At 71.2% G+C, this 43,724-nt stretch carries 40 protein-coding genes; 18 read left to right on the top strand and 22 right to left on the bottom strand.

Translation table 11 applies throughout. The features are described from left to right. Nucleotides 1–457: 457 nt before the first annotated feature. On the bottom strand, nucleotides 458–2,512 hold the full coding sequence (locus MET9862_RS15605; protein WP_142583828.1) for a methyl-accepting chemotaxis protein: 2,055 nt from the start codon (nucleotides 2,510–2,512) through the stop codon (nucleotides 458–460). 526 nt (nucleotides 2,513–3,038) lie between these two features. After that, entirely contained in the window at nucleotides 3,039–4,076 is a 1,038-nt protein-coding gene (locus tag MET9862_RS15600) for a methyl-accepting chemotaxis protein (RefSeq protein WP_142583827.1), read from the bottom strand. Nucleotides 4,077–4,317: 241 nt separating this feature from the next. On the opposite strand from MET9862_RS15600, the gene MET9862_RS29420 reads away from it, so the two are divergent. The 7 genes from MET9862_RS29420 (at nucleotide 4,318) to trmFO (ending at nucleotide 12,947) form a co-directional block, all read left to right on the top strand. Beyond that, the gene (locus MET9862_RS29420) at nucleotides 4,318–4,599 is read left to right on the top strand and encodes a hypothetical protein (protein WP_185156881.1); all 282 of its coding nucleotides are present in this window, start codon (nucleotides 4,318–4,320) and stop codon (nucleotides 4,597–4,599) included. Nucleotides 4,600–4,733: 134 nt separating this feature from the next. Next, nucleotides 4,734–7,826, top strand: a complete 3,093-nt coding sequence (uvrA, locus tag MET9862_RS15590) for an excinuclease ABC subunit UvrA (RefSeq protein WP_142583825.1) — start codon at nucleotides 4,734–4,736, stop codon at nucleotides 7,824–7,826. Between the two features lie 528 nt (nucleotides 7,827–8,354). Next, a complete protein-coding gene (locus MET9862_RS15585) occupies nucleotides 8,355–9,323 on the top strand; it encodes a transporter (protein ID WP_142583824.1) in 969 nt (322 codons plus the stop codon). 184 nt (nucleotides 9,324–9,507) lie between these two features. Next, nucleotides 9,508–10,479 (top strand): S1C family serine protease, encoded by a 972-nt coding sequence (locus MET9862_RS15580; protein ID WP_142583823.1) that lies wholly within the window; start codon nucleotides 9,508–9,510, stop codon nucleotides 10,477–10,479. A gap of 175 nt (nucleotides 10,480–10,654) precedes the next feature. Further along, on the top strand, nucleotides 10,655–10,981 hold the full coding sequence (locus MET9862_RS15575; protein WP_142583822.1) for a GCG_CRPN prefix-to-repeats domain-containing protein: 327 nt from the start codon (nucleotides 10,655–10,657) through the stop codon (nucleotides 10,979–10,981). A gap of 327 nt (nucleotides 10,982–11,308) precedes the next feature. Next, a complete protein-coding gene (locus MET9862_RS15570) occupies nucleotides 11,309–11,455 on the top strand; it encodes a DUF1127 domain-containing protein (RefSeq protein ID WP_142583821.1) in 147 nt (48 codons plus the stop codon). Nucleotides 11,456–11,525: 70 nt separating this feature from the next. Continuing rightward, nucleotides 11,526–12,947: a methylenetetrahydrofolate--tRNA-(uracil(54)-C(5))-methyltransferase (FADH(2)-oxidizing) TrmFO gene (gene trmFO, locus MET9862_RS15565; protein ID WP_142583820.1), complete on the top strand. Its 1,422-nt coding sequence runs from the start codon at nucleotides 11,526–11,528 to the stop codon at nucleotides 12,945–12,947. An 11-nt stretch (nucleotides 12,948–12,958) separates the two neighbouring features. On the opposite strand, the gene MET9862_RS15560 is transcribed toward trmFO, so the two are convergent. From MET9862_RS15560 to yajC, 8 genes are all read right to left on the bottom strand, one after another. After that, complete coding sequence (locus MET9862_RS15560; protein WP_142583819.1) at nucleotides 12,959–13,381, bottom strand: hypothetical protein; 423 nt, start codon at nucleotides 13,379–13,381, stop codon at nucleotides 12,959–12,961. A 54-nt stretch (nucleotides 13,382–13,435) separates the two neighbouring features. Next, nucleotides 13,436–13,984, bottom strand: coding sequence for a GNAT family N-acetyltransferase (locus MET9862_RS15555; RefSeq protein ID WP_142583818.1), 549 nt, complete (start codon nucleotides 13,982–13,984; stop codon nucleotides 13,436–13,438). Between the two features lie 131 nt (nucleotides 13,985–14,115). Further along, entirely contained in the window at nucleotides 14,116–15,831 is a 1,716-nt protein-coding gene (locus MET9862_RS15550; protein WP_142583817.1) for an L-lactate permease, read from the bottom strand. 350 nt (nucleotides 15,832–16,181) lie between these two features. Further along, a complete protein-coding gene (locus tag MET9862_RS15545; RefSeq protein WP_142583816.1) occupies nucleotides 16,182–17,057 on the bottom strand; it encodes a phytoene/squalene synthase family protein in 876 nt (291 codons plus the stop codon). Beyond that, entirely contained in the window at nucleotides 17,054–17,434 is a 381-nt protein-coding gene (locus MET9862_RS15540; RefSeq protein WP_244612735.1) for an Mth938-like domain-containing protein, read from the bottom strand. The genes MET9862_RS15545 and MET9862_RS15540 overlap by 4 nt, the downstream gene beginning before the upstream one ends. An 8-nt stretch (nucleotides 17,435–17,442) precedes the next feature. Beyond that, nucleotides 17,443–18,387, bottom strand: coding sequence for a protein translocase subunit SecF (gene secF / locus MET9862_RS15535; RefSeq protein WP_142583815.1), 945 nt, complete (start codon nucleotides 18,385–18,387; stop codon nucleotides 17,443–17,445). Between the two features lie 44 nt (nucleotides 18,388–18,431). After that, complete coding sequence (gene secD / locus MET9862_RS15530; protein WP_142583814.1) at nucleotides 18,432–20,039, bottom strand: protein translocase subunit SecD; 1,608 nt, start codon at nucleotides 20,037–20,039, stop codon at nucleotides 18,432–18,434. Between the two features lie 65 nt (nucleotides 20,040–20,104). After that, on the bottom strand, nucleotides 20,105–20,437 hold the full coding sequence (yajC, locus tag MET9862_RS15525; RefSeq protein WP_142583813.1) for a preprotein translocase subunit YajC: 333 nt from the start codon (nucleotides 20,435–20,437) through the stop codon (nucleotides 20,105–20,107). Nucleotides 20,438–20,716: 279 nt separating this feature from the next. Here yajC and MET9862_RS15520 point away from each other — a divergent pair, with 279 nt between their 5' ends. Further along, a complete protein-coding gene (locus MET9862_RS15520) occupies nucleotides 20,717–21,586 on the top strand; it encodes an ATP-binding protein (RefSeq protein ID WP_142583812.1) in 870 nt (289 codons plus the stop codon). A gap of 60 nt (nucleotides 21,587–21,646) precedes the next feature. Here the strand turns inward: MET9862_RS15520 and MET9862_RS15515 are convergent, their stop codons facing one another. The 4 genes from MET9862_RS15515 to serS all read right to left on the bottom strand — a co-directional run bounded on the left by MET9862_RS15515 (nucleotide 21,647) and on the right by serS (nucleotide 26,063). Then, entirely contained in the window at nucleotides 21,647–23,152 is a 1,506-nt protein-coding gene (locus MET9862_RS15515) for a peptidoglycan DD-metalloendopeptidase family protein (protein WP_142583811.1), read from the bottom strand. A gap of 202 nt (nucleotides 23,153–23,354) precedes the next feature. Next, nucleotides 23,355–24,008: a protein-L-isoaspartate O-methyltransferase family protein gene (locus MET9862_RS15510; RefSeq protein ID WP_280178972.1), complete on the bottom strand. Its 654-nt coding sequence runs from the start codon at nucleotides 24,006–24,008 to the stop codon at nucleotides 23,355–23,357. A 4-nt stretch (nucleotides 24,009–24,012) separates the two neighbouring features. Then, nucleotides 24,013–24,777, bottom strand: a complete 765-nt coding sequence (gene surE / locus MET9862_RS15505) for a 5'/3'-nucleotidase SurE (protein ID WP_142583810.1) — start codon at nucleotides 24,775–24,777, stop codon at nucleotides 24,013–24,015. After that, nucleotides 24,777–26,063 carry a serine--tRNA ligase gene (gene serS / locus MET9862_RS15500; RefSeq protein ID WP_142583809.1) on the bottom strand — a complete coding sequence of 429 codons (1,287 nt, stop codon included), beginning with the start codon at nucleotides 26,061–26,063 and terminating at the stop codon, nucleotides 24,777–24,779. The genes surE and serS overlap by 1 nt, the downstream gene beginning before the upstream one ends. A gap of 253 nt (nucleotides 26,064–26,316) precedes the next feature. On the opposite strand from serS, the gene MET9862_RS15495 reads away from it, so the two are divergent. The 3 genes from MET9862_RS15495 to MET9862_RS15485 are packed head-to-tail and all read left to right on the top strand — an operon-like array spanning nucleotide 26,317 to nucleotide 29,098. Continuing rightward, complete coding sequence (locus tag MET9862_RS15495; protein ID WP_142583808.1) at nucleotides 26,317–28,038, top strand: ArnT family glycosyltransferase; 1,722 nt, start codon at nucleotides 26,317–26,319, stop codon at nucleotides 28,036–28,038. Next, a complete protein-coding gene (locus MET9862_RS15490; RefSeq protein ID WP_142583807.1) occupies nucleotides 28,035–28,769 on the top strand; it encodes a glycosyltransferase family 2 protein in 735 nt (244 codons plus the stop codon). The genes MET9862_RS15495 and MET9862_RS15490 overlap by 4 nt, the downstream gene beginning before the upstream one ends. Continuing rightward, complete coding sequence (locus MET9862_RS15485; protein ID WP_142583806.1) at nucleotides 28,763–29,098, top strand: lipid-A-disaccharide synthase N-terminal domain-containing protein; 336 nt, start codon at nucleotides 28,763–28,765, stop codon at nucleotides 29,096–29,098. The genes MET9862_RS15490 and MET9862_RS15485 overlap by 7 nt, the downstream gene beginning before the upstream one ends. 162 nt (nucleotides 29,099–29,260) lie before the next feature. Here MET9862_RS15485 and metC read toward each other — a convergent pair whose 3' ends face one another. Beyond that, the gene (gene metC / locus MET9862_RS15480) at nucleotides 29,261–30,433 is read right to left on the bottom strand and encodes a cystathionine beta-lyase (protein ID WP_142583805.1); all 1,173 of its coding nucleotides are present in this window, start codon (nucleotides 30,431–30,433) and stop codon (nucleotides 29,261–29,263) included. Nucleotides 30,434–30,583: 150 nt separating this feature from the next. Between metC and MET9862_RS15475 the strand changes: the two genes are divergently transcribed. Beyond that, nucleotides 30,584–30,862, top strand: coding sequence for a hypothetical protein (locus MET9862_RS15475; RefSeq protein ID WP_142583804.1), 279 nt, complete (start codon nucleotides 30,584–30,586; stop codon nucleotides 30,860–30,862). 4 nt (nucleotides 30,863–30,866) lie between these two features. Here MET9862_RS15475 and mtaB read toward each other — a convergent pair whose 3' ends face one another. Next, nucleotides 30,867–32,084: a tRNA (N(6)-L-threonylcarbamoyladenosine(37)-C(2))-methylthiotransferase MtaB gene (mtaB, locus tag MET9862_RS15470; protein WP_142583803.1), complete on the bottom strand. Its 1,218-nt coding sequence runs from the start codon at nucleotides 32,082–32,084 to the stop codon at nucleotides 30,867–30,869. Next, nucleotides 32,084–32,971, bottom strand: a complete 888-nt coding sequence (dapF, locus tag MET9862_RS15465) for a diaminopimelate epimerase (protein ID WP_142583802.1) — start codon at nucleotides 32,969–32,971, stop codon at nucleotides 32,084–32,086. The genes mtaB and dapF overlap by 1 nt, the downstream gene beginning before the upstream one ends. A gap of 241 nt (nucleotides 32,972–33,212) precedes the next feature. Here dapF and MET9862_RS15460 point away from each other — a divergent pair, with 241 nt between their 5' ends. From MET9862_RS15460 to MET9862_RS15445, 4 genes are all read left to right on the top strand, one after another. Then, nucleotides 33,213–33,965 carry a GyrI-like domain-containing protein gene (locus MET9862_RS15460; protein WP_244612734.1) on the top strand — a complete coding sequence of 251 codons (753 nt, stop codon included), beginning with the start codon at nucleotides 33,213–33,215 and terminating at the stop codon, nucleotides 33,963–33,965. A 53-nt stretch (nucleotides 33,966–34,018) separates the two neighbouring features. Then, on the top strand, nucleotides 34,019–34,777 hold the full coding sequence (locus MET9862_RS15455) for an endonuclease III domain-containing protein (RefSeq protein WP_142583801.1): 759 nt from the start codon (nucleotides 34,019–34,021) through the stop codon (nucleotides 34,775–34,777). Between the two features lie 89 nt (nucleotides 34,778–34,866). Continuing rightward, nucleotides 34,867–35,931, top strand: coding sequence for a tryptophan--tRNA ligase (gene trpS / locus MET9862_RS15450; protein WP_142583800.1), 1,065 nt, complete (start codon nucleotides 34,867–34,869; stop codon nucleotides 35,929–35,931). A gap of 20 nt (nucleotides 35,932–35,951) precedes the next feature. Beyond that, nucleotides 35,952–36,638, top strand: a complete 687-nt coding sequence (locus MET9862_RS15445; protein ID WP_142583799.1) for a haloacid dehalogenase type II — start codon at nucleotides 35,952–35,954, stop codon at nucleotides 36,636–36,638. A gap of 114 nt (nucleotides 36,639–36,752) precedes the next feature. On the opposite strand, the gene MET9862_RS15440 is transcribed toward MET9862_RS15445, so the two are convergent. After that, nucleotides 36,753–38,744, bottom strand: a complete 1,992-nt coding sequence (locus MET9862_RS15440; RefSeq protein ID WP_142583798.1) for a methyl-accepting chemotaxis protein — start codon at nucleotides 38,742–38,744, stop codon at nucleotides 36,753–36,755. A gap of 21 nt (nucleotides 38,745–38,765) precedes the next feature. After that, nucleotides 38,766–39,737 carry a DctP family TRAP transporter solute-binding subunit gene (locus tag MET9862_RS15435; RefSeq protein ID WP_142583797.1) on the bottom strand — a complete coding sequence of 324 codons (972 nt, stop codon included), beginning with the start codon at nucleotides 39,735–39,737 and terminating at the stop codon, nucleotides 38,766–38,768. A gap of 501 nt (nucleotides 39,738–40,238) precedes the next feature. Here MET9862_RS15435 and MET9862_RS15430 point away from each other — a divergent pair. After that, nucleotides 40,239–40,484, top strand: coding sequence for a hypothetical protein (locus MET9862_RS15430; protein ID WP_142583796.1), 246 nt, complete (start codon nucleotides 40,239–40,241; stop codon nucleotides 40,482–40,484). Nucleotides 40,485–40,619: 135 nt separating this feature from the next. After that, on the top strand, nucleotides 40,620–41,036 hold the full coding sequence (locus MET9862_RS15425) for a DUF1236 domain-containing protein (protein WP_142583795.1): 417 nt from the start codon (nucleotides 40,620–40,622) through the stop codon (nucleotides 41,034–41,036). Nucleotides 41,037–41,264: 228 nt separating this feature from the next. Here MET9862_RS15425 and MET9862_RS15420 read toward each other — a convergent pair whose 3' ends face one another. The 3 genes from MET9862_RS15420 to MET9862_RS15410 all read right to left on the bottom strand — a co-directional run. Further along, nucleotides 41,265–42,440 (bottom strand): M20 aminoacylase family protein, encoded by a 1,176-nt coding sequence (locus MET9862_RS15420; RefSeq protein ID WP_142583794.1) that lies wholly within the window; start codon nucleotides 42,438–42,440, stop codon nucleotides 41,265–41,267. Between the two features lie 65 nt (nucleotides 42,441–42,505). Then, a complete protein-coding gene (cueR, locus tag MET9862_RS15415; RefSeq protein ID WP_142583793.1) occupies nucleotides 42,506–42,961 on the bottom strand; it encodes a Cu(I)-responsive transcriptional regulator in 456 nt (151 codons plus the stop codon). Continuing rightward, a partial coding sequence (locus MET9862_RS15410; protein ID WP_142583792.1) for an HAD-IC family P-type ATPase occupies nucleotides 42,958–43,724 on the bottom strand: 767 nt, incomplete at its 5' end. The genes MET9862_RS15410 and cueR, both read right to left, overlap by 4 nt.

Genomic DNA, 43,724 nt, shown 5'->3' with positions numbered 1-43,724 from the left:
GGCGGGTTGCAGGACCCGTCGCGCCGCGGGACAGCGCGTGGCTGGGATGTACGTGTTTTGTTCTCGCGTGTCAAGCTTTTTGTCTCAGGGCAGGCCTTTCCGCCCTGCCGCCGTGCCCTTCCTCTCCCCTCTGCGGGAGAGGGTGGCCCCCGAAGGGGGGCGGGAGAGGGGAGCCCGGCTGCCGGAAGGGGCGGAGCAGGCATGAAGGCCACCGCCTCCGCTTGCACCGTCGCACCCCTCTCCCAACCCGCTTCGCGGGCCACCCTCCCCCGCAGAGGGGGAGGAAGGGCGCGGTTCCAGCGCTCCGCCGCAGCCCGGATCAGGCTCGGGTCCCCTCCCCCGGTCGGGCGAGGGCGCGCGTCGTGATCCTTGCTCTCCGCTGGAGGCAGCGGTGCCCTCCCCGGAGGCCGGAGGGGGCTTGCGGCTCCCCTGCCCCCTCAGGGACGGGCGATAAGGCTCAGGCGGCCCGCACGGTCGCCAGGAAGCCGCTCACGGTCTCGCGCAGCATCGCGGCCTGCCGAGAGAGGTCGCCCGCCGCAGCCAGGACCTGGCCCGAGCCGGCGCTCGCCATGGCCGCGGTCTCGCTGACGCTCGCGATGTGGCTCGAGACGGTGCGGCTGTTCTGCGAGCTCTGTGCCGTGGTGCGGGCGATCTCGGTGGTCGCGGCGCCCTGCTGCTCCACCGCCGCGGCGATGTCGCCGCCGACGCGCGAGAGGCGCTGGATCAGCCCGGTGATACCGGTGATCGAGGCGACCGAGGCCTCGGTGGAAGCCGAGATCTCGGCGACCTTGGCGGCGATCTCGTCGGTGGCCTTGGCGGTCTGGCCGGCCAGCTCCTTGACCTCGGCGGCCACCACCGCGAAGCCGCGGCCCGCCTCGCCGGCGCGGGCCGCCTCGATCGTGGCGTTCAAGGCCAGCAGGTTGGTCTGGCTGGCGATGTCGGAGATCAGCCCGACGATCTGGCCGATGCTGCCGGCCGCCGCCGCCAGATGGCGCACCTGGGCGGCCATCGCCTCGGCATCGCGCGTGGCCGAGGCCGAGAGGTCGGCGGAGGCGGTGGCCTGGGTTCCGATCTCGCGCACCGAGGCCGAGAGCTCCTCCGTCGCTGCGGCGACCGTGTCGGCCGAGAGCGCCGCCTCCTGCGAGGCGCTCGCCACTTCGCGGCTCAGGGCCGTGGTGCGCTCGGCAGCCTGGGCCATTCCGTCGGCGGCGGCCTGGAGCTGGCTGGCGGCGTCCGAGACGGTCCCGACGATGCCGCCGACCTGCGCCTCGAAGCTGTCGGCGAGGCTCAGCACCGCCCGGCGCTGGGCGGCCGCGGTCTCGGCCGTGAGCCGCTCCTGCTCGGCGCGGTGGGCCCGGCCCTCGGCCACGCTCTCCCGGAACGCCGCGGCGGCCCGCGAGAGGGCCTGCACCTCGCGCGGGCCGCCCTCCGGAATCGCCACATCCGCCTCGCCGCGCCCGATGGCGACGAGCACCTGCGACATCCGCACCAGCGGACGCGCGATGGCGCTGCCGAGGCCGAAGGCGAGCGCGCCGGACAGGAGGAAGGTCGCGAGCCCCGCCAGCGTCCAGATCGTGAGCGCCTGATCCGCCTCGGCGCGCACCGCCTGCGCGGCCGCGACGAGATCGCCGCTGAGCCGGTCCTCGACGCCCTTCAGGGCATCGATGCGCTGAGTCGAGAGCTTGAACCAGTGCGGCGCGTCGCGGAACGGCAGCGTCTCGCCCGGCAGGGTGCCGAGGACGAGCTTGCGCAGGCGCGCCACCTCCCGGGCGGCGTCGGTCGCGTCCGCCGCGTCGAGCAGCGCGCTCTGGGCCTCGCTCGCGCCCGCCCGGAACAGGCCGGCGAAGGTCGCCTGGTTCGCCGAGAGCGCGGCGAAGCGGCCGAGCCCGCCGAGGTCGAGGCTGCCGGCGGCGAAGGCGGCCGCGGCGGCCGCCCGCTCCTGGCCGGCGGCCTCCTTCAGCGCGAGGAAGGCGGCGTAGGTCGAGGCGCGCGCGGCGATGCCGGCATGGGCAGCGACGCCCCCCATCTCGCGCACGATGCCGAGACCCTCGGCGATCGTCGCCGTGTAATAGGCCGCGGCCTGAGCGACCGGCGTCTCCAGGGCATCCACCGCCTTGCGCTGCTCGGCCAGCCGGGCGAGCGCCTGCGCGAAGGCCTGTCCGCGCCGCTCGATCCCGGCGCCGAGAGCGGCGATCGGTGCATCCGTGACGGCCTGCCCGAGGCCCTGAACGGAGCCGTCCGTGAGGGCGCGCTGCGCCGCGAGCTCCGCTTTGAACTGGCTCCCCTTCGAGCCGAGGAAGAGGCTCGACGCCCCGCGCTCACGCTGGGCCTCGTGCACGAAGACGCTGATCCGTGTGGCCAGGTCGGCGAGATGCTCCACGCGCCGCATCTCGGTGCGCTCCGCCGAGCGCTGCGTGATCGCGATGCCGGTGACGGCGCCGAAGGCGAGGCAGGGCGCGAGCGCCACGGCGACGATGCGTCCGCGCAGGGACGTGAGAAATCCAAGTGCCATCCGTTCGTCGGCCCGTCGTCTTGTGGTGTTGCGCGATGGATGCCCGGCTACCGGTAAAGGAATTCTTGCCTTACGACGTAGTGCTCACCAATCGGTCATCATGCATAAATCTTCGACTGTTCTGGTGAAAGCCTGAGTGAATCCGGACTTTGTCTTCCGTGAAGTCAGTACGTCTTTGAATAAAATCTTAAATGGCGCGCCAAGGATGGTTTGACTGCATAGCGGCGGAGCCGTGCAATCGGAGTTTGCAAAAATCAGCACTCGTGTGTCTTTTGAGCTGATTTTTGCAGCTAGTGATTGAGTCTTCGCTGCGCTGCGCCGCCTGGCTTGGTCATGGCGCGCCGGTGAGGGACCGTCGCCGCGATCGAGGCAGGCCCGGCGGGAGAGGGCATCCGAACGATTGGCTCGGCGCGCGTGTCCCCGGCTCGGTCCTGCAAGGCGCCTCGGCGCGCGGTCCCGCGCGCCCGGCCCGCTCGTGGTGCCGGGCGCGGTCAGGGCTGGCACCGCGCGCCGATCGCCCCGCGCCTCAGGCGAGCCGCTGCTCGATCACGCCCCGCCAGCCGAGCCCGCGATAGGTCTCGTAGCCCGGGGTGTCGTGGAAGGCGACGAGCCGTCCCTGATCGGTCCGGTAATGGCCCTGCGCCCGTCCCTCCGTCCGGAGCGGATAGGTCTCGCTCAGGACGCTCTCGCCCCGGGAACAGGCGATCACGCGGTTCCGGGCATCGAGCAGCATCACCCGGGTGCGGTCCTTCTCGCCGGCCTCCAGCCGCACGCCCTGGACGATGGCCTGGGCCTGCGGCTGCCAGTCGAAATGGATGGCGAGGACGCCGAGCGCGGGAGCGTCGGAGCGGCCGTCGGAGCGCACGCTCGCGCAATAGGTCGCGACCTGCGCGCCGCCGAGATGCGGCTCGGTCCGCACGTCGGCGGCCGTGAACGCGTCCCCGCTCCGCAGGGCCGCCGCCTCCCGGAACCACGGCTCGGCGCCGACCTCCGTGCCGACCACGCCCGGATAGGTGTCGGGACGGCCGTTGGCGATCACCCGACCCCTGAGGTCGCACAACCAGAGATCGAGATAGACGGTGTAGGCCGACAGGATCACGCCGAGCCGCTCGCTCGCATGGGCGGCGGTCGCCTGCGTCGGCTGCTCGGCACAGGCGACCACGGCCGCGTCGGTGGCCCACCACCGGACATCACAGGTGCGCTCGTAGAGGTTTCGGTCGATCAGCTCGACCGCGTTGAGGGCGAGGTCGACGCAGCGGTTCGCGCGCGCCTCGCTCGCGAGCTGCTCGACGGCCCGGGTGAGGTCGTCCACCCCCGTGCTGAGACCCTGCCCGAGGGCCGCGGCGAGCGATTCGACCTCGGCCGAGACCGTGCGGACCTCCTGGGCGACGACCGAGAAGCCCGCGCCCTTCTCGCCGGCATGCGCCGCCTCGATCAGCGCGTTCAGCGCCAGCAGGCGCATGCGGTTGGCGATCGACTGGATCAGGCCGAGGTTCGAGGTCGCATTGGATCGCAAGGCATGCGCCGATGCGCCGACCACGTCGGCCAGTTTCAGACTGCTCATGACGTCATCCCAAGATCGTTGGATACAGGCGCCGTTGACGGCGTTCCCGTCCCGGTCGTTTTGGTTGTCGCGCGCTCGGGCGCCGTCCATGACCCTGCGATCATGGCGGCGCGGCAGGCCGGTGTTGCGGTTGATGTTCTTGTCGGCCGAGCAGGCGCTCGCGTGCGCGATGGGTCCGAGCCCTTCGCCCGCAGCGGGCTGCCGGGAACTCGGAGCGTATCCTACGAATCGAGCGTTGATCTTGTCGAGCGGTGTCTTGAGCCGGTTAAATCGATTGATAAATGGGTTTTTAATGCCATTCATCGGTTTGATTTCGATCATCCGGGCGGATGGCGACTATTCGGGCATGATGATCAATCGCGCGTCGCAGGAACTGGGCACTCTGCGCGATTCGCGCGGCTCCGCCGGCCTCCAGGACCGCGCCTCGGCCCTGCCGGCTGGCGGAACGTTTTTTTTCGCGCCCTCCCTGACGGGATCGCCGCCCGTCTCGGCCGGCATTGCCGTCGTACCTGTTCCGTTCTAGTGGTTTCGCGCCGCCCGGATTCCATCTCCGTCTCGAGAGTCCCGGACTCGCGCGCGGCATGCCCGGTGACCGTCCGTTTCCATCGCGGGCGCCGCAACGGGCCGCCCGGATCGTCGCAGAGATTGCTTCACCCCATGGCCCCATCCAAAGCCCGCAAAGCCGAGAACGCGGCCAAGACCGACCTCGCCAAGGCCAGCGTAGTCAAGACCGGTGCGGCGAAGGCTGCCCCAGCTAAGGCCGGTGCAGCCAAGACGGGTGCAGCCAAGGCGGGCCCGGCCAAGCCGCGGGACAGCGCCAAGGACGAGACCGGCGCCCGCCTCGCCGCCCTGTTCGACGCCGCGCCCGCCCCCGACCAGCGGGTGATCGCGATCCGGGGCGCGCGCGAGCACAACCTCAAGAACGTCGACCTGACGATCCCCCGCGACAGGTTCGTGGTGTTCACCGGGCTGTCCGGCTCCGGCAAGTCGTCGCTCGCCTTCGACACGATCTATGCGGAGGGGCAGCGCCGCTACGTCGAGTCGCTCTCGGCCTATGCCCGCCAGTTCCTCGAGATGATGTCCAAGCCCGATGTCGACCAGATCGACGGGCTCTCGCCGGCCATCTCCATCGAGCAGAAGACCACCTCGAAGAACCCGCGCTCGACGGTGGGCACCGTCACCGAGATCTACGACTACATGCGCCTGCTCTGGGCGCGCGTGGGCATCCCCTACTCGCCGGCCACCGGCCTGCCCATCGAGAGCCAGACGGTCAGCCAGATGGTCGACCGCGTGCTGGCGCTGCCGGAGAAGACGCGGCTCTACCTGCTCGCCCCCGTGGTGCGCGGGCGCAAGGGCGAGTACCGCAAGGAGATCGCCGAGTTCCAGAAGAAGGGCTTCCAGCGCCTGCGGATCGACGGCGAATACTACCCGATCGACGACGTGCCGAAGCTCGACAAGAAGCTCAAGCACGACATCGACGTGGTGGTGGACCGCATCGTCGTGCGGGACGATATCGGCTCGCGGCTGGCCGAGAGCTTCGAGACGGCACTGGAACTCGCCGACGGCATCGCCGACATCGAGTTCGCGGACGCGCCCGAGGGCGAGGCGCCGCGCAAGATCACCTTCTCCTCGCGCTTCGCCTGCCCGGTCTCCGGCTTCACCATCCCCGAGATCGAGCCCCGGCTGTTCTCGTTCAACAACCCGTTCGGCGCCTGCCCGACCTGCGGCGGCATCGGCCACGAGATGCGGATCGACCCCGAGCTCGTCATCGGCGATGGGGCGCTCAGCCTGAAGCGCGGCGCGGTGGCACCCTGGGCGAAATCGACCTCGCCCTATTACGGCCAGACGCTGGAGGCGCTCGCCAGGCATTACGGCTTCAAGACCACGGTCGCCTGGGACCAGCTCCCGGCCGCCGCCCGCGCCGTCATCCTCTACGGCACCGGCTCCCAGGCCGTGCGCTTCGAGTACGACGACGGCGCCCGCGCCTACGCGGTGACCAAGCCCTTCGAGGGCGTGATCCCGAACCTGGAGCGCCGCTACAAGGAGACCGACAGCGACGCCGCCCGCGAGGAGATCGGCCGCTTCATGAGCGAGACGCCCTGCGCCGCCTGCGCCGGCAAGCGGCTGAAGCCCGAGGCGCTCGCCGTGAAGATCGCGATGCAGGATATCGGCGACGTCACCGCCCTCTCGGTCGCCGACGCGCAGGCCTGGTTCGCCGACCTGCCGGAGAAGCTGACGGGCAAGCAGAACGAGATCGCGGTGCGGATCCTCAAGGAGATCCGCGACCGGCTGACCTTCCTGGTCGATGTCGGCCTGGAATACCTGACGCTCGCCCGCGGCTCCGGCTCGCTCTCGGGCGGCGAGAGCCAGCGCATCCGGTTGGCCTCGCAGATCGGCTCGGGGCTCTCGGGCGTCCTCTACGTCCTCGACGAGCCCTCGATCGGCCTGCACCAGCGCGACAACGAGCGCCTGCTCGGCACGCTCAAGCGCCTGCGCGACCTCGGCAACTCGGTGATCGTGGTCGAGCACGACGAGGACGCGATCCTCCAGGCCGACTACGTGGTCGATGTCGGGCCGGGCGCCGGCATCCATGGCGGGCAGATCATCGCGCAGGGCACCCCCGCGGAGGTGCTCGCCAATCCCGCCTCGCTCACCGCCAAGTACCTCACCGGCGAGATGGCGGTGCGCACGCCGAGCGTCCGGCGCAAGGGCCGCAAGGGCAAGCTCTCCCTCGTCGGCGCGCGGGGCAACAACCTGCGGAACGTCAGCGTCGACATCCCGCTCGGCACCTTCACCTGCATCACCGGCGTCTCGGGCGGCGGCAAGTCGACGCTGATCATCGACACGCTCTACAAGGCGGTGGCCAAGAAGCTGAACGGTGCCCTGGAGCACCCCGCGCCCTACGAGCGGCTCGAAGGGCTGGAGCATCTCGACAAGGTCATCGACATCGACCAGTCGCCGATCGGCCGCACGCCGCGCTCGAACCCGGCCACCTATATCGGCGCGTTCACCCCGATCCGCGACTGGTTCGCGGGCCTGCCCGAGGCCAAGGCGCGCGGCTACCAGCCGGGCCGCTTCTCCTTCAACGTGAAGGGCGGGCGCTGCGAGGCCTGCTCGGGCGATGGCGTCATCAAGATCGAGATGCACTTCCTGCCGGACGTCTACGTCACCTGCGATGTCTGCAAGGGCAAGCGCTACGACCGCGAGACCTTGGAAGTGAAGTACAGGGGCAAGTCGATCGCCGACGTGCTCGACATGACCGTCGAGGAGGCGGCCGAGCTGTTCAAGGCGGTGCCCGCGATCCGCGACAAGATGGAGACCCTGAAGCGCGTCGGCCTGCACTACGTCCATGTGGGCCAGCAGGCGACCACGCTCTCGGGCGGCGAGGCGCAGCGGGTGAAGCTATCGAAGGAGCTGGCCAAGCGCGCCACCGGCCGGACCCTCTACATCCTCGACGAGCCGACCACGGGCCTCCACTTCCACGACGTGGCCAAGCTGATGGAGGTGCTCCACGAGCTCGTGGACCAGGGCAATACGGTGGTGGTGATCGAGCACAACCTCGAAGTCATCAAGACCGCCGACTGGGTGATCGACATGGGCCCCGAGGGCGGCAGCGGCGGCGGCATGGTGGTGGCGGAAGGCACGCCGGAGCAGATCGCCCGCAGCCCGGCGAGCCATACCGGCCGGTTCCTGCGCGAGGTGCTGGACCGGCGCCCCCTCGCGACACCCCGCGCCAGCGCGGCCGAGTAGCCCGATCCGGCCGGGCGATTCTCGCCCGGCCCGTCAGCCACGATGATTCGAGCCGCGCCCGACGCGGGCAGACCGGCCGGCAGCGCCGGCCGGCCGCCGCGGAGGCTCCCGCACGGAGGCGTCCCGGCCTCGCTCGCCCCTACCCACGGTTGTGCCGCGACCCATCCTTCCCGGCCTCGTTGCCGGATCCTCCCGGGTTTCCGGCGCCCGGCAAGAGCTTGACCGTTCTGCGTTATTTTGCTGGATCGGCGCATGATCACGCGCAAGATCAACCAAGGAACGACGCTTTCGCGCTGCGGCAGAAATGCGGCTTTTGAGCAACGGTTGGGTCCGTTCTGCCGACGAGGCAGGCATTCCACTGTCTTTCGGAAGCGTCCTGTAGAATAGTCCCAAACGTTGAGACTTGGGGTGGCGCCGTAGGGGGCTCACTGGCATCGGTCACACCGGCAGCCGCTTCGGCGGCAAACCGGCAAGGAAATGCCAGGGCTGCGGGACGGAAGCCTGAAATCCTTGGGAAGGAACGAGAAAATGATGAAGACCTGGCTGGCCGCTGGAGCGGTTGCCCTTACCGTCGGCATGTCCGCCACGATCGCCCAGGCCGCCCCTGTCACCCAGCCGGGTGAGCAGGTCGGTCTCGCCTACGGGCCGCTGCCCGAGGGCGTCTACGCGATCAACACCTTCAGCTGGGGCCGTGGCGATGCGGCCGGCGCTCCGGATGTCGGCGTGAACGTTCCGATCCTCGCCTGGGCGACCCCGTGGAAGGTGCTCGGCGCGCAGCTGATCCCGGTGATCGCCATCCCGTCGGTGTTCGTGAACACCAACAACCCGGCCCCGCTCGGCAACCAGAGCCAGAGCTACTTCTACAACCCCTTCGTCGGTAACATCTTCGCCTGGGATCTGGGCAACAAGATCAGCGCCGCCTACCTCGTCGGTGCCTATGTCAACGTCGGTGACCGCGGCTCGCTCTGCAACGGCGCGCTGATCGTCACGGGCTGCACCCCGGTCCTCGCCAACCTCGCCTCGACCACGATCCGTCAGACCGGCGCGATCTCGTACACCGGCGACGGCTGGAACCTGACCGCGGCCCTGACCTACAACATCACGGTGGACGATGCGGCCCGCTTCGGCGGCCGGGTCGGCGCCTTCCTCGGCCCGCAGGCCCAGGCCGACGGCCTCTACCTCGACCTGACCGCGACGAAGACCTTCGGCAAGTTCGAGATCGGCGCCGTGGCCTACGGCTACACCGACCTGCCGGTGAACCGGAACCGTCTGCTCTACGCGAACTACGCTCGCGTCGGCACGTTCGCGGCCGGTGGTCTCATCGGCTACGACTTCGGGCCCTTCAAGGCCCAGTTCATGGTGACCCGTACGGTCGCCGATCGCGGCGTCGGCGCCTTCGCCGACGAGACCCGCGGCTGGTTCCGCATCATTGCCCCGCTCTACACGGCTGCCGCTCCGGCCGCCGCTGCGGCGCAGCCGATCATCCGCAAGTACTGATCGCCGGGTCCGGGCGTCCACGGACGCCCGGTCACCGCATCGAGAACCGTCCGGCCTCGCGGCCGGGCGGTTTTTTGCTGTCAGGCCATCCCCGAGCGCCGCTGTCATCGGGACGCCGCCGACCTATCTTGCCCGATGGTCCGGCCGGCATCGCCCCGGCCGGGGCTGAACCGGCGAGGACCGCATGACCGCGCACGGCGATTGGAAGATTCCGGCGTCGGCGCAGCCGCAGGCCGGGGACTACCGCTACGATCTCGACCGGGCGCTCTCCGCCGTGGTCACGCTCTCGGCCCGCATTCCGGAGGCCGCCTATACCGCCGAGGTGCTCGGCACGGAGCGGGCCGGCAACGGCGTCGTGATCGACGTGGACGGCCTCGTCCTCACCATCGGCTACCTGATCACCGAGGCGGACAGCGTCTGGCTCACCACCCGCGACGGACGCTCGGTGCAGGGCCATGTGCTCGGCTTCGACGCGACGACCGGGTTCGGCCTGGTCCAGGCGCTGGGTCCGCTCGGCCTGCCGGCGCTGCCGCTCGGCGATTCGCGCAGCCTGCATATCGGCGACCGCGCCGTCCTGGCGGGGGCGGGCGGCCCCGCGCACAGCGTCGCCGTGGAGCTGATCGCCCGCCAGGAATTCGCGGGCTACTGGGAATACGTCCTCGACGAGGCGCTGTTCACCGCCCCGGCCCATCCCCATTGGGGCGGCACCGCCCTGATCGGGCCCGAGGGCGAGCTTCTCGGCATCGGCTCCCTGCAGCTCCAGCAGGGCGGCGGCACGGCGCGGGCGATCAACATGGTGGTGCCGATCGAGCTGCTGCTGCCGGTCCTCGACGACCTCGCCCGGCGCGGCCGGCCCGACCAGCCGCCCCGGCCCTGGCTCGGCCTCTACGCCACCGAGAGCGAGATCGGCGTCGTGGTGATGGGACTCGCCGATAACGGCCCGGCCGAACTCGCCGACGTGCAGGTCGGCGACCTGATCGAGACGGTGGCCGGGGAGCCGGTGGCCGATCTCGCCACCTTCTTCCGCAAGGTCTGGGCGCTCGGCACGGCCGGCGTTCCGGTTCCCCTCACCCTGCGCCGGGACGGACGCATCCTGAGCCCGGTCCTGATCTCGGCCGACCGCGACCGCTTCCTGATGGCCCCGCCCCTGCACTGATCGACCCCGATCGGCAGGCTGCGGGACGGCCCGCCCGCTCCGCGTGCGCCTGCGCACGCGCCTCCATCCGGGCGCAGGCAGGACGCTGCCCCATCAGCCGGCGTTCATCTCGGGCGCGGCAGGATCTTCGGATCCGGCGGCCCGCGGCCAGCCGGACAGCGAAGGAGATCCCGTCATGACGCATGTGACCGCGTTGCCCGCGCGCGCATTCGGTCTGGCCGCCCTCGTCGCCGGCGGCCTCGGTTTCGCCGGCTCGGCCGGCGCGGCGCCGCTCGCCGTCGCCCCGCTCGCCGGCGACGCGATGGTTCAGACCGTGGCCGGGGGGTGCGGCCCGGGCTTCCACCCGAACCCCTGGGGCGTCTGCCGCCCGAACTGGGGGCCGCGGCCCTATTACGGACCCCGGCCCTACTGGGGTGGGCCACGGCCCTATTGGCGGCGCCCGGTCGTCTACGGACCGCGTCCCTATTACCGGCCCTACGGCTTCTACGGACCGCGCTGGTAACGGCGCCCGTCGCAGACGCGCCGTCCGTCCGAAGCGGATGGCAGACACGACCAGACACGGCGCCCCGCCACGAGCGGGGCGCCTATTTTTTTGGCAAGCGCAAAGCCTGGGCAGGCCACTCCGCCGCCTCCATGCCGCGCTGCGATGACGAAACGGGCAGCTCGCCGGCTTGCCGAAAGCTTAAGCCGTACATGCGCTTGCAGCATGTCTGCCGTTCCGCATCGGCGCAGCCGCTGCGCTGCGGCAGGCCTATATATGCGGTGCATCAACAAGAGGCAGCGCTGCCCAAGCGGTGGTCGGCGTTGCCGCAACAGAGGTCCTGATCCCATGTCCGCCGCCCGCAGCGTCCTGAGCCGTTTCCGCGCCTATCTCCGCTACCGCGACACGGTTCACCAGCTCTCCCGCCTGTCCGACCGCGAGCTCGCCGATCTCGGCATCAGCCGCTACGAGATCAACGGCATCGCGCGCGTCTGATCCTCCGGCGCCCGATCCTGCCGGCATGCGGCCCGTTGATCCGGGCCGCCTCCCTCCGGTATGCCGGCGCATGACCGAGGTTCACACCATCCACGTCGTCGGCGGCGGGCTCGCAGGCTCGGAAGCCGCCTGGCAGATCGCCGAGAGCGGCCACCGCGCCGTGATCCACGAGATGCGGCCCGTGCGACGCACCGAGGCCCATCAGACCGACGGGCTCGCGGAGCTCGTCTGCTCCAATTCCTTCCGCTCCGACGACCCGAACGGCAACGCCGTCGGCCTCCTGCATCAGGAGATGCGCGCCCTGAGCTCGCTGATCATGCGGGCGGGCGATGCACATCAGGTGCCGGCCGGCGGCGCGCTCGCCGTCGACCGCGACGGCTTCTCCGGAGCGGTCACCGCGGCCCTGTCCGCCCACCCGAACATCGAGATCCGCCGCGAGGCGCTCGACGCCCTGCCCCCGGCGGAGTGGGGCCCGACCATCATCGCCACGGGCCCGCTCACCGCGCCCGGCCTCGCCGAGGCGATCCGCGCATTGACGGGGGCCGAATCGCTGGCCTTCTTCGACGCGATCGCGCCGATCGTGCACCGCGACTCGATCGACATGAGCAAGGCGTGGTTCCAGTCGCGCTACGACAAGGCCGGCCCCGGCGGGACCGGCGCCGACTACATCAACTGTCCCCTTGACCGGGAGCAGTACGACGCCTTCATCGCCGCGCTGATCGCGGGCGAGAAGACGAGCTTCAAGGACTGGGAAGCCTCGACCCCCTATTTCGACGGCTGTCTGCCGATCGAGGTCATGGCCGAGCGCGGTCCTGAGACCCTGCGCCACGGCCCGATGAAGCCGGTCGGCCTGACCAACCCGCACAACCCGACCGTGAAGGCCTGCGCCATCGTGCAGCTGCGGCAGGACAACGCCCTCGGCACGCTCTACAACATGGTCGGCTTCCAAACGAAGCTGCGCCATGCCGAGCAGGTCCGGATCTTCCGCACCATCCCGGGCCTGGAGAACGCGGAGTTCGCCCGCCTCGGGGGCCTGCACCGCAACACCTATCTCGACAGCCCGCGCCTCCTCGACGCGACCCTGCGCCTGAAGGCGCGGCCGTCCCTGCGCTTCGCCGGCCAGATCACCGGCTGCGAGGGCTATGTGGAGAGCGCCGCGATCGGCCTGATGGCCGGCCGCTTCGCGGTCGCCGAGGCCGAGGGCCGGACGCTGGCGCCGCTGCCGCAGACCACGGCGCTCGGCGCGCTGATCGCCCACATCACCGGCGGCCACGTGGCGGCGGAGGACGAGGGCGCGCCGCGCTCCTTCCAGCCGATGAACGTCAATTTCGGCCTGTTCCCGCCTCTGGAGCGCATGCCGCGCAACGAGACCGGCCGCCGCCTGCGCGGCCCGGAGAAGGCGGCGCTGAAGCGGCGCGCCCTCACCGACCGCGCCCGGGCCGACCTCGCCGCCTGGCTCGGCGGCGACGCGCCGCGGGCGGCGGCGGAGTAGTCGCGCCCGTATCAGCTGGGCGCCACCGCTTTCCGGGCGCGGAGTGTCGTCCGCTCTGCAGGCGTGAACAGCGCCGCATAGATGAGCATGGACGCCAAATTCATGGCCAGCGCTATCGATAGAACCAGAACGAGGAAGGGGATGCCGAAGCTCTCGCCCACGTTCATTGCGGGTCCGATCAGAGTCGCGCACCAGACGCAGATACTCACCTCGTAGAGATGGCCATATTCTCGGAGGCCGAACCCGAGCCATGCCGGCCGTGAACTGGCAACGATGAAGCCGAGTGCTCCTGCATCGAAGCCTGCCAGAAGGATCGCTGCCTTGAACGTCAGACCGCCGAGCAGGATGAAGGTAGCGACGAGGCAGCCCAGCCCCAAAGCGCCAAGCCCGTAAATTACACGCTTCCGCCGAAGCGGCCGGTCCGCGCTGCTCATGCTGACCATCTCCCTTTTATGGGAGCATAACCCTGAGAGAGTTCGCCGCAAGATCTAGGGCGTGGAGGCGGTAGCGCGGCGGATGGGGGTGAGCGTCAGCACCTTCCGTCCCGGCCGGTGCCCGTCGTCGCCGGTATCGTGGAAGCCGAGCTTGGTCAGCAGGCCCCAGGAGGCGATGTTGCCGGGGCGGCATTCGGCCACGACGGTGCGGTGGGGGAAGCGCCGGGCGAGGAGCCCGAGCACGCCCGTGACCGCCTCGGTCGCGTAGCCGCGGCCGCGGGCGGCGCCGCCGATCCAGTAGCCGATCTCCACCACCCCCTCCCCGCGCAGATGCGTCCCGATCACGCCGACGAGGCTGTGGTCCTCCTGCGCCCAGGCGCCGAGGAAGCGGTCGCGCCCACGCCGCGCAGAGCCGATCAGGTCGCGCGCGTCCTGCAGCGTGAAGGGATCGGGCAGGAAGTCGACGGCGCCGGTGATCGCCGGGTCGTCGGTGAGGCGGCGCAGGGCGTCCGCATCCTCCGGCAGAAGCGCGCCGATCGAGAGGCGCCCGGTTCTGAGGTCGGGCAGGTCGGCGAGGCTGTCCCGGGCGGCGAGGGTGAACATAGACGGGATGTGGGGTTGCGAGACCGCTCGGGAAGGCACGGCTCGCAGGCCGGGCTTAATCCCGGCGGCGTCATGAAAAAGCCCGCCCCGGGATCCGGGGCGGGCGCGCGCGGCCGGCGCGGCGGCGTCTGCTACGGGTGGATCACCATCGCGCTGAACGGGTGCACATAGGCCTGGAGCATCACCAGCAGGCCGACGAGGCTCGCCAGCACGATCGAGTGCCAGAACACGAAGCGCAGGATCTTGCCCTCCTGGCCGAAATAGCCCGTCGCCGTCGAGGCCACGACGATCGACTGCGCGTCGATCATCTTGCCCATCACGCCGCCGGAGGAATTGGCCGAGGCCATCAGGATGCCCGACAGGCCGAGCTGCTCCGAGGTGATCTTCTGCAGGCCGCCGAAGAGCACGTTCGAGGCGGTGTCGGAGCCCGTCAGCGCCACGCCGAGCCAGCCGAGCAACGTGCCGAAGAACGGGTAGAGGATGCCCGTGCCGGCGAAGGCCAGGCCCAGCGTCGCGTCGACGCCGGCGTAGCGGGTGAGCACGCCGAGCGCGAGCATCGCCGCGATGGTGACGAGCGAGTAGCGCAGCACCCAGATCGTCTCGAGATAGGCGGTGATCAGGCGCAGCGGCGAGAAGCGCATGATCAGGCCCGAGATGATCGCGGCGATCAGCACGCCCGTGCCGGTGTAGGACATGTAGGTGAACAGGAAGACCGCCGCCTCCGGCTTCGGATGCGCCTCGACCGGCGGCACCTTCATGATCACGTTGTGCAGGCCCGGCACCTCGTACTTCCAGGTGAAGAGCGGGTTGACGAGGCCCTTGAACCAGCCGGTGCCCCAGATCGCGACCACCACCGAGAGGATGATCCACGGCACCCAGGCCATCATGATCTCGCGGGAGGTGGCGGTGCGCCCGCCCACATGCACCTTCGGCAGGTCGCCCGGCACCGCGGCGCCGACCGAGACCGGGCGCGGCTGGCCGTAGCCGATCGAGGGGTCGTGGCCGCGCAGCGCCGGCGAGGTCCAGATCTGGGCGGGCTGCCAGAACTTCAGGAACAGGACGAGCGCGCCCATCGAGACGAGCGAGGCGCCGATATCGACGATCCAGGGATTGACGTAGTTCGAGATCAGGAACTGGGCCGCCGCGAAGGAGGCGCCGCAGACCAGGATCGGCGGCCAGATCCGGATCATGCCGCGGAAGCCCGCGAACACCCAGATCAGCCAGAACGGCACCAGAACCGAGAAGAACGGCAGCTGCCGCCCGATCATCGCGCCGAGGATGTAGGGGTCGTAGCCCGTCACCGAGGCGAGGCCCTGGATCGGGGCGCCGAGCGCGCCGTAGGCCACCGGCGCCGTGTTGGCGATGAGCGAGAGGCCCGAGGCGGCGAGCGGCGAGAAGCCGAGCCCGATCAGGATCGCGCCGGTCACCGCGACCGGCGTGCCGAAGCCGCCCGCGCCCTCGAAGAAGGCGCCGAAGGCGAAGGCCACCAGCAAGAGCTGGATGCGCCGGTCCTGGGTGATGCCGGCCACCGATTGCTGGAGCGTGGCGAACCAGCCCTTCTCCACCGTCAGGCGGTAGAGGAAGATGACGTTGAGGATGATCCAGCCGATCGGGAAGAAGCCCGTGACCATGCCGAGCAGCGCGGCGCGGCCGGCGAGGCCGGCGGGCATGCCGAAGGCGAAGATCGCCACGCAGAGGGCGATGACGAGCGACAGGACGGCGGCGATATGCGCCTGGACCTTGCCGCTCGCGATCATGCCGAGCAGCGCGATCACCGGGATCGAGGCGGCCAATGTCGACAGCCACGGATTCCCGAAGGGATCGTAGACTTGGTTCCAGGTCTGCACGGGCGCACTCCTCAGGTCGGGCCGCCTTTCTTTGCGGGCCCGTTGAGCCGCCTCTAACAGAGCCGCAAAGACGGCTCAACGCACTGGATCACGGGATCCACCGACCCCGCCCGCTCCGCGTCGAAGCGTAGCAGTTGCGCGCAGGCACATCCGCGATGATCGTCCCGGCACCGGCCGGATCGTCTATCGCTCTTGTTGAGGCGGACTTGGTCCCGGCACGCAGGCCTGTGGCGAACGACTGGGTGCTGCGGCCCGGCATCTCAGACAAGGGGCGATCTCTTCGAAGCGCTCGGCCGCGGGACCGGACCAGGGATGGCGGCGGGCATTCGCCTCGGCGCATCCGGGATCCGTCACGCCGCCCGCGCCGCGCGCCACAGCCGCCACAGGCGGCGCCAGCGCGGGATCTCCACCGGGCTGTTGAGCGGGTCGTAGGAGACCTGTTCCATCCGGGCGAGGTAGTCCGGCACCAGGGCGAGCGGCAGGAAGGCGGTGCGGGCGGCCGGCGCGATGGTCGGGCGCGCCGCCGCGCAGGCGTCGAGATGGCGGCGGGCGACGGCCCGCAGGTCCGCGCAGGCCCCGCGCAGGCCGGGCCCGCCGCGGCCGGTGACGATGTCCTCGCGGGTGACGCCGTGGGCGCGCAGGATGTCCCCCGGCAGGTAGACCTGGCCCGAGCGCGCGTGCCAGGGCAGCGCCCGCAACAGCCCGGCGAGCCCGTAGGCCACCCCGGCATGGCCCGCGGCCGCCGCGCCGCCGGGCTCGGCTCCGTCGCCGAGGATCAGGCTCGCGAGCCGGAACAGGCTGGACGCGGTCTCGCCGCAATAGCCCTCCAGATCGTTCAGGCGCGGCATCGGGTCGTCGTAGAGGTCGAAGACCCGGGCATCGATCAGGTCCACGAAGGGCTGGCGCCCGAGCCGACGCTTGACGATGGCGTCCTCAAGGGCCGCCGCGACGGGGTTGGCCTTCACGTCGCCGCGCGCCTCCCCCTGAAGCGCGTCCCGCCACCATTGCAGACGGATCTCGCCGGCCATCGGGTTCGAGGCTGCCTCGCGCACCCGCGCGACGGTGAGGCTGAAGGCGTAGAGCGCGAACAGATGCGGCCGATAGGCGGCCGGCGCGAACAGCGTCGCGAAGTAGCGGTCCGGGTCGCCTGCGCGCACCAGCGCCTCGCAGTGGCGGAAGGCGAAGTCGAGGCCGGCCGCCGCCCCCTCGCTGACCCGCTCCGTCATGCCACCGCGACCAGGGCGGCGGCGACCTTGCGGTTCTCGGCCACCAGGATGTTGTAGGTGCGGGCCGCCGCGCCGGTCTGCATCACGTCGAGCCCGACGCCGAAGCCCTTCAGCCAGCTCCGCAGATCGGGCGGCAGTGCCGCGATCTCGGCACCGGTGCCGACGAGGAGGAGGTCGATCGTCTCGGCCTCCGCCTGGACGGGCCGCAGGGCGTTACGGTCGACGGCGCGCGGGTCGGCGACGTCCCAGGCGCGGATGCCGGAGGGCAGGACCAGGATCGAGCCGCGATGCGACATGTCCCCGAAGCGGAAGCCGCCATTGCCGTAGGCGTCGATCGGCCAGCGCCCCGGCAGGAAGCCGGCTTCGAACCCTGCCACGGAGCCCCCTACTCGGCGGCCTGGGGCAGCCCGCCGCGGCCCTCCTGGGCACGCTTCACGCCGGACAGCATCAGGCCGAGATAGATCAGCACCGGCGTCGAGACGAAGATCGCCGAATAGGTGCAGATGACGACGCCGCAGAGCATCACCACCGCGAAGCCCTTGATCGCCTCGCCGCCGAACAGGACCAGCGCCAGCAGCGACAGGGCGGTGGAGATCGAGGTCATCACCGTGCGCGACATGGTCGAGTTGATCGACAGGTTGAGCAGCTCGACGGTCGGGATGGTCTTGTAGCGGCGCATCAGCTCGCGGGTCCGGTCGAACACCACCACCGTCTCGTTGAGCGAGTAGCCGACGATGGTCAGGATCGCGGCGATCGAGGTCATGTTGAACTCGATGCGGGTGATGATGAAGATGCCGACGGTCAGCACGATGTCGTGCAGCGTGCCGACGATGGCGCCGAGCGCCAGCTCCCGCTCGAAGCGGAACCAGAGATAGAGCAGCACGGCCACGACCGAGAGCACGACGCCGAGCGTGCCCGACTGGACGAGCTCGCCCGAGACGCGCGGGCCCACCGTCTCGGTGCGGCGGAAGTCGTAATCGGCGTCGAAGGCGGCGTGCGCCTTGTTCATCACCGCGGTCTGGCCCTGCTCGCCCGCCTGGAGCGGGAAGCGCACGAGGATCTGGCCCTCGCCGCCGAGCTCCTGCACCTCCGACTCGCCGAAGCCGAAGCTGTTGGCGGTGTGGCGCACCGCCGCCACATCCGCCTTGCCGGACTTCGCCTGCAGCTCGACCAGCGTGCCGCCCTTGAAGTCGATGCCGAAGTTCAGCCCGATCGTGATGAACAGCACAACCGTCGCCACCGAGAGGAGCGCGGACAGCGGAAAGCTGAAGCGCCGGTAGCGCATGAAGTCGAAGTGCGACTCGTCGGGCCAGAGGCGGAGCAGGCGCATGGTCGGTCTCGTGCTCGGGAAGGTCGGGCTCCCCAGTTAAAGGGTCAGAACGGCAGGGCCTTGGGCCGGAAGGTCTTGTACCAGACGGCGATCATCATCCGGGTCAGGGTCACGGCGGTGATGACGGTCGTCAGGATGCCGAGGATGAACACCACGGCGAAGCCCTTCACCGGGCCGGAGCCCAGGAAGAACAGGATCAGCGCCGCGATCGCCATGGTCGAGTTCGAGTCGATGATGGTGGCGAACGCCCGGTCGAAGCCGGCCTGGAGCGCCGAGATCAGCGAGCGCCCGGCGCGGGATTCCTCGCGCATGCGCTCGTAGATCAGCACGTTCGAATCGACAGCGGTGCCGATGGTGAGCACGATGCCGGCGATGCCGGGCAAGGTCATCGTCGCCTCGAGCACCGACATCAGGCCGAGGATCAGGCCCACATGCACGATGAGGGCGATGTTCGCGATGAAGCCGAAGGTGCCGTAGGTCGCGAACATGAAGGCGATGACGAGGCCGGCCGCGACGAGGGTCGCGAGCTTGCCGGCCTCGATGGAGTCGCGGCCGAGGCCGGGGCCGACGACGCGGCGCTCCACCACCGTGAACTTCGCCGGCAGCGCGCCGGCGCGGAGCAGCACGGAGAGGTCGTTGGCCTGCTGCACCGAGAAGTTGCCGGTGATCTGGCCCGAGCCGCCGGTGATGGCGGTGCGGATCACCGGGGCCGAGACCACCTCGTTGTCGAGCACGATCGCCATGCGGCGGCCGACGTTCTCGGCGGTGGCCTGCCCGAAGCGCTGCGCGCCCTTCAGGTTGAACTTGAAGCTCACCATCGGCTCGTGGGACTGCTGGTCGAAGGCCGGCTGCGCGTCGGTGAGGTCGCCGCCATCGGCCATGACCCGGCGCTCAACCGGCACCTTGGCGCCCTTCTCGTCACGCGAGGGCAGCAGGTCGACATCGCCCGAGGGCGAGTCGGCGAGCATGCGGAACTCGAGCTTGGCGGTGGAGCCGAGGAGCTTCTCCAGCCGCTCCGGGTTCTGCTCGCCGGGCACCTGGATCAGGATGCGGTCGGAGCCCTGCTGCTGGATCGAGGGCTCGGTGGTGCCCGTGGAATCGAGACGGCGGCGGATGACCTCGATGCCCTGGCTCACCGCGCGGCGGGTGCGGTCGGTGATGCCGGCATCGGTGAGCGCGAGGCGGATCAGCCCGTCCGGCTGCTCGGTGATGTCGAGGGTGCGGGCCCCGGTCTGGCCGACCAGCGCGTTGGAGATCGGCTGGGCGAGCTCGCGCAGCTTCGGCATGACCTTGGCGCGCGCCGCCGCGTCCGCGATGCGGACCTGTACGCCGCGGGGCTGGAGGGCGATGCCGCCATCGGCGCGCACGCTCTCCTGCTGCAGGATGCGGCGCACGTCGTCGCGCAGGCCCTTGGCCTGCGAGGCGACGAGCTCGTTCTGGTCGACTTCGAGGAGGAGCTGCGAGCCGCCCTGGAGATCGAGGCCGAGCACGATGGCCCGGGTCGGCACGATCCAGCTCGGGAACCACGAGGGCAGCGAGGCCATGAACGCCTTCCGGCTGTCGGCCGGGAAGAAGCTCGGCACGGCCAGGCTCAGGCCGATCAGGATGACGGCGAGCGTCGCGATGATCTTCGAACGGGAAAAGCGCAACATCCGCCGTCGTCTCTTGTTGTCTCAAGGCCCGCCGCGGGGGACGGGCGTCGCGCGGGACTGCCGCGTCAGGCGGCCTTGACCGGGCCGCCCTTGACGCGGACCTCGGAGATCATGGCGCGGACGACCCGCACCCGCACGTTCGGCGCGATCTCGACCTCGATCTCGGAGGCCTCGTCCTGCACCTTCGTCACGCGGCCGATCAGCCCGCCGGTGGTGACGATGGTGTCGTCGCGGCGCACGTTCTTGATCAGGGCCTGATGATCCTTGACCCGCTTCTGCTGCGGTCTCAGGATCAGGAAATACATGATCACGAAGATGAGGACGAACGGAACCACCTGCAAGGCGATCTCCGCGCCGCCTGCGGCGGCGGCCCCTTGCGCGAAGGCGGGGGTGATCAAGCGCGTCTCCACAAAATGCGAAGGCCGGCGCGCAGGCTCGCGGCGCCGGGCCTTGTCGAAAGCGCGCGGACTATAGCCAGGGACGACCCGAAAGCAACGCCGGCTTGGGCCTCCGCGACGCCGCGTCCCCGACTTGCGTCAGGTCCGGATCCGTCTTCGATCTCCACTTGGACTTCGCCAGGATCTCACCAGGATCTCATCCCGGCTTCACGCTGGATCCGGACGGTCGAGCGGGTGTAAGCGCCCAGTCGTTCCCGATGCGAGACGTGTCCCGACCGCATGACCACGACCCTCGATACCCTGCTGCCGCTCCTGGAGCGGATCGCCACCGCGCTGGAGCGCGCGGCTCCCCCCGAGCGAACGCCGACCGACGTGACGCAGGCCGACGCCTTCGTCTGGGGGCCGGACCGGCGCCTGCAGCCGGTGCCGCATGTGAACCGCGTCGAGATGGGCCTGCTCACCGGCATCGACCGCAACCGCGACATCCTGGCCGAGAATACCGGCCGCTTCGCCAAGGGACTGCCGGCCAACAACGCGCTGCTCTGGGGCGCGCGCGGCATGGGCAAGTCCTCCCTCGTCAAGGCGGTGCAGGCCGAGGTGAACGCCACGCGGCCCGCGGGCGCTTTGCCGATGAAGCTCGTCGAGATCCACCGCGAGGACATCGAGGCCCTGCCCGACCTGATGGCCCTGCTCCGCCCGGACCCGCACCGCTGGATCGTGTTCTGCGACGACCTCTCCTTCGACGCGGACGACACCTCCTACAAGTCGCTGAAGACGGCGCTCGACGGCGGCATCGAGGGCCGCCCGGCCAACGTCCTGTTCTACGCGACCTCGAACCGGCGCCACCTGCTCGCCCGCGAGATGGTCGAGAACGAGCGCTCGACCGCGATCAATCCCGGCGAGGCGGTGGAGGAGAAGGTCTCGCTGTCGGACCGGTTCGGCCTCTGGCTCGGCTTCCACAAATGCAGCCAGGACGATTATCTCGCGATGATCCGCGCCTATGTGGACCATCACGGGCTCGCCGTGGAGCCGGAGCGGCTGCGCGCCGAGGCGCTCGAATGGGCGACGACGCGCGGGTCGCGCTCGGGCCGCACCGCCTTCCAGTTCATCCAGGATCTCGCCGGGCGGCTCGGCCAGACGCTCGGCTGAGGCCCGCAAACGCGAACGGCGGCCCGCGCGGGCCGCCGTCCTCGATCTCGTCCGGACGGATCAGTTGCTGGCGAGCTGGCTCATCGGGTCGACCGGCGCGCCGCCCTTGCGGATCTCGAAGTGGAGCTGGGGCGAGGTCACGTTGCCCGAGGCGCCGGACTTGGCGATCGTCTGGCCGCGCTTCACCTTCTCGCCGGGCTTCACGTCGATCTCGCCGTTATGGGCGTAGGCCGAGACGTAGCCGTTCGAATGCCGCACCAGCACGAGCTTGCCGTAGCCCTTCACGTCGGAGCCGGCATAGGCGACCGTGCCGTCCTCGGCGGCCTTCACCGCCGTACCCTCGGGCACCGCGATGTTGATGCCCTCGTTGCCCGAGGTGCCGTAGCCCGAGATCACGCGGCCCTTGGCCGGCCAGCGGAAGTTCTGGTCGGCGGCGGCAGGCGCCGCGACCGAGCCGGTGCTGGCGGGCTCGGGCTTCTCCGGAGCCTTCTCGGGCGCCTTGGCGGCGACCTTCTCGGGCTTGGCCTCCGCCTTCTTCTCGGCGGCGATCTTCTCGGCAGCCTTCTCGGCCGTGGTCTTGGAGGACTTCTCGGCGGCCTTCTCCGCGCTCGCGGCCTTCTCGGCATTGGCCTTGGCGGCCTTGGCCTCGGCGAGCTTCTTGGCGGCCTCCTTGGCGGCGTCGGCCTTGGCGAGCTTGGCCTCCGCCTCGGCCCGGGCCTTCGCCTCGGCCTTGGCCTCCGCCTTGGCATCGGGCTTCGCATCCGCCTTGGCGATCTGGCCCGGGCGGACGTGCTTCTTCTTGTCGGCCTCCTTCAGGGCGGCCTCCTTGCGGGCCTTCTCCTCGGCCTGCTTCTCGGCGAGGCGGCGCGCCTCGGCCTCCTTCTCGCGCTTGGCGTCGGCCGCCTTGCGCGCGGATTCCTTCGCCGCCTCCTTCGCCGCCTCCTTGGCCTCGTCCTGGCGCTTGGCCTCGGCGGCCTTCACGCGCTCGGACGGGGCGGCCGGCACGGTGCGGGCGCTCATCGGGGCGGGCGAGGCGGCCGGGTTCATGCCCGAGGCGTTGTAGACGGGGATCACGAGCTGGCGGCCGGGCGTGACCTGGCTGGCGCTCGTCAGGCCGTTGGCCTGGAGGATCGCCGAGGCCGGCACGCCGAAGCGGGTCGACATCTGGTTGAGGCTGTCGTTCTGCGAGACGATGATCGTGGTGCCGCCCGAGCTGCTCCAGCCGGCGGCGCCCGTCGAGGCGACGCGGGTGGGCGCCGACAGGCGCGCACTCGCCGGCGCGCTCGCCACCGGGGCGGAACGCGGGGTGATCGGCGCGGCCGGGGCGCCGAGCGCCTCGGACTGGATGCGGCCGGTGCGGAGCGCGGGGGCGGGCGGCAGCTCGCCGTCGGGCAGGCTGCCCGTGGCGGCGGGCTCGCTCGCCAGGTTCGAGGCGAACGGATTGCTGAACGGCTCGCCGAACCGCATCGTATCGGACGAGCAAGCGGCGGTGCCGCCGCCTATCATCCCGATGAGGGCGACGCGCGACAGCGTCCGAACCCCCAGTCCCGCACCGCGACCCCGCATCGACGCACCCGTTTGCCTGACGCAACTTGATGCGACCATTCAAAGCGGATTCAGGTTAAACAAGTGTTCTCGTAAACCACGTTCGGCTGTCCCGGGTAACCTTGCGCGGGAGCCTCGGTGCGGGCCCGCACACGGTCGCGCTGCCGCCCCGGCCCGGACCCTCCGCCATCCGATCGATCCCGTCGGGATCGCGGATGTCGTCTCAGGTGGCCAGCGCCCGTCCCGGGACCAGGGCGGCGAGGCGGGCCGTGGGGCCGGCATCGCAGCCATCGGTGTCGCGCAGATAGGCGGCGAGGCGGCAGCCGCCCGCCGCGTCCAGGAGCCCCGTGACGAGGCGGCCACCGGGCTCGAGCGCGGCGAGCCAGTGCGGCTTCAGCGCGGGCACGCTGCCATGGACGAGGATGCGGTCGTAGCGGCCCTCGACCGGGGCGAGGCCGTCCGCGTGCAGCACGCGCGGGCCGGCGCTGCCCAGCCGCGCGCGGGCCTGCCCGACGAGGGTGGCGTAGCGCTCCAGGCTCGTCACCACGGCGCCGAGATCGGCCATGAGGGCGGTGACGTAGCCGGAGCCGGTGCCGATCTCGAGGACGCTCTGGCCCGGCGCGAGGCGCAGCAGCGCCAGCATGGCCGCGACCGTGGCCGGCGCCGTCATCGCCGCGCCGCAGGGCAGCGGCAGGGCGATGTCCCGCCGGGCGAGCTCCCGGTGCTCGGGCCGGGCGAAGCGGGCGCGCGGCACCCTTTCGAAGGCCCGCAGCAGGGCGGTGTCGCGCAGGCCCCGGCCGCGCAGGGCCATCACGAAGGCGGCGTTCTCCGCCGCCTGCGCGTCGCCCGCCCCGGCTCCGGGCTCCGCGTCCTCCACGCGCTCAGCCGGCGAAGGCTTGCGCGAAGCGGGTCAGGGTCGGCTCGTCGGTGAGGTCGAGGCGCAGCGGCGTCACCGAGATCCGCTTCTCGGCGATCGCCTTGAGGTCGGAGCCGTTGCCCGGCTCGAACCGCGCCTTGGCGAAGGCCAGCCAGAAATAGGGATTGCCCCGCCCGTCCGTGCGCGCATCGATGGCCAGCAGCGCCTGGTTGCGCTGCCCCTGCGCCGCGACCGCGATGCCGGCGACCTCCTCCGGCTCGCAATCGGGGAAGTTCACGTTGACGAGGATGCCGGGATCGAAGCCCACATCGAGGATCTGCCGCACGACCCGGGGCCCGTGCGTGCGGGCGCAGTGCCAGCGGACATTGCCGCGCCCGCCCGGCCCATAGGCCTGGCTCATGGCGATCGCCTTCACGCCGAGGATGGTGCCCTCCATCGCCGCCGCGATCGTGCCGGAATAGGTCACGTCCTCGGCGACGTTCTGGCCGCGGTTGACCCCCGACAGCACGAGGTCCGGCGGCTGGTCGCCGAGGATGTGGCGCACGCCCATGATCACGCAGTCGGAGGGCGTGCCCTTGATGGCGAAGCGCGTCTCGGAGACCTGGCGCAGGCGCAGCGGATCGTTCAGCGAGAGCGAGTGCGACACGCCCGACTGGTCGCTCTCGGGCGCCACCACCCAGACGTCGTCCGAGATCTCGCGGGCGATCTCCTCCAGGGTGGCGAGGCCCGGCGCGTGGATGCCGTCGTCGTTGGTGACGAGAATGCGCATCAGCTGGCAGGCCCCTCGATCCGGTTCAGGCCGCCCATATAGGGCTGGAGGACGGACGGGATCGTGACGCTGCCGTCCGGGTTCTGGTAATTCTCCATCACGGCGATCAGCGCGCGGCCGACCGCGACGCCGGAGCCGTTGAGGGTGTGAACGTACGAGACGCCCTTGCCCTCCTTCGGGCGGTAGCGTGCGTTCATCCGCCGCGCCTGGAAGTCGCCGCAGACCGAGCAGGACGAGATCTCGCGATAGGTCTCCTGGCCCGGCACCCAGACCTCAATGTCGTAGGTCTTCTGCGAGGCGAAGCCCATGTCGCCGGTGCAGAGGGTCATCACCCGGTAGGTGAGGTCGAGCTTCTTCAGCACCGCCTCGGCGCAGGCGAGCATGCGCTCGTGCTCCTCCTCGGACTTCTCCGGCGCGGTGATCGAGACGAGTTCCACCTTGTTGAACTGGTGCTGGCGCAGCATGCCGCGGGTGTCGCGCCCCGCCGCCCCGGCCTCGGCCCGGAAGCAGGGGGTGAGCGCGGTGAAGCGCAACGGCAGCGCGTCCTCGGCGAGGATCGACTCGCGCACGAGGTTGGTCAGCGGGACCTCGGCGGTGGGGATCAGCCAGAAGCCGTCGCCCGCCGCGAACTGGTCGTCGCGGAACTTCGGCAACTGGGCCGTGCCGAACATCGCGTCGTCGCGCACGAGGACCGGAGGCACCACCTCCGTATAGCCGTGCTCCTGCGTGTGCAGGTCGAGCATGAACTGCCCGAGCGCCCGCTCCAGCCGCGCGAGCTGCCCTTTCAGCACCACGAAGCGCGAGCCGGAGAGCTTGGCCGCCGCCTCGAAATCCATCAGGCCGGTGGCCTCGCCAAGCTCGAAATGCTGCCGCCCGGTGGTCAGGCGCGGGCGGCTCGCCGCGAAGCTGCGATATTCGACGTTGCCGTGCTCGTCGGCGCCCTCGGGCACCTCCGGTTTCGGCCGGTTCGGGATCGCGGCGAGGCGCTCGTCGAGGACCTTTCCGGCCTCCGCCTGCGCCGCGTCGAGCCCCGGCGCCTCGTCCTTCAGGCGGGCGACCTCGGCCATCAGCTCCGCAGCGCGCGCCTCGTCCTTCGCCTTCTTGGCGCCGCCGATCTCCTTGGCGAGCGCATTCCGCCGCTCCTGGTTCGCCTGCGCGGCCGAGATCGCGGCCTTGCGCGCGTCGTCCAGCGCGATCAGCTCGGCGGAAAGGGGGGCCAGGCCGCGGCGTTCGAGGTCGCGGTCGAACGCGGCCGGGTTGTCGCGGATGGCGCGGATGTCGTGCATGGCGTCGGGCTCGGGGTTTCGCGCGCCCGCTTTGCAGCATGATCGCCGGGGGGACAAGGTTGGCGGGCGCGGCGCGCCCTCCCTCCCCCATCTCAAGTCGGGCCTGCCCGACTTGGGCACAGGTGAGCGGAACTCGGGCAAGCCCGAGTTCCGTGGGGGCAGGGGAAAGGCGGGCGCATTTGACAATCCCGGCCCGATCACCGACACGGCCCGCCGCGATGCCGCGCCGGCGCTCCTCGATGACGGACCACGCATGACCAGCCTGTCCGCAGGCCGCGCGGGGACCGCGGACCCCGATCTGATCGACCGTCTGCCCGGCCTCGCCGCGCTGACGCATGCCCGGGCCTGCGCCGCCCTGCTCCTCCTCGCCCTCGTCCTGTTCCTGCCGGGACAGATCGCGCTCCAGCCGATGGACCGCGACGAGCCGCGCTTCGCGCAGGCCTCGAAGCAGATGCTGGAGACGGGCGACCTCGTGGATATCCGCTTCCAGGGGGAGGCGCGCCACAAGAAGCCGGTCGGCATCTACTGGCTGCAAGCGGCGAGCGTCGCGGCGGGCGAGGCGCTGGGCGTGCCCGCCGCGCGCAACGCCATCGCCCTCTACCGGATCCCCTCGCTGCTGGGCGCCTGCGCGGCCCTGCTGCTGAGCTACTGGGCGGCGCTCGCCTTCCTCAACCGGCGCGGCGCGCTGCTGGCCGCCGCCCTGTTCGGCGCCTGCCTGATGCTCTCGGCGGAGGCGCGCCTCGCCAAGACCGATGCGGTGCTGACCGCCTGCGCGGTGGCGAGCTTCGGGGCGCTCGCCCGGGCCTGGCTCTCGCGGGGCACCCTGGTGCCGCTGCCGCGCTCCGCCCTCGTCGCCTTCTGGGGCGGGATGGCGCTCGGCATCCTGGTGAAGGGGCCGATGGTGCCGCTCTTCGTCGGGCTGCCCGCCCTGGTGCTCTCCGTGTGGGTGCGCGACGCGCACTGGCTGGCGCGCCTGCGTCCCCTCCCCGGCCTCGCCGTGGTGGCGCTCGCCGTCGCGCCCTGGTTCCTCGCCATCGCCTGGAAGAGCGGCGGCGCCTTCTTCACCGAGGCGGTCGGGAACGACATGCTCGGCAAGGTCGGCGGCGCCAAGGAGAAGCACTGGGGCCCGCCCGGCGCCTACACCCTCGCCTTCTTCGCGACCTTCTGGCCGGCCGCCGCCTTCGCGGCCTTGAGCCTGCCCTTCGCCTGGCACAGGCGGACCGACGACGCCGTCGCCTTCCTGATCGCGGCGGTGCTGCCGGCCTGGCTGATCTTCGAGGCCGTGCCGACGAAGCTGCCGCATTACGTGCTGCCGCTGATGCCGGCCTTCGCGATCCTCACCGTGCTGGCCCTGCGCGCCGGCGCCCTCGATCCGGCCCGCCGCGGCGCGGGCGCGGTCGCCGCGCTCGTCTGGGTCATCCCCGTCGGCATCACCCTCGGCCTCGCCGCCGCCGGCTGGCAACTCGACCACCGGATCCCCTGGGCCTCGCTGCCGCTGCTGCTCGGCGCCTGCGGCCTGGCGCTGGCGAGCTGGTCGGCCTTCCGGGCCGCGGCGCCCGAGCGCGCCCTGGTGCTGGCGGTGCTCGCGAGCCTGCTCCTGGCGCCCGGCCTGTTCGGCCTCGCGCAGCGGGAGATCCCGGCCCTCAAGGTCTCGCCGCGCCTCGCCGCGATCCGCGACGCCCTGCCCTGCCGGGCCCCGCAGGTGGCGAGCCTCGGCTATCGCGAGCCGAGCCTCGTCTTCCTGATCGGCACCGATCTCGCCACGCCGCCCTCCGGTGCGGCGGCCGCGGACTTCCTCCAGGCCGGCGGCTGCCGCCTGCTCTTCGTCGAGGACCGGCTCGCGGCCGAGTTCGCGGCCGAGGTCGCAGGCCCTCGGGGCGGTGCCCCGGCACCGGCCGAGGTCGGCCGGGTGGACGGCTTCAACATCAATGGCGGGCGGCGCATCGGCCTCACCGCCTACGCGGTGGTCCCGTGAGCGCGATCCGTCTGAGCGTCGTGGTGCCGGTCAAGAACGAGGCCGGCAACGTCGCGGCCCTCCTGGCCGAGCTGGAGCGGGCCTGCGCGCCGCTGAGCCCCTTCGAGGTGATCTACGTGGATGACGGCTCGACCGACGCCACGCCCGCCATCCTGGCCGACCAGCGGCGGGACCGGCCCTGGCTGCGCGTGCTGCGCCACGCCCGCAGCGCCGGGCAATCGGCGGCGGTGCGCAGCGGCGTCGCGGCCGCGCGCGGCCCGATCATCGCCACCCTCGACGGCGACGGCCAGAACGACCCGGCCTACATCCCGGCCCTGTTCGCGGCGCTGGAGGAGGGCGGACCCCGGGCCGGCCTCGCGCAGGGCCAGCGCCAGGGCCGCAAGGACGGCGCCTTCAAGATGCTGCAGTCGCGCATCGCCAACGGGGTGCGCGGGCGCATCCTGAACGATTCGACCCGGGATACCGGCTGCGGCCTCAAGGTGTTCCGCCGGGCGGTCTATCTGCGGTTGCCCTATTTCGACGCGCTGCACCGGTTCATGCCGGCCCTCGTCGCCCGCGAGGGCTACGCCGTCGTCCACCGCGACGTGGTCGACCGCCCGCGCTTCTCGGGGACCTCGAATTACGGGCTGTTCGACCGGCTCTGGGTCGGCATCCTCGATCTGGCCGGGGTCTGGTGGCTGATCCGGCGCAAGCGCGCGACGCCCGAGGTGGCGGAGGTGGAACCGTGCTGATCCAGCTCGCCGAGGACCTGCCGGCCTATTTCTACGACGTCTTCGTCACCCGCTTCGACTTCTGGCTGGTCTTCGGCATCGTCGCGCAGCTGGTCTTCGGCTCGCGCTTCATCCTGCAATGGCTGGCGAGCGAGCGGGCGGGCCGCAGCGTGATGCCGCTCTCGTTCTGGTTCCTGTCGATCCTCGGCGGGCTGATGACCCTGGTCTACGGCTTCGTGCGCAAGGAGCCGGTGATCATCATCGGTCAGGGCCTCTCGACAGGGATCTACCTGCGCAACCTCGCCCTGATCTTCCGCGAGCGACGGAAGACCCGGGCGATGGGGCGCTGAGCTTTCAGAGCTTGCCTGATTGGATCGCGGATTCCTGTCTGAGCCTCCAACGTTCGACCTCATCCTTCGAGGCCGTTTGCGCGGCACCTCAGGATGCGGCGAGCGGACGGGACGAGCCGCGTATCGATGCGGGGGCTCGCTTGATCTCGCTCCAACCGACGCTCAGCTCGCCGCCCGGAGCCGCGCGAAGCCGGCCTCTAGGTCGGCCTTGAGGTCGGCGACCTCCTCCAGGCCGATATGGAAGCGCAGGGCCCAGCCGCCGGGCTCCCAGGTGGTGGCCGTGCGGTAGGGCGCGCAGTCGAAGGGGATGACGAGGCTTTCGAAGCCGCCCCAGGAGAAGCCCATCCCGAACAGCTCCAGCCCGTCGAGCATGGCGGCGAGCGCGGCCTCCGGGCAGGGCTTCAGGATGACGCCGAACAGGCCGGAGGCGCCGGAGAAATCGCGCTTCCAGATGGCGTGGCCGGGATCCTCGGGGAGGGCCGGGTGCAGCACCCGCAGCACCTCGGGCCGCGCCTGGAGCCAGCGCGCCATCTCCAGGCCGGCCCGGCCGTGCTCGCGCAGGCGCAGATTCATGGTGCGCAGGCCCCGCAGCGCCAGGAAGATGTCCTCCGGCCCGGCGCATAGGGCGAAATGGTCGAAGGTCCGCCGCACCGCCGGGAAGTGCTTCGCGTTGGCCGAGGTCAGGCCGAGGAGCAGGTCCGAGCCGCCGCTGAGATATTTGGTGCCGGCCTCCACCGCGATGTCGACGCCGCGCTCGTGCGGCGGGAACAGCAGCGGCGTCGCCCAGGTGTTGTCCATGATCACGGTGCCGCCGCGCGCGTGCACCACCTCGGCGATGGCCGGAATGTCCTGCATCTCGAAGCTCTGCGAGCCCGGCGCCTCGACCAGCACGGCGCGGGTGTTCTCGCGCATCAGCGCGGCGATGCCCGCCCCGATCGTCGGGTCGTAATAGGTCGTCTCGACGCCGAAGCGCTTGAGCACGCCGTCGCAGAATTGGCGCGTCGGGCGGTAGGCGGAATCGGTGACGAGGAGGTGGTCCCCGGCCGAGACCGCGGCCATCAGCGCCACGGTCAGCGCGGCGAGGCCCGACGGCGTCACCACCGTGCCGGCCGCGCCCGCGAGCTCGGTCCAGGCCTCGGTGAGCGCGTCCATAGTCGGCGTCGCCGAGGTGCCGTAATTGTAGCGGCCCCGCCGATGCTTGATCGCGTCGTAGGTCGGGTAGAGCACCGTCGAGCCGCGATAGATCGGCGTGTTGACGAAGCCGTGCTGCTCGGACGGGTCGCGCCCCGCATGGACGAGGCGCGTGGCGGGGCCGTGGTTCGGGTTCTTCCTCAACGTCGCTCGCTCGGATCTCAGGAGGGGGGTTCCGCCGCACGAAGCGCAAGCGGGATGCGAGGTCAAGCGAGCCGGGTCACGGGTTCCGCTTCGTTAACGGGCCTCGGCCTATCCTGCGGTCGTAGTGTCGCGTCACCCTGGTCCGTCGCGTTGCGTATCCTGCGTTTTCTGGCCGGCGCCTCCGTGGCCGGCCTCAGCACCCTGACCATCGGTTTCGTCGCCGCCGACCGGCTGAGCCATCTGGCCCCGCCCCCGGTCGTCGCGAAGGCGACGCCCGAGCCCTCGGCCACCGGCTCCATCGCCGTGCCGAAGCCGGAGGCGCCCGTCGCCGCCGTGAAGGCGCCGCCGAAGATCCCGAACGGCTTCGACACCGAGCGCCTGCACGCGCTGATGCGCGGCGACCCGATCCTGCCGCCGAGCAAACGGTAGCGGTTCAGGCCGCCAGCAGCGCGCGCCCGTCATGGCCGGCGATCCGCACCGTGCGGATCGTGCCGGGCTCCGCGTCGAGCCGCACGGGCGTGAAGCCCTCCGTGCGGCCGGTGCCGCCGCGCTCGGCCAGGACCCGGTGCGTGCGGCCGACCTCCCCGTCGAGGTGCCGGACGAGGGCCGCCTCCCCCGCCGCACGTAGGAGCGCCGCCCGCTCGCGGATCGCTTCCTGCGCCACCGCCGGCATCCGCGCGGCCGGGGTGCCGGGCCGCGCCGAGTAGGGGAAGACGTGGAGATGCGTCAGACCGCATTCCGCCACGAGGTCGAGGCTGCGGCCGAACTGCGCCTCGGTCTCGGTGGGGAATCCGGCGATCAGGTCGGCTCCGAACACGATCTCCGGGCGGATCCGCCGGATCTCGGCGCAGAAGCGGATGGCGTCGGCGCGGGCATGGCGCCGCTTCATCCGCTTGAGGACGAGGTCGTCGCCCGCCTGCAGCGAGAGGTGGAGATGGGGCATCAGCCGCTCCTCCTCGGCGAGCGCGCGCAGCAGCGCGGGATCGGCCTCGACCGAATCGATCGAGGAAAGCCTGAGCCGGGCGAGGTCCGGCACGCCGTTGAGGATCGCCCGGACCAGGGTGCCGAGCGTCGGCTCGCCGAGGTCGCGCCCATAGGCGGTGAGATCGACGCCGGTCAGCACGACCTCGCGCCCGCCCTGCTCGACGATCCGCGCCACCTGGGCCACCACCGCAGCGACGGGCACCGAGCGCGAGGTCCCGCGTCCGAACGGGATGACGCAGAAGGTGCAGCGGTGGTCGCAGCCGTTCTGCACCGGCACGAAGGCCCGGGTATGGCCCGCCATGCCGGCGATGCGGGTGCCCGGCGCGGTGCGCGCCGCCATCACGTCCGGCACAGTGCGGAGGGGCTCCGCGCGCCAGGCCGCCGGTTCGGTCTTCTCGGCATTGCCGACGAGACGGGCGACCTCGGGCATCGCGGCATAGGCCGCCGTCTCCACCTGCGCGCCGCAGCCCGTCACCGCGATGGTGGCGTCCGGCCGTTCGCGGTGCAGGCGGCGGATCGCCTTGCGGGCCTGCCGCCCGGCCTCCGCCGTCACCGCGCAGGTGTTCACGATGACGAGATCGCCCTCCGCCCCGGCGGCGGCCTCGCGCATCACCTCCGATTCGACGGTGTTGAGGCGGCAGCCGAAGGTGAGGGTCTCGACCGCCATCAGTCGGACCCGGCGAACAGCTCCGGCGCGAAGCTGCCCTCCGCCTCCAGGAAGACCGGGCCGGTCATCAGCACGTGGTCGTCGGCGCGCCACTCGATGACGAGGTCGCCGCCGGGCAGGCTCACCGTGGCCTGCCGCCCGATCATCCGCAGCCGCGAGGCCGCCACCACCGTGGCGCAGGCGGCGGTTCCGCAGGCGAGCGTCAGGCCCGCGCCGCGCTCCCAGACCCGGAGCTTGATCGCCTCGCGGCCGGTGATCTGCGCCACCGAGATGTTGGCGCGCTCCGGGAAGATCGGATGGTTCTCGAGGAGCGGCCCGATCCGGCCGAGGTCGAACGTGTCGGGGTCGCGCTCGGTGAAGAACACCGCGTGGGGGTTGCCCATGCTGACCACGCCCGGCGAGTGCAGGATGGGATCGTCGATCGGGCCGATCTGCAGCTCGATCCGCCGGGTGTCGGGGAAGGGCTCGGCCAGCGGGATCTCGTTCCAGGCGAGGCGCGGCTGACCCATGTCGACGGTGAAGGAGCGGTCGGCCACCCGCCGCACGGCCACGAGCCCGGCCACCGTCTCCAGGGTGAGGCGCCCGTTCTCGGCGGGCCGCGCCATCGCCGGATCGTCGAACATGGCATAGGCGACGCAGCGCGTGCCGTTGCCGCAGGCGCCGGATTCCGAGCCGTCCGTGTTGTAGATCCGCATGAAGGCGTCGGTGCCCGCGCTCACGGGATCGTGCACGACCATGAGCTGGTCGAAGCGCGAGCCCGGATCGGCCGCGATGGCGCGCGCCTCCGCGGGCGTCACGCGGATCTCGGTGCCGCGCAGGTCCAGCACGACGATGGCGTTGCCGGCGCCGTGCATCTTCAGGAAACGTCGGTTCGCGAGGGGGCTCATCAGCTTCGGGCTTAGCGGTGCTCTCGAGGGGAGGCGGCGGAGTGCCGACCGGCGGGCCGCGACGGAGGAGTGCGTGGGGCGCTATATCGCAAACCCGCGTGCCATGCGCGAGGTCCGGCATGTCGGGGCTGGTGTGAGGCCTCCGTACCCTCGCAGGCCGCCCGGTTCGTCACTACCTTGGCGCCGCGCCCGCCCGGACGATTCGTCCCGGGCCGGTCCGAGAACCTGCCGGAGCGACTTCGTGATCCGCCTCAATCCCACGTTGCCGGCCACGGTGCTGGCCGCCCTCGGCCTCGTGCTCGCCGGCCCGGCCTCCGCGCAGCAGCAGCCCCCGCCGCCGCCCTCCACCGCCCCCTCGCCCGCGCAGACCAACCCGCTGCCGACCACCACCGCGCCGAACCCGCCGCAGGATCCGGAGAAGTCGAGCGCGCCGCAGCCCGAGAAGGCGCTGACCCCACCGACCACGCCGCCCGCCGATGCCAAGCCGAACGCTGCGAGCGCCCGCCCGACCCTCGTCGAGACCAAGGGCGATGCCAGCGACGTGGACGAGGTCTCGCTGCCGGCCAAGCCCGCCGCGATCCTCGCCGGCAAGTCCAAGTGGGAGGAGGCTGTGCCCAGCCTGCGCCAGAGCTTTTCCCGGATCGAGGCCGAGCTCGCCAAGGCCGGCATCGTGCCCGCCGGCCGGCCGATCGCGGTCTTCACCCGAACCGACGACGACGGTTTCCAGTACGAGGCCATGATCCCGGTGGCGCAGGCACCCGAGCCGAAGCCGGAGGGCGAGATCCGTTTCGGCACCACGCCGAGCGGCAAGGCCCTGCGGTTTGCCCATAACGGGTCCTACGAGGGCATCGACGGCACCTATGAGACGCTGACCGCCTATCTCGATGCCAAGGACATCATGGTCCAGGACCGCTTCATCGAGGAATACGTCACGGACCTGAAGGACGGCGCCGACGACAAGCTCGACGTGAACATCTACGCGCTGGTGCGCTGACGCGCCGCTGCCGGGCCCGGAACCGCGGACCGGCCCCGCGGATTCGAGCCCGCATGGCTCTTCCCCTCCGACACGAGGCCCCCGGGACTGCGCGCCCGGTCCGGCCCGCACCGAACGCCGGCTCCGGGCCGGCCCCGGACCTCGCCGAGAAGGCGCTCGCCGTGCACCGGCGCCTCTGCCCGGTCTATGGCTGCCCGATCCCGTATTTCCACGCGCTCGACCCGGTGAGCGAGCTCGTCTCGTCGCTGCTCTCCCACCGGACGCGCAACGCCGATTCGGGCCGCGCCTTCAAGCGCCTGCGCGCGCGCTTTCCGGACTGGGAGGCGGTGATCGCGGCGCCCACGCCCGAGATCGAAGCGGCGATCGCGGGCGTCACCTGGCCCGAGCTGAAGGCGCCACGGATCCAGGCGGTGCTCGCGGCGGTGGCCGAGCGGGCGGGCTCCCTCGATCTCGGCTTCCTGGCCGGGATGGAGGTCGAGGCGGCCCGCACCTGGCTCCAGGCGATCCCCGGGATCGGGCCGAAGACCAGCGCCGCGGTGCTCTCCTTCTCGACCCTGCGGATGCCAGCTCTGCCGGTCGACAGCCACCACCACCGCGTCGCCCAGCGCCTCGGCCTGATCGGCCCGAAGGTCGATGTCGGGCCCGCGCACCCGATCCTGCGCGCGCAGCTGCCCGCCGATTGGAGCGCGCAGGACCTCTACGACAATCACGAGGTGCTGATGCTGCACGGGCAGAAGGTCTGCCACTTCCGCAACCCGGCCTGTCCCCGCTGCGTGCTCGCCGACATCTGTCCCAGCGCGCGGACCGGCTGAGCGCCAGCCTTGACCCCAGCGGCGCCGCCGGGTCAGAAGCCGGATCCCGCGGCGCTCCGCGGGTCTGTTCAGGCGGGGAAAGCCACGCGATGGCTGCGTTCAAGGAACTGGTGTTCTCCGGCGTCCAGCCGACCGGGAACCTGCATCTCGGCAATTATCTCGGTGCCATCAAGCGCTTCGTGGAGATGCAGGCGCGTGACGCGCAGTGCCTCTACTGCGTGGTCGACATGCACGCGATCACCCTCTGGCAGGACCCGGAGGCCCTGCGCGGCCAGATCCGCGAGGTCACGGCCGCCTTCCTCGCCGCCGGCATCGACCCGAAGCGGAGCATCGTGTTCAACCAGAGCCAGGTGCCGCAGCACGCGGAGCTGGCCTGGATCTTCAACTGCGTCGCCCGCCTCGGCTGGCTGAACCGCATGACCCAGTTCAAGGACAAGGCCGGCAAGGACCGCGAGAACGCGAGCATCGGCCTCTACGACTATCCCGTGCTGATGGCCGCCGACATCCTGGCCTACCGGGCAACGCATGTCCCCGTGGGCGAGGACCAGAAGCAGCACCTGGAGCTGACCCGCGACATCGCGCAGAAGTTCAACACCGATTTCGGCGCGTCGATCAGCGCCCACGGCCATGGCGAGGGCTTCTTCCCGCTGACCGAGCCGCTGATCGGCGGACCTGCGGCCCGCGTTATGTCCCTGCGCGACGGCGCGAAGAAGATGTCGAAGTCGGACCCGTCCGACAATTCGCGCATCAATCTCACCGACGATTCCGACCTGATCGCCCAGAAGGTGCGCAAGGCCAAGACCGACCCGGACGCCCTCCCCTCCGAGACCGAGGGGCTGAAGGGCCGGCCCGAGGCCGACAATCTCGTGGGCATCTTCGCGGCGCTCTCGGAGACGACGCGCGAGGCCGTGCTGCAGCAGTATGGCGGCGCGCAGTTCTCGGCCTTCAAGGGCGCCCTCGTCGATCTGGCCGTCGAGAAGCTCGCGCCGATCAATGCCGAGATGAAGCGGCTCACCGCCGATCCCGCCCATATCGACGCGGTGCTGGCGGATGGGGCCGAGCGCGCCGAGGCGATCGCGGCCCCGACGCTGGCCGCCGTGAAGGACATCGTCGGCTTCGTGCGGCGCGGGCCGCGGCTGAGCGCCGTCGGATAGGACGGCCAACGGAGGACGCCATGATCAGGGCGCTCGTCTTCGACGTCTTCGGAACGCTGGTGGACTGGCGCTCCGGCGTGGCGCGCGAGGCGGAGCGCCTGATCCCGGGTGTCGATGGGGGCGCCTTCGCCGATGCGTGGCGCGCCCGCTACCAGCCCTCCCTGGAGACGGTGCGCTCGGGCGCCCGCGCTTACGTCGATCTCGACGTGCTGCACGCCGAATCCCTGCCCGCAATCGTGGCGCAGCTCGGCCTGCCGCCCCTGTCGGAGGCGGTGGCCGCGGAGCTGGTCCAGGCCTGGCACCGGCTCGATGCCTGGCCCGAGGTTCCCGCCGCGATGGCGCGGCTCGCGACGCGCCATCTCCTCGCTCCGGCCTCGAACGGGCATGTGCGGCTCGCCGTCGATCTCGCCCGGCGCAACCGCCTGCCCTTCGACGCGATCCTCGGGGCCGGCTATTCCCGCGCCTACAAGCCGATGCCGGCGGTCTATCGCGACGCGGTCGCCGCCTTCGGCTTCGCGCCGGACGAGACCCTGATGGTCGCGGCCCATTCGAGCGATCTCGCCGCCGCCGCCGCGGAGGGCCTCGCCACCGCCCATATCGCCCGACCGCGCGAGCACGGCCCGGCGGGCGGCGAGACGGCGCCCGGCCTGCCCGTCACCTACGCGGCAGGCGACCTCGCGGAGCTGGCCGACCAACTCGCCTGCTGATCCGGGTGTCGAGAGGGATCATCCCTCTCGCGGGTCCGGGCAGAGCCCGGAACAAGCCGGGGCGTCGCCCCGGCACTCGACCGACGGGACCCAGTCCCTTCGGGATCCGCGGTTTCAGGCGGCCTTCACGCCCATCAGGAAGGTGCCGACCTCCTGGCGCAGGTTCTCGGAGTGGCGCGACAGTTCCTGCGCGGCGCCGAGCACCTGGGCTGCGGCGGCCCCCGTCGAGCCCGCGCCGTGGCGCACGTCGGCGATGCTGCCGGCGACCGCACCGGTGCCGCTCGCGGCCTCCTGGACGTTGCGGGCGATCTCGTGGGTCGCGGCGCCCTGCTCCTCCATCGCGGCGGCGATGGCGTTCGAGACGGCGGCCATCTCCGCGATGGTCTGGCCGATGCTGCGGATCGCCTCGACGGATTGGTGGCTCGCCTGCTGGATCGCGCCGATCTGGCCGGCGATCTCCTCGGTGGCGCGGGTGGTCTGGCCGGCGAGTTCCTTCACCTCCGCCGCGACCACGGCGAAGCCCCGGCCCGCCTCCCCGGCGCGGGCCGCCTCGATCGTGGCGTTGAGCGCCAGAAGGTTGGTCTGGCCGGCGATGGAGTTGATCAGGGCGATCACCGTGTCGATGCGCTCGGCCGCGCTGGCGAGCTGGCGCACGAGGCCGTCGGTGCGGCGCGCGGCGTCAGCGGCCTCTTGGGCGATGCGGGCCGATTGCCCGGCCTGCTGGGTGATCTCGGTGATCGAGGCCGACATCTGCTCGCTCGCCGCGGCGACCGTCTGCACGTTGGCCGAGGTGTGCTCGGCCGCCCGCATGGCGGTGGTGGACTGGCGCGTGGTCTGCTCGGCCGTGCTCGCCATGGCCTGGGCGGTGGCCTCCATCTCGGTCGCCGCCCCGGCGAGCCCTTGCGTCAGGACCGAGACATTGGCCTCGAAAGCCTTGGTCAGGGCGTCGAGATGGTTGGCGCGCCGCATCTTGGCGTCGGCCTCGTCGGCGGCCTCCGCGTCGGCGCGCGCCTTGGCGATCAGGGCCTCCTTGAACACCGTGACGGTGCGGGCCATGGCGCCGAGCTCGTCGCCGCGGTCGGCGCCCGGCACGGCCACGGCGTAGTCGCCCGCGGCCAGCCGCTCCATCGTGACCGTCATGGCGGAGACCGGCTGCGAGACGCCGCGGCCGACGCGCCAGGCGAGCAGCCCGCCGATGACGAGGGCAACCGCGCCGATGGCGATCACGAGGAACCGGAGCCGGCCGGCATTCTCGGTCATCGAGGCCATGATCTGGCGCTGGTCGCCGACCGCGGCTTCGCGCAGGGCGCTGCCCAGCCCGACGAGGGAATCGCCGATCGTCCTGAGGTCCTGGTCGGCGGCGGCGAGGGCGCCCGCGCCGTTGATCACGCCGTCGAGCGCCGTCTTCAGCGGTCCGAGCTTGGCGTTGGCCACCTTGAGCGAGGCCTGGAGCGCGCCCGCGCCATCGAGCCGGGTGAGCGCGGCGAGCTCGCGCCCGTAGCGGGCGAACTCGACGCTCGCGGTGTTCGCGTCGGCCGGGTTGTTGCTGGAGCGGAAGGTCTGCGCGGCCGCGAGGCTGCTCTGCAGCGCGCGGTCGGCCCGGAAGGCGGCCTCCGCGAGCGCCGGGTCGTCGCCGGCGCGGGTCGCCATGGCGTAGCCCGCGTTCGAGAGGGCGATGCCCTGCTTGGCGAGGTCCGCCAGCGCCGCCTTGCGCGCCTGGATGACCGCGATCATGGCCTCGGCGCTGCGGGCATAGTCGTGCGCCCTGGCCTGGATCGCCGCGGCCTGCGCGCCGCCCGAGGCCGCGTTGCGATCACCCTCGGCGGTGAGCTTGGCGAGTCCGGCCTTCAGATCGGCCAGCATCTCGCCCTGCTCGGTGCGCATGTAGTTGAGCACGAGGCGGCGCACGCCGTTCAGCTGCAGCTCGAAGGCGCTGGCGCTCTCGGCGGCCTGCACGCGGGCATTGGCGCCCTCGATCTCGCCGTTGAGCGCGCTGACGCTGCCGAAGGTGACGAGCGCCGAGGCGGTGAGAAGGAGGAGCACCACGCCGAAGCCGGCCAGGATGCGCTGCGCGACCGAGAGGCGGTCGAGACGGAGAATGGTCATCGGCGGAGCTTCCCTTGCGGTTCAGCGGACGGACTTGATCTGCCGGATGGTCTCGGCGCCGAAGGTCTTGCTGAACTCGGCCGTGGTGGTCTGGAGGCTCCGCTCGAAGGCCGCGCGGTCGACGGTTGCGACCACGTTCATCCCCGCCTTGCGCAGGGACTCGACGCCCTCGATCTCGGCGCGGCCGGCGACCTCGCGGGAGACCTGGCCCGCAGCCTTGGCGGCCTCCACGAAGGCCTTCTGCTCGGCGGGGCCGAGCGCGTCCCAGGCGGATTTCGACATGATCATCGCGGCCCAGGAATAGACGTGGCCGCTCAGCGTCAGATGGGTCTGGACCTTCTCGAAATGCGAGGCGGTGATCACCGCGATCGGGTTCTCCTGGCCGTCGAAGCGGCCCGATTGCAGGGCGCCGTAGAGGGCCGGGAAGGCGAGCGGCTCGGCCTTGACGCCGAAGGCGCGGAAGCCAGCCAGCATGATGTCGGATTGCGGCACCCGCATCGAGAGACCCTTGAGGTCCTCGGGCGTCGTCACGGCCCGCTTCGCATTGGTGATGTGCCGCATGCCGTTCTCGCCCCAGGCGAGCGCGACGAGCCCCTTCTGCTGGAACTTCCGCAGGTAGTCCTGGCCGATCGGGCCGTCGAAGACCGCGTGCGCGTGGCGCGCGTCGCGGAACAGGAACGGAATGTCGAAGACGCCGAAATCCGGGATGATGCCGGAGAACGGCGCGCTGGTGATGAAGGCGATGTCGAGATGGCCCTGGCGGAGTTCCTCGGCCGTCTCGACCTCGCCGCCGACCGTGCCGTTCGGATAGAGCTCGACCCGGTAGCTGCCGCCCGTGCGCTTGGCGACCTCGCTGGCGAAGCGCTCGGCGCCCGCTCCGAGCTGTGAGCTCTGCGAGAACAGATAGCCGAGCCGCAGCACCCGCTCCTGTGCCTCGGCCCGGGGTGCCCCGAAAATCGAGCAGAGCCCGAGCAAGGCGGCAGCGATTCTCAAGCGTCCGGGCACCGGGCGATCCTCTGTGTGTTTCGCATTTTGAATGCCAGAGGATGATTAAAGGAGCGTTGTCGCCCAAATTGTGCCGATGCCAATAGCCTGGCCGGTCGCGGCGCTGCTTGCGGTGCAAGCAGCGCATGGCAGTTCGATACATCGAATGGTCGGGCTTTATCGGATAATGTGGATTTTACATTGAAAGTATTCGCCCGATAGTGGCAGGATCGATCAGATGTGAATCCGATCACGTCGACGTGAATTCAATGCAGGGGCTTGGTGTCGCACGGGCGCCGATCCGTGTGCTGGCGGCATCGGCCCGCGGGCAGCCGGATCATGCCGTCGGCATGAGCCACGGTCCCGCATGAATAGGCGCGACGCGGTTCAGTTGTGTGCAAATCGACCGTTCGGAGACCGAAGAAAAAGTCCGGAACGGAAACGAGCAGGCTGGCGTTCTTGCCGCAGCTTGTGTCGCACCCATCGCGACGGCATCAGAGGAGACCCTTCATGCGTATGCTGTTCATTGCGGGCGCCGCTCTCGTGGGCCTCGCCGGACTGTCGACCGGCGCGAGCGCCGAGGAAACGACCGTGGTCCGCCGCGACAGCGGCCCGAGCGTCGCGGTCGAGCGCCGCGAAGGGGTTGTCGAGCATCGCGACATCACCACCGGAACCGTCGATTGCGGCTCGAAGACCGTCCACAAGGAGGACGGCATGGGCAATTCCAAGACCGTCCACAAGGAAGGCTGCAACTGAGCGGCCTGACGCGGAGCCGCGCCCGGCCTGCCTCAGGCGGGCGCCGCTCCGAATTGCCGCTCTGACCCGCCCCCGACCGCCGAGCCGGAACCCGGCCCGGCCCGAGGGCCCGCTCTGCAGAGGAGCCGATCCATCATGACGAACAAGCTTCTTCTCACCCTGGCGGCTGCCGCCGCCCTCGCCCTGCCGGCCGCGGCCCAGGCCCAGGGCACCCTGCGCGGCGCCGCCGAGGGCGCCGAGGTCGGCGCGGACGCAGCCGGCCCGATCGGCGGGATCGTCGGCGGCGCGGTCGGTGCGGCCACGGGCACCGTCGGCGGCATCCTCGGCATCGACGACCGCCCGCGCTTCCGCACCTATGTGCGCGAGCGGAATGTCAGCTCCTACAGCTGGGGCGGCCCCGTCCGCGTCGGCACCGTGCTGCCGGATGATGGTGTGACCTATTACGAGGTGCCGACCGAGTATCGCGTACGGCCCGGTTACCGCTACACCATCGTCAACGAGCAGCCGGTCCTGGTCGATCGCGGGCACCGCATCGTCGAGATCGTCGATTAGGCCGAGGCGGTCCCGCGCCGTCTCGACCCCGCGAGCCCGCCCGGCCCCCGCCGCGGCGGGCTCGTCGCTGTCCGATTTGGGCTCACTCTGGCCGGCTGCCCATCCCTCTCCCCCGACCGATCTCGGGCTTGCCCGGGATCGGCAACGTGGAACCGAAGTCGGGCAAGCCCGACTTCGGTCGGGGCGAGGGGATCCGAGGCGAGCCGCTCCGATGGCTTGGCCTTCGCCTCAACCTGCCCGCTTCGCCAGCCCGGTCTCGACGAGGCGTGCCCAGAAGGCGGCGCCGATGGGCGCGGCCGCGTCGTTGAAGTCGTAGTGCGGGTGGTGCAGCGCGGCGCTGTCGCCGTTGCCGATGAACAGGTAGGCGCCCGGCCGGCGGCCGAGCATGTAGGAGAAGTCCTCCGCCGCCATCATCGGGGCCACGGCGCGCTCGACCTTGTCGTCGCCCACGAGGCCTGCCGCCACGTCGGCCATGAAGCTGGCCTCGTCCGGGTCGTTCTCGGTGACCGGGTAGCTCGAGCCGAAATCGACGCTGCCGACCGCCCCGAAGGAGCGGGCGACGCCCTCGACCAGGGCCGTGATCCGCTCCTTGATCGCCTCGCGCACCGGCTGCGACAGCGCCCGCATGGTGCCGCGCATGGTGACGGTCTGGGGCAGCACGTTGAAGGCCTCGCCCGCATCGAGGGTGCAGACCGAGACCACGGCCGATTGCAGCGGGTCGAGGTTGCGCGACACGATCGATTGCAGGGCGATGATCACGTGGCTCGCCACCACGACGCTGTCCACGGCGTGCTGCGGCAGGGCGGCGTGGCCGCCGCGCCCCTCGATGGTCAGGGTGAAGCGGTCGGTCGAGGCCATGATCGGCCCAGGCCGGATCGCGAACTGCCCGAGCGGCAGGCCGGGGATGTTGTGCATGCCATAGACCGATGCGATGCCGAAGCGCTCCATCAGCCCGTCCTCGACCATCGCCTCGCCGCCACCGCCGCCCTCCTCGGCAGGCTGGAAGATCAGCACCGCCTGCCCGTCGAAGTCGCGGGTCTCGGCGAGATAGCGCGCGGCGCCGAGCAGCATCGCGGTGTGCCCGTCATGCCCGCAGGCGTGCATCGTGCCGGGCACGGTCGAGCGGTAGGCTAGGTCGCGCACCTCCTGGATCGGCAGGGCGTCCATATCGGCGCGCAGGCCGATCGCCCGGTTCGAGCGCCCGCCCCTGCCCCGGATGACGCCGACGACGCCGGTGCGTCCGATCCCGGTGACGACCTCGTCGCAGCCGAAGGCGGTGAGCTTCTCGGCCACGAAGGCCGCCGTGCGGTGCACGTCGTAGAGGAGTTCGGGGTGGGCGTGCAGGTCCTGCCGCCATGCGACGATCTCGTCGGCGAAGTCCTGGATCCGATCGATGGCGGGCATGGGTCCCTGCGAGGCTGGTCAGCTTGGCCGGCGGATGACGAGCAAACGGGAGGCCAGATCCCGCGTCAACGGCCCGGCAGGCCGGGCCGGCGCCGACGTCGGGGCGGTGGAGCGGCGTCGCCGGCCGCGAGATCGTCGAGGATCGGGCAATCGGGCCGGGAATCGCCGCAGCAGGCCTCGGCCAGCCGCTCCAGGGTGCGGGCCATGCCCTCCAGCTCGGCGATGCGGCGGCGCAGATCCGCGACCTGATCCTGCGCGATCGCCTTGACGCTGGCGCTCGGCCGCGCCCGGTCGTGCCAGAGGGCGAGCAACTCGGCGATGGCCTCGACGCTGAAGCCGAGATCGCGGGCCCGCCGCACGAAGCGCAGGGTGTGGAGATCGGCCTCGCTGTAATGGCGATAGCCCGAGTCCGAGCGCAGGGCCGGCGGCAGCAGCCCGGTCTCCTCGTACCAGCGGATCATCTTGGCCGAGACGCCGCTGCGCCGGGCCGCCTCGCCGATGGTGACCGTCTCGGCACTCATGCGGCGTCCTCCGCCAGGCGCTCCGTCGGCGAGCGCCCTGTCAGCGATGGCCCCGCCCGGGTGCCCGCCCGGCTCAGCCGCAGGGCGTTGCCCAGCACGAACAGGCTCGACAGGGCCATGGCGCCGGCCGCCAGGATCGGCGACAGGCTCGGGCCGCCGAAGGCGGCGGGCAGACCGGCCGCCACCGGAATCAGGGCGACGTTGTAGGCGAAGGCCCAGAACAGGTTCTGGCGGATGTTGCGCATCACCGCCCGCGACAGGTCCACCGCCTCGACGAGAGGGCCAAGCGCGCCCGCCATCAGCACCACATCGGCGCTCTCGACCGCGATGTCGGTGCCCGTGCCGATGGCGAGGCCGACATCGGCCTCGGACAGAGCCGGGGCGTCGTTGATGCCGTCCCCGACGAAGGCGACCGGCCCGTGGCCTGCGCGCAGCGCACGCACCGCCTCGACCTTGCCCGCGGGCAGCACCTCCGCCGAGATCTCGGTGATGCCGAGTTCCTGCGCCACCTCCTCTGCGGTGCGCCGGTCGTCGCCCGTGACCATCGCCACGAGGAGGCCGCGGGCGCGCAGGGCCGCCACCGCCGCCCGCGCCTCCACCTTCACGGGATCGGCGACCGCGAGCACGGCGGCGTGGCGCCCGTCGACGGCGAGATGGAGCGGGGTCTTCCCCGCCCGCGCGAGGCGGTCGGCCTCGGCGGCGAGGCCCGGATCGAGGGCGATGCCGAGCCGGTCGAGGTGGCGCCGGGCGCCCAGGGCGACCG

This window comes from Methylobacterium symbioticum (assembly GCF_902141845.1).
Lineage (GTDB): Bacteria > Pseudomonadota > Alphaproteobacteria > Rhizobiales > Beijerinckiaceae > Methylobacterium > Methylobacterium symbioticum.
Note: the sequence above shows the minus strand (reverse complement) of the source record. Positions and strands in the feature narration are given on the sequence as shown.

Coding starts and splice junctions, on each gene's coding strand:
- MET9862_RS15425 (WP_142583795.1), top strand. CDS start 40,620: ATGACGAACAAGCTTCTTCTCACCCTGGCGGCTGCCGCCGCCCTCGCC.
- secF (WP_142583815.1), bottom strand. CDS start 18,387: ATGCGCCTGCTCCGCCTCTGGCCCGACGAGTCGCACTTCGACTTCATG.
- trpS (WP_142583800.1), top strand. CDS start 34,867: ATGGCTGCGTTCAAGGAACTGGTGTTCTCCGGCGTCCAGCCGACCGGG.
- MET9862_RS15580 (WP_142583823.1), top strand. CDS start 9,508: ATGACCGCGCACGGCGATTGGAAGATTCCGGCGTCGGCGCAGCCGCAG.
- surE (WP_142583810.1), bottom strand. CDS start 24,777: ATGCGCATTCTCGTCACCAACGACGACGGCATCCACGCGCCGGGCCTC.
- trmFO (WP_142583820.1), top strand. CDS start 11,526: ATGACCGAGGTTCACACCATCCACGTCGTCGGCGGCGGGCTCGCAGGC.
- MET9862_RS15545 (WP_142583816.1), bottom strand. CDS start 17,057: ATGACGGAGCGGGTCAGCGAGGGGGCGGCGGCCGGCCTCGACTTCGCC.
- secD (WP_142583814.1), bottom strand. CDS start 20,039: ATGTTGCGCTTTTCCCGTTCGAAGATCATCGCGACGCTCGCCGTCATC.
- MET9862_RS15520 (WP_142583812.1), top strand. CDS start 20,717: ATGACCACGACCCTCGATACCCTGCTGCCGCTCCTGGAGCGGATCGCC.
- MET9862_RS15445 (WP_142583799.1), top strand. CDS start 35,952: ATGATCAGGGCGCTCGTCTTCGACGTCTTCGGAACGCTGGTGGACTGG.
- MET9862_RS15495 (WP_142583808.1), top strand. CDS start 26,317: ATGACCAGCCTGTCCGCAGGCCGCGCGGGGACCGCGGACCCCGATCTG.
- serS (WP_142583809.1), bottom strand. CDS start 26,063: ATGCACGACATCCGCGCCATCCGCGACAACCCGGCCGCGTTCGACCGC.
- uvrA (WP_142583825.1), top strand. CDS start 4,734: ATGGCCCCATCCAAAGCCCGCAAAGCCGAGAACGCGGCCAAGACCGAC.
- MET9862_RS15440 (WP_142583798.1), bottom strand. CDS start 38,744: ATGACCATTCTCCGTCTCGACCGCCTCTCGGTCGCGCAGCGCATCCTG.
- mtaB (WP_142583803.1), bottom strand. CDS start 32,084: ATGGCGGTCGAGACCCTCACCTTCGGCTGCCGCCTCAACACCGTCGAA.
- MET9862_RS15455 (WP_142583801.1), top strand. CDS start 34,019: ATGGCTCTTCCCCTCCGACACGAGGCCCCCGGGACTGCGCGCCCGGTC.
- MET9862_RS15555 (WP_142583818.1), bottom strand. CDS start 13,984: ATGTTCACCCTCGCCGCCCGGGACAGCCTCGCCGACCTGCCCGACCTC.
- cueR (WP_142583793.1), bottom strand. CDS start 42,961: ATGAGTGCCGAGACGGTCACCATCGGCGAGGCGGCCCGGCGCAGCGGC.
- MET9862_RS15430 (WP_142583796.1), top strand. CDS start 40,239: ATGCGTATGCTGTTCATTGCGGGCGCCGCTCTCGTGGGCCTCGCCGGA.
- MET9862_RS15575 (WP_142583822.1), top strand. CDS start 10,655: ATGACGCATGTGACCGCGTTGCCCGCGCGCGCATTCGGTCTGGCCGCC.
- dapF (WP_142583802.1), bottom strand. CDS start 32,971: ATGAGCCCCCTCGCGAACCGACGTTTCCTGAAGATGCACGGCGCCGGC.
- MET9862_RS15605 (WP_142583828.1), bottom strand. CDS start 2,512: ATGGCACTTGGATTTCTCACGTCCCTGCGCGGACGCATCGTCGCCGTG.
- MET9862_RS15600 (WP_142583827.1), bottom strand. CDS start 4,076: ATGAGCAGTCTGAAACTGGCCGACGTGGTCGGCGCATCGGCGCATGCC.
- MET9862_RS15585 (WP_142583824.1), top strand. CDS start 8,355: ATGATGAAGACCTGGCTGGCCGCTGGAGCGGTTGCCCTTACCGTCGGC.
- MET9862_RS15420 (WP_142583794.1), bottom strand. CDS start 42,440: ATGCCCGCCATCGATCGGATCCAGGACTTCGCCGACGAGATCGTCGCA.
- MET9862_RS15570 (WP_142583821.1), top strand. CDS start 11,309: ATGTCCGCCGCCCGCAGCGTCCTGAGCCGTTTCCGCGCCTATCTCCGC.
- MET9862_RS15560 (WP_142583819.1), bottom strand. CDS start 13,381: ATGAGCAGCGCGGACCGGCCGCTTCGGCGGAAGCGTGTAATTTACGGG.
- MET9862_RS15515 (WP_142583811.1), bottom strand. CDS start 23,152: ATGCGGGGTCGCGGTGCGGGACTGGGGGTTCGGACGCTGTCGCGCGTC.